The organism is Xanthomonas euvesicatoria pv. euvesicatoria, assembly GCF_020880415.1.
Taxonomy (GTDB): Bacteria; Pseudomonadota; Gammaproteobacteria; order Xanthomonadales; family Xanthomonadaceae; genus Xanthomonas; species Xanthomonas euvesicatoria.
Genome location: NZ_JAJIUJ010000029.1, coordinates 1 through 41440, shown reverse-complemented (window position 1 = coordinate 41440; position 41440 = coordinate 1). Strand labels below are relative to the sequence as shown.

44 protein-coding genes are annotated in these 41440 nt (G+C 57.8%); 27 read left to right on the top strand and 17 right to left on the bottom strand.

The window, feature by feature from the left end; genetic code table 11:
• The first annotated feature begins 649 nt into the window (after nt 1-649).
• The 10 genes from LN450_RS04685 to LN450_RS04640 all read left to right on the top strand — a co-directional run bounded on the left by LN450_RS04685 (nt 650) and on the right by LN450_RS04640 (nt 7975).
• Entirely contained in the window at nt 650-1117 is a 468-nt protein-coding gene (locus tag LN450_RS04685; RefSeq protein ID WP_228892671.1) for a JAB domain-containing protein, read from the top strand.
• 1004 nt (nt 1118-2121) lie between these two features.
• Nucleotides 2122-2409: a hypothetical protein gene (locus LN450_RS04680; RefSeq protein ID WP_209271263.1), complete on the top strand. Its 288-nt coding sequence runs from the start codon at nt 2122-2124 to the stop codon at nt 2407-2409.
• Nucleotides 2390-2584, top strand: coding sequence for a hypothetical protein (locus tag LN450_RS04675; protein ID WP_228892668.1), 195 nt, complete (start codon nt 2390-2392; stop codon nt 2582-2584). Before LN450_RS04680 ends, LN450_RS04675 begins: the two co-directional genes overlap by 20 nt.
• Nucleotides 2581-3354, top strand: coding sequence for a ParA family protein (locus LN450_RS04670; protein ID WP_228892666.1), 774 nt, complete (start codon nt 2581-2583; stop codon nt 3352-3354). Before LN450_RS04675 ends, LN450_RS04670 begins: the two co-directional genes overlap by 4 nt.
• A complete protein-coding gene (locus tag LN450_RS04665) occupies nt 3351-4454 on the top strand; it encodes a ParB/RepB/Spo0J family partition protein (protein WP_228892665.1) in 1104 nt (367 codons plus the stop codon). Before LN450_RS04670 ends, LN450_RS04665 begins: the two co-directional genes overlap by 4 nt.
• Nucleotides 4455-4838: 384 nt before the next feature.
• Nucleotides 4839-5297 (top strand): hypothetical protein, encoded by a 459-nt coding sequence (locus LN450_RS04660; RefSeq protein WP_144422781.1) that lies wholly within the window; start codon nt 4839-4841, stop codon nt 5295-5297.
• 1 nt (nt 5298) lies between these two features.
• The gene (locus LN450_RS04655) at nt 5299-6339 is read left to right on the top strand and encodes a relaxase/mobilization nuclease domain-containing protein (protein ID WP_144422782.1); all 1041 of its coding nucleotides are present in this window, start codon (nt 5299-5301) and stop codon (nt 6337-6339) included.
• Between the two features lie 79 nt (nt 6340-6418).
• Entirely contained in the window at nt 6419-6931 is a 513-nt protein-coding gene (locus LN450_RS04650) for a hypothetical protein (protein ID WP_144422783.1), read from the top strand.
• Between the two features lie 412 nt (nt 6932-7343).
• Complete coding sequence (locus LN450_RS04645; RefSeq protein WP_144422784.1) at nt 7344-7649, top strand: hypothetical protein; 306 nt, start codon at nt 7344-7346, stop codon at nt 7647-7649.
• A 107-nt stretch (nt 7650-7756) separates the two neighbouring features.
• Nucleotides 7757-7975, top strand: a complete 219-nt coding sequence (locus LN450_RS04640) for a hypothetical protein (protein ID WP_228892663.1) — start codon at nt 7757-7759, stop codon at nt 7973-7975.
• A 1131-nt stretch (nt 7976-9106) separates the two neighbouring features.
• Here the strand turns inward: LN450_RS04640 and LN450_RS04635 are convergent.
• The 16 genes from LN450_RS04635 to LN450_RS04560 all read right to left on the bottom strand — a co-directional run bounded on the left by LN450_RS04635 (nt 9107) and on the right by LN450_RS04560 (nt 24278).
• A complete protein-coding gene (locus tag LN450_RS04635; RefSeq protein WP_228892660.1) occupies nt 9107-10213 on the bottom strand; it encodes a zeta toxin family protein in 1107 nt (368 codons plus the stop codon).
• A complete protein-coding gene (locus LN450_RS04630) occupies nt 10201-10434 on the bottom strand; it encodes a hypothetical protein (protein WP_209271208.1) in 234 nt (77 codons plus the stop codon). The genes LN450_RS04635 and LN450_RS04630 overlap by 13 nt, the downstream gene beginning before the upstream one ends.
• 58 nt (nt 10435-10492) lie before the next feature.
• Entirely contained in the window at nt 10493-11779 is a 1287-nt protein-coding gene (locus LN450_RS04625; RefSeq protein WP_228892658.1) for an LPD7 domain-containing protein, read from the bottom strand.
• A gap of 69 nt (nt 11780-11848) precedes the next feature.
• Nucleotides 11849-12523, bottom strand: coding sequence for an LPD7 domain-containing protein (locus LN450_RS04620; protein WP_144422462.1), 675 nt, complete (start codon nt 12521-12523; stop codon nt 11849-11851).
• A 139-nt stretch (nt 12524-12662) separates the two neighbouring features.
• A complete protein-coding gene (locus LN450_RS04615) occupies nt 12663-14606 on the bottom strand; it encodes a type IV secretory system conjugative DNA transfer family protein (RefSeq protein WP_186008797.1) in 1944 nt (647 codons plus the stop codon).
• Entirely contained in the window at nt 14603-15658 is a 1056-nt protein-coding gene (gene virB11 / locus LN450_RS04610; RefSeq protein WP_228892656.1) for a P-type DNA transfer ATPase VirB11, read from the bottom strand. The genes LN450_RS04615 and virB11 overlap by 4 nt, the downstream gene beginning before the upstream one ends.
• Complete coding sequence (locus tag LN450_RS04605) at nt 15655-16947, bottom strand: TrbI/VirB10 family protein (protein ID WP_228892654.1); 1293 nt, start codon at nt 16945-16947, stop codon at nt 15655-15657. Before LN450_RS04605 ends, virB11 begins: the two co-directional genes overlap by 4 nt.
• Entirely contained in the window at nt 16944-17786 is an 843-nt protein-coding gene (locus LN450_RS04600) for a TrbG/VirB9 family P-type conjugative transfer protein (protein ID WP_228892652.1), read from the bottom strand. Before LN450_RS04600 ends, LN450_RS04605 begins: the two co-directional genes overlap by 4 nt.
• Entirely contained in the window at nt 17783-18535 is a 753-nt protein-coding gene (locus LN450_RS04595) for a VirB8 family type IV secretion system protein (protein ID WP_228892650.1), read from the bottom strand. The genes LN450_RS04600 and LN450_RS04595 overlap by 4 nt, the downstream gene beginning before the upstream one ends.
• Before the next feature lie 98 nt (nt 18536-18633).
• Entirely contained in the window at nt 18634-19758 is a 1125-nt protein-coding gene (locus LN450_RS04590) for a TrbL/VirB6 family protein (RefSeq protein ID WP_228892647.1), read from the bottom strand.
• A gap of 62 nt (nt 19759-19820) precedes the next feature.
• A complete protein-coding gene (locus LN450_RS04585; RefSeq protein ID WP_209271215.1) occupies nt 19821-20093 on the bottom strand; it encodes a hypothetical protein in 273 nt (90 codons plus the stop codon).
• Nucleotides 20094-20103: 10 nt separating this feature from the next.
• The gene (locus LN450_RS04580) at nt 20104-20766 is read right to left on the bottom strand and encodes a type IV secretion system protein (RefSeq protein ID WP_228892645.1); all 663 of its coding nucleotides are present in this window, start codon (nt 20764-20766) and stop codon (nt 20104-20106) included.
• 2 nt (nt 20767-20768) lie between these two features.
• Nucleotides 20769-23168 (bottom strand): VirB4 family type IV secretion/conjugal transfer ATPase, encoded by a 2400-nt coding sequence (locus LN450_RS04575; RefSeq protein WP_228892643.1) that lies wholly within the window; start codon nt 23166-23168, stop codon nt 20769-20771.
• Nucleotides 23165-23509: a VirB3 family type IV secretion system protein gene (locus LN450_RS04570; RefSeq protein WP_209271218.1), complete on the bottom strand. Its 345-nt coding sequence runs from the start codon at nt 23507-23509 to the stop codon at nt 23165-23167. The genes LN450_RS04575 and LN450_RS04570 overlap by 4 nt, the downstream gene beginning before the upstream one ends.
• Before the next feature lie 9 nt (nt 23510-23518).
• Complete coding sequence (locus tag LN450_RS04565) at nt 23519-23818, bottom strand: hypothetical protein (protein WP_209271219.1); 300 nt, start codon at nt 23816-23818, stop codon at nt 23519-23521.
• 22 nt (nt 23819-23840) lie between these two features.
• A complete protein-coding gene (locus tag LN450_RS04560; RefSeq protein WP_228892641.1) occupies nt 23841-24278 on the bottom strand; it encodes a hypothetical protein in 438 nt (145 codons plus the stop codon).
• 485 nt (nt 24279-24763) lie between these two features.
• Between LN450_RS04560 and LN450_RS04555 the strand changes: the two genes are divergently transcribed.
• The 17 genes from LN450_RS04555 (at nt 24764) to LN450_RS04475 (ending at nt 40541) form a co-directional block, all read left to right on the top strand.
• Nucleotides 24764-25324, top strand: a complete 561-nt coding sequence (locus tag LN450_RS04555; protein WP_228892639.1) for a hypothetical protein — start codon at nt 24764-24766, stop codon at nt 25322-25324.
• A 281-nt stretch (nt 25325-25605) separates the two neighbouring features.
• Nucleotides 25606-26043, top strand: coding sequence for a hypothetical protein (locus LN450_RS04550; protein ID WP_209271222.1), 438 nt, complete (start codon nt 25606-25608; stop codon nt 26041-26043).
• 53 nt (nt 26044-26096) lie between these two features.
• On the top strand, nt 26097-26411 hold the full coding sequence (locus LN450_RS04545) for a hypothetical protein (protein WP_228892638.1): 315 nt from the start codon (nt 26097-26099) through the stop codon (nt 26409-26411).
• Nucleotides 26412-26673: 262 nt separating this feature from the next.
• A complete protein-coding gene (locus tag LN450_RS04540; RefSeq protein WP_209271224.1) occupies nt 26674-26952 on the top strand; it encodes a hypothetical protein in 279 nt (92 codons plus the stop codon).
• A 31-nt stretch (nt 26953-26983) separates the two neighbouring features.
• On the top strand, nt 26984-27442 hold the full coding sequence (locus LN450_RS04535; RefSeq protein ID WP_209271225.1) for a TcpQ domain-containing protein: 459 nt from the start codon (nt 26984-26986) through the stop codon (nt 27440-27442).
• Between the two features lie 278 nt (nt 27443-27720).
• On the top strand, nt 27721-29205 hold the full coding sequence (locus LN450_RS04530; RefSeq protein ID WP_209271226.1) for a hypothetical protein: 1485 nt from the start codon (nt 27721-27723) through the stop codon (nt 29203-29205).
• Nucleotide 29206: 1 nt separating this feature from the next.
• Entirely contained in the window at nt 29207-30217 is a 1011-nt protein-coding gene (locus LN450_RS04525; RefSeq protein WP_228892635.1) for a type II secretion system protein, read from the top strand.
• A 19-nt stretch (nt 30218-30236) separates the two neighbouring features.
• Nucleotides 30237-30815 carry a prepilin-type N-terminal cleavage/methylation domain-containing protein gene (locus LN450_RS04520; protein WP_209271228.1) on the top strand — a complete coding sequence of 193 codons (579 nt, stop codon included), beginning with the start codon at nt 30237-30239 and terminating at the stop codon, nt 30813-30815.
• Between the two features lie 3 nt (nt 30816-30818).
• Complete coding sequence (locus tag LN450_RS04515) at nt 30819-31619, top strand: hypothetical protein (protein WP_209271229.1); 801 nt, start codon at nt 30819-30821, stop codon at nt 31617-31619.
• A 2-nt stretch (nt 31620-31621) separates the two neighbouring features.
• Nucleotides 31622-33499: a GspE/PulE family protein gene (locus LN450_RS04510; RefSeq protein WP_228892634.1), complete on the top strand. Its 1878-nt coding sequence runs from the start codon at nt 31622-31624 to the stop codon at nt 33497-33499.
• Complete coding sequence (locus LN450_RS04505; RefSeq protein WP_228892632.1) at nt 33468-34565, top strand: type II secretion system F family protein; 1098 nt, start codon at nt 33468-33470, stop codon at nt 34563-34565. Before LN450_RS04510 ends, LN450_RS04505 begins: the two co-directional genes overlap by 32 nt.
• Before the next feature lie 3 nt (nt 34566-34568).
• Nucleotides 34569-35978, top strand: coding sequence for a hypothetical protein (locus LN450_RS04500; RefSeq protein WP_228892630.1), 1410 nt, complete (start codon nt 34569-34571; stop codon nt 35976-35978).
• Entirely contained in the window at nt 35975-36508 is a 534-nt protein-coding gene (locus LN450_RS04495) for a cyclase family protein (protein WP_209271233.1), read from the top strand. Before LN450_RS04500 ends, LN450_RS04495 begins: the two co-directional genes overlap by 4 nt.
• Nucleotides 36505-37020 (top strand): hypothetical protein, encoded by a 516-nt coding sequence (locus LN450_RS04490; RefSeq protein ID WP_228892625.1) that lies wholly within the window; start codon nt 36505-36507, stop codon nt 37018-37020. Before LN450_RS04495 ends, LN450_RS04490 begins: the two co-directional genes overlap by 4 nt.
• On the top strand, nt 37017-37580 hold the full coding sequence (locus LN450_RS04485; RefSeq protein WP_228892623.1) for a hypothetical protein: 564 nt from the start codon (nt 37017-37019) through the stop codon (nt 37578-37580). The genes LN450_RS04490 and LN450_RS04485 overlap by 4 nt, the downstream gene beginning before the upstream one ends.
• Before the next feature lie 1219 nt (nt 37581-38799).
• Nucleotides 38800-40029, top strand: a complete 1230-nt coding sequence (locus LN450_RS04480; protein ID WP_209271236.1) for a DUF1173 domain-containing protein — start codon at nt 38800-38802, stop codon at nt 40027-40029.
• Nucleotides 40030-40181: 152 nt separating this feature from the next.
• A complete protein-coding gene (locus LN450_RS04475) occupies nt 40182-40541 on the top strand; it encodes a hypothetical protein (protein ID WP_228892622.1) in 360 nt (119 codons plus the stop codon).
• A gap of 85 nt (nt 40542-40626) precedes the next feature.
• Here LN450_RS04475 and LN450_RS04470 read toward each other — a convergent pair whose 3' ends face one another.
• Complete coding sequence (locus tag LN450_RS04470; RefSeq protein WP_209271238.1) at nt 40627-41049, bottom strand: GntR family transcriptional regulator; 423 nt, start codon at nt 41047-41049, stop codon at nt 40627-40629.
• Nucleotides 41050-41440: the final 391 nt, after the last annotated feature.

Genomic DNA, 41440 nt, shown 5'->3' with positions numbered 1-41440 from the left:
CGCCGGCAGATCCATACCGCTGCCGCCTCGCGTGGCCAGCGCCTGGCGCTGGCCGCTCTCGGGCGCCAGCAGCTGCACCGGCGCCGGCCGTGCGGCCGCTGCCTGCAGGCGCTGCACCAGGTCGACGCTGTCGCCGGCAGATCCATCCCGCTTCCGCCTCGCGTGCCCGGGCCGTGCGCAGGCCACTCTCGGGCGCCAGCAGCTGCAACGGCGCCGGCCGTGCTGCCGCCGCCTGCAGAGGAGCTGCGCTAGGTCGCCGCTGTTGCCGGCAGATCCAGGTCGCTGCCGCCTCACTGTTGAGGGCTCCACGTGGAGCATTCCGTTAAGTTGAAGTGATTAAAGCTGCCAACAGCCATTGATCAACTTCGGTGCCGGCGATGCCGGCACCTGCGCGGACGCGACGCCGCGTCCTTGCTGTCTTCGTCAGCGCGCTATCGCGTCAAGGACCGCTGTGGCGACCCGTGTCCTCGCCTTCGGCTGCGGGCCGCGCCAGTCGCCACAGCTGAGGCGCGGTGCGCCTCTCCTTGACCCCGCACGCCGACTGCGACGGCAGGTTGCTCATGCAGGTGCGCGCGGCACACCTGCCTGGTGAACAGGCAGCAAGCCAGAACAAAGCCCTGACTCACCCAATATGAGGACAATTTAGAGCATGAACACTGAGACCGCCTATCGCATCACCGCTGAAGATCAAGCCATCCTAGATGCGGCGGCTGAAATCCAGAGGAAGCGTCTGGTCCGTAAGGGTGCTTTCCAAGCCCCAAAGGATGCGATTGCCTATCTGAGTGCCTATTGCGGTCATCTTGAACACGAAATATTTGGTTTGGTTCACTTGGATATAGCCCACGAAATCATTGCCATTGAGACGGTTTTTCGTGGCGACATTGACCAAGCAAGCATCTTCCCGCGTCAGATCGTCAAGTCAGTACTTTCGCACAATGCAGTCGCCGTCGTGTTGTTCCACAACCACCCTAGCGGTCGCTGCACTCCCTCGCCTGAAGACATCGCGATTACGAAGAGGATCCGTGATGCATTGCATTTGATCGATGGCCGCGTTTTGGACCATCTGATCATCGGAGGCCTCAATGGCTATTCAATGACTGAGCACGGCGACCTATGACGCGAGGCACAGGGTGCCGCGCGGAATTTGCACCCCCTGCGTGTCTGCATTGCAAATGCAGGCACGTTCACCTCGGGTAGGCTGCGCGGAATTTGCACCCCCTAGCTTGAGTGGGGAATTTCCCGACAGACAGTTCGCCTCGTTTTGCGCATGGAATTCGCACCGCTAACTGCAGCCCCTTAGGCCGCGCGGAATTTGCACCCCCCAACGATCCGCGCGGAATGTGCACCCCACACATCAAGCCTTGCGCTGCGCGGAATCTGCACCTCTGTTCCCCCGCTAGCGCACTTCCCAGCACGGCTAGGCAAGCCGTAGCGGCGCGCGCGGAATCTGCACCCTTTGTTGATGCTAAAGCCTGAGTGCCCCGCCTTGTGCACAAGCCTGTGGTGTTCCTGTGTTATCCACGCGGAATCCGCACTAGCAGTTGCGCGGAATTTGCACGGCATATGCGCGGAATTTGCACCGTTTTTCACGCGTATTTTGCACCCCCCTAAACCGGTAGTTGCTCCGCTTGTTCTGCAAATTAGCTTTGCCGGTAGAGATCGCGGTTTTCTGTGGATATCACGCGGCGTTAGGGAACCGCCGCCTACCTCCCCCATCCATGGGGGCACCCCTCCGCTACGCTGCGGCCTTGCACGGGCATCCATGCCCGCACAGAAGCATAAGGAGTCGGCATTCTGCCGACGCTTTATCAGCTGCTACACCTGCACTGATATCGGAGGGCGGTCTAAGCGGCGCAACGATCAAGGAGCGATCGTCGCCCTCGCGCTGCGCGCGACCCTACGGGCGCTAAGACCCGGATAAAGAGCCGAGCAAGAACGCTCGGCTCAACCGGGTTTGTGTGCAAACCGCCCTGCACTAGATAGGTGAGTCACCGCATTGGAGTCAGCAGGAGTTGGTGGCAGCAGATGATGGCAATATGGCAAGCTGGCTTGACAGCAGGCCACCAACGGGCGAAAATCCACTGTCGCACTAGTGCGACGCTAACTTACAAAGGGGCAAAAATGGGATTGTGGATTGCCTGGTATGAGGGGCCGGATCGGCACATTGAGGCGGCAGTCGAACGTTCGCTTGCAGTGCTTACAGAAGCGGGGTTCACACCGGAAGAGGCTCAGAACGCCGCGATGGAGGCGGCAGATCTAAATTCAGACTTTGACGAGGCAACGCCCAACTCTGACCAGGTCGTTGCTTGGTTCCAAGCGGAAATGGCGGGGATGGAAATTCTCAACGAGCTTGATGGCGGTACATGGCCAAACGGAGTCGCACTGATCTATGTCCAACAAGGAGATTAAACCCGCTGGCGACATCGCCAAATTCACGTCGAGGATGCCCCACGAACTGTGGCGCGCACTGATGATTCACGGCGTCGACACCAAATTATCTTTCCAGGAGGTGCTGACAAGGGCCGGTTACGAGTATGCCGAGAAGCACGGGTTGCTGGTCCAAAAGACCACGGAGGGCAAATGAAAAGCATCGCCGTCGTGAATCAGAAAGGTGGCGTCGGTAAGACGACGATCGCAACCCATCTGGCTTGGTACTGCGCCGAGCAAAAAGGCGAAAGCGTCCTGGTCTGTGACTTAGATCCGCAGGGAAATGCGACCTCAACTTTGGCAGGCCGCCAGATCGAGGGCGTTACCACTTCGCAATTGTTCGGGGCCGACTTCGATCCGACCACTGTCAAAGTTACTGCCGCGCCGGGGAAAGTGCAGCTGCTGTCAGCTGACCGGCGTTTAGTCGAGATCGACAAAGAGCCCACATCGAGCCTGATGCGCTTCGTGAAGGCACTAAATCTGCTGGGCGAGTCCTTTGATCGGATCGTTGTCGATGTTGGTCCAAGTCTCGGCAACAGGATGCACGCAGCTTTGTTTGCGTGTGAGTGCCTAGTCTGCCCGATTGAGCCAGAGACGTACGCGCTTGAAGGTGTCGTTAGCATGATGCAAACGCACCGCCAGATCGCTCAAGTGAAAGGTAGGCACGGACTGCCACTGCACTTCTTGGGCATCCTAGTCATGAAGGTGAATCGAACGTACCCCCGTCACCGGGAGACCTTGACGCGTTTGCTGCACGATCACGGCGAAAGAATTCTTCCCGTCTATTCCCCGATGCGCTCTGCAGTCGGTGAAGCACAAGCCGCACGCAAGCCGGTTTGGGATTTGGGCAGCGCATCAGCTCGTGAGGCTGGAAAAGAAATGGCCCAGATTTGCGAATACTTACACAACAAAATGGCGGCCGCATGAAGAAGCAAAAACCCGACTATTTAGGCCTGGAGTCGGCGTTGGCCGGCCTTTCAGAAAGTTCAAACCTGATCGACTTGCCGATAGGGCAAACCACTGGTGAGGGTGTTTCGCTACTTCCGGTCAGCGTTGTGCATCCCGACCCTGACCAGCCACGTAAGGAATTTGATCCGCAAGCCATTACGGAACTGGCTGACAGCATCAAAGCACAGGGCCTTTTGCAGCCCATCGTCGTTCGCCCTCACCCGAGCCGTCCAGGTGAATGGATGATCGTAATGGGTGAGCGTCGTTGGCAAGCTCACAAGGAAGCGAAGCTTTCAGAGATTCGCGCCATTCAAACAGACACCGCTGCTGGGTCCAATCTGTTGGTAAAGCAGATGGTCGAGAACGTGCAGCGCTCTGATTTGACGCAGGCCGACCTAGTCGCTGGCTATGCGCGTCTCGCAGACGAACACAACATGTCTGCAACACAGATCGCTGAGCATGTGGGCCGCTCCAAGCAGGTTATCGGCGACTACTTGGCGGTACGCAAGATGGATCCTGCTTACCTCGATGCACTCAAGCGTGGCGTAGTCGCCGGGATTACAACGTTAGTTGAGCTATGGCGTGCACGCGAGCAGCTGGGGGAAGCAGCTGGTAACCTGCTTGCCGAAGCAACTCCGGAAAGCCAGATCACGCGCAGCAGAGTGCGTAGGCTGGTGGCCGGAGATCGCAGTGAATCACCATCCAGTACTCCGCCGGTTTTGCAGGGCTCCGCCGTCCTGTCCACCATGTCTGCTGATGACGGCACCCAAAAGCCCGCAAGCGACCACGGTGATGGAGCTGACAAGGACACCCTGCACGCTACATCCCACCCAGTTAAGCCTGCCGCGCCGCAATCAGGCAAAACCGAAGGTGGCACGCAGCGTCCAGCCAGATCCCCTACTCCGTCCACACCTCCGGTGCGCGTCGTGGTCGGTGACCTCAATACCGGCGATGAGCTCGGTTTGCTAGAGCTGACAGAGAGCAAGAATCCGGGCCATGCCCTGGTCCGCCTGGGTGATGGGGGTTTGGTTGCTTACCCCATCAATTCCTTGCGGTTGCTTCGCCTTGAAGTTGGGTGACCTTCGCTCGCTATTCACCCCTAAAACGGCGGCCGAAAGGTCGCCTTTTTTTTGGGCGCTGAAGGGGATTTTTCACCGCCCCGCATTGACCCAACCATCGCGGCAGACGAGCCGCCGCGCGCAATCCACCCCTGCTCAACGATTTCACCGTGCAATGCACGGCAGAAGCCAAACCGAAAGCCAAGGCACTAAAAGTACTGCGGCAGTACTTTTAGCGAGGGGAGGGGGAACTAGGGCAGGATATTGTTTCGTGTAGCAACGTGGTATCACTTCGGCTAAACTAGCCTTGTGAACACCCCGTCGCCCCCTCAACACTCCCCCCCCCTCGCACGGCAATCGCGTCAGACACGCATGCCGCCGGATCTATGGAGAAAGCTTGACGCCTTGGCCCAGTCCCAGGGCCTGTCGACGAATGCCTTGCTCTGCGCTGCAGCAGAGCGCTTAACCGGCACCGTTGCGCAGCCAGACACATCGCAGACGGGAGATAATTCGGCTGCGCTCAAGTCGGTGCATTTCCGTGTCCGTGAAGCCGATAGGCCCGAGTTAAAAGCCCACGCCGCAGCAATGGGGTATTCGGTGACGGCTTGGATTACTGCTCTTATTCGTTCTAAGACGAGAAAGGCACCGGTTTTTGCTCGGGCTGAGGTGGAGGCGTTAATGGAGAGTACGAAGGCATTGGGAGCAGTGGGCCGCAATCTAAATACCGTCGTCCATCGCTTGAATCGGGAAGGACGCTGGTACGGAAATGTCGACTTGTATGTTGAGCTACTGGCTGAGGTGAAGCGGCTACGGGTTCGCGTTGAGACCGTCATAGCGTCAGCATTGGATCGTGCCGAGGACTGATGTGAGCGATAAGAAACCTAATGACCAATTGCGAATCGGCCCGGGACAGGCGCGCCGTGGGCGCGCATCGAAACTCCCGAGCTTTGGCGGCGGGCCGAAAAAGAAGCCCATCTCGCACGATGGAGTTATGCGCGTTGCGCGCAGGGCGCCTGAGGTTGTGGTCGCAGTAACAGGGAAGACACAGGGGCTCCGTCATCTTTCCGAGCACTTGGCGTATACCCATCGCAACGGCAAGCTAGAAGGTGAAACCAGCGACGGCTCGCTGGTGATTGGTGCGGAAGAGGTTCGCGCTTTAGCCAAGGAGTGGTTTGCCCGCCGGGAGGCTGGCCCCGGCGGGCGCCAGAACAACGCAAAAGACACCGTCAATGTCGTTTTCTCAATGCCGGAGGGCACGCCGCGAGTTGCGGTAACGGACGCGACAAGAGTTGCAACGAAGCGCCTGTTTGGTGATCGCTTCGACTATGTAATGGTCACTCACACCGATACGCCTAGCCCCCACGTACATGTCACTGTGCTTGCACGCGGTTACAACGGTGAGCGACTGAATCCCGGGCCTGACGATTTGCAGTCGTGGCGCGAAGCGTTTGCCCAGGCTCTCAGAGAGCAGGCTGTGGAGGCTGAGGCAACGAGTCGGCAGATGCGTGGGGTTGTCACGAAATCGGTCAAGAATTCCATCTACCACATACAAAGACGCGGAGCAGAATCAACGATTCGCGTCGAAGAACTGCGTGAGGCAATTGCGGTGGTGACGGGTCAGGTGGCGGCTGGTGAGCGCCCATGGGAGGGCGCAACCAGGAAGCGTCAGCAGAGCACTCGTTTGAGCTGGTTAGACTATGCTGCCGCGCTAGACACTGTCGGTGACCCGGGGAGCGTTGCCGATGCTGCTGCCATTCGCGCGTTTGTGGCGCAAATGCCACAACCAGTGACCCGGAGAGAGAGGGTTGAAGCGGCCGTTCGTGTGCAATTCGCTCCCCGCAACGATGGTGCCGAGGTGCAAACGAACGGGCGTGAGCAAGGGCGGCCTGATCTGGAGCGTGAGTAGTGCTGTGGGAACGGTTGCTCTCTTCGCAACGCTGTAGCGCGCGGCGCACGCGTCGTTGTATGCCCTCCTGGGGAATGTTTTGAAGGCCAAGGTTTCGTTCGCGGCAAGCGAAAAAATGCTTGCTCGTGCTTTTTCCCAGCTCTTCTCTTTCGCTCTGGCTGTCCCCGCAGCCAGGAAAAACGTTGAGGTGGCATACACCTTTAGCTACCTGCTGACTCCAAAACAGGTTGATGAGATCAACCGCGTTTGCCTAGCTCAGGGATGGCCGCAGGTAACCGTGCGCGGGATCGAAATCACCGTTGCGGCAATTCATCACGTCTGCGATTCGAGAAGCACCAAGGACGCTTTGACCAATGAGCAGATCCTCGAAATCATAACCAAAGCCTACAGCCCTAGAAGCACCATCCGTACCAATAGAAACCACGATCAGCAGTCGCTGATTTTCAACACGCATCAAAAATTGAAGGTGGGGGAGGGTATGTACCACGGCCTGGCTGTGCTCCAGCTGCTGAACGCTGGGCCCATAACGTACTTGGCCCCGGTTACGTGTTATCACGCGACCGAGGCCAAGATTCGAGCTATTAACAAATAAGCGAATAGCTAAGTGTGTGACTACGAGGAAGGACGGCCTCACTAGCAAGTTTCCACACTCAAGTGAACAACTTATGCGCTAGCAATTTCCCTTCATATGACCATCTAGATGGCCTTCGCAGCTCCGCCGACAAATTTTCTGCTGTCTGCGTAGTCAACAGAGACATTCTAGGTGCTGGGATAAGTAGTTGCAACCGTTGGTACGTCTATGGTTCATGTGCTCACTCTCGCCTTCGCGGACCTGCTGCAGAGCCTAGCTTTTCGCCGCCAGTGCCCCCTGCAAGTGACCTGGTCGTCTCAGACGTGCCTACCGTACATGTGCTGTGGAGCGGTGAACGAGCAGTCCGATGTTTGCTTGCAATCCTCTTATTGCATCCTTATAGTCACCTTATCGCATTTAAGGAGTGCCCACCGTGCCTGTAAGTAATCAGCAGTTGGATGTTTTCATCGATACTTCTATCAACCGTCTGTCTGGCGAGAGTGCACCTATGCGCGGCAGATACATCGTGGATCTACGGTCTTTCCAGCAAAGAATCACCCAGAAACTCGTTGACGAATGTATCGCAGCCTGCCGTGCGCGCGGACTCAGCGCGGAGCGTGATGGCGATTCACTGTTCATTTCTGTGGACCTGGCGCGCTGCGTCATGAATGAGCGTCAGTCGCTGAACTACACCAATGCGCTCAACCACACCCGTATTGTTCATGGGAACACGATGTGAGGCTACGAGGCAGGATCGGCCAAGACGCTGGCTGGTCTGGCGGCGGTGGCCACCGTTACCACCATCTTGCACTGTTGCACTGAACTCACTTCATAGGAGCAGAGACCATGACCCGGGAATTCCGCAAAGACAGCACGATCGTTTCATCGGGACGTCAGGCATCGCCCATCTTCAAGACGGTTGGCGAGTTGAAGGCGCTACTGCAGGACTTACCAGACGAAGCTGCTATTGAAATCGACAAGCTTCCGATCGGTACGCAGAGTCGTGGATTGGTGCTGATCCCTGAACCGGCCGCTGAGGTGGTCACAATCTGTGAATCAACCTGAAGGCAGACCCCGCAACACCTAGGGAAGTACCTCTTCATGATGCTCGATAATGCGTCGCACATTGCGACCGGAATGATTGTAGTGATGGTGTTGGGCTTGCTCCTTGCAAGGCGCAAGGGGCTGATTAGCGGTGATCAGTGCTATGTGTACTCGCTGCTTTCTATGGCGGGTTTGAGCGGGTTCGTTGTCTATTTGCGCTTGTTCTTCAGTTGAACTTTGCATTGCACCTGCCCGGCTTGCCGCGTACCCCAAGCCCGCCCGCTCTGTGGGTGCCGGCGCATCAACACCACCGCACGCAATTCCTCAGACACCGGGGGCCTGTTGCGATCGAACCGGCAGCGCCACCTGCAAGCGTTCTTGTCGACCTGGTGCTGCACTCATGCGCCGGCATGCCATGGTGGCCAACCGCAGGCCGCGCGCGGCCGAACGGGGCGGGGTAGGGCACCTGGTGTGGATCACCGCTGGCGGCGGCGTCTGCAGGCGGCCTGGTCGCTTCTGGTGCGGGTCTGCTGCGCTGGCACAGCACGGTGGCCAGCTGCAGGCCGCGTGCGGCCGAACGGAGCGCGTGCGGCACCTGGTGTGGATCACCGCCGGCGGCGTCTGCAGGCGGCCTGGTCGCCCTCTGATGCGGGTCTGCTGCGCCGGCATGCCACGGTGGCCAGCTGCAGGCCGCGTGCGGCCGAACGGGGCGGGGTAGGGCCCCTGGTGTGGATCACCGCCGGCGGCGGCGTCTGCAGGCGGCCTGGTCGCCCTCTGGTGCGGGTCTGCTGCGCCGGCATGCCACGGTGGCCAGCTGCAGGCCGCGTGCGGCCGAACGGAGCATAGGGCACCTGGTGTGGATCACTGCCAGCGGCGGCGTCTGCAGGCGGCCTGGTCGCTTCTGGTGCGGGTCTGCTGCGCTGGCACAGCACGGTGGCCAGCTGCAGGCCGCGTGCGGCCGAACGGGGCGTATAGGGCACCTGGTGTGGATCACCGCCGGCGGCGGCGTCTGCAGGCGGCCTGGTCGCCCTCTGATGCGGGTCTGCTGCGCCGGCATGCCACGGTGGCCAGCTGCAGGCCGCGTGCTCGGTCCTGGAGCTAGATGCGAGAGCAAAAAAAAGCCCCGCTGTGCGGGGCTAGGTAGAACTGCGTTTATCTCTCCACTTCAGCAGCAGCTCGCTCGATCTCAAGGCTGCGCTGCTCTCGAATCTCGGGCGCACGGATCGGAATGGCTTCGACTAGAGCTCGATGTATCCGAGCTTCACCAGCCGCCGCAATCTCCGGTGCGCTCTGTTCCTTTGCCAGAAGGGCGGTAACGCGCTGCACGACGAATGCGTTTGTGAGCTCGGGATGGGTGACGACAGCTGCTGTGTTCCCTGCATCGAATAGGCGCCCCAGCTCTTCACCGTAATCAGCTGCAAGCTCGATACTTGTATGACGGTGTTCTGGATGCTTGTCATCAAAGCTAGCGGCGAGGTTCGGATCTTGCCGGACCTGGTAGTGCGCCTGTTGCCGGAGACGCTGAGCGGTGGAGGACAACTCCTCGCCCAGGCGCTCGTACGCCTCTGCAGTTTCCTCGAATGAAGCAGCCAGCTGAACTTTGTCAAAGCCACTCAGCCGTTCGCGTTCACGGCTGAAAATGTCAGACGCCGACAGTTCGCCAGACGAATTTTCAACAGCGTTGCCGGCTCGGTCGTAGACACCGATCTTGTCGGCAACACCATTGGCTTCAATGCGACGCAACTGCTTCAGCACACCAACTGCCTCGCTCGTATGCTCTCTGTCCGTCGCAGGCACGCGGCCCGCATCGGCCAGGCCGCGTTGCAACGTCTGTGCGGCAGCTAGCTGAGGATTGACAGCCAAGGCCGCAACCTCAACTCGATAGCCGGCCCTGCGGGCTGCAGCGATCACAGATAGCGAACCATCATCAAGGGTAGGGGCGGGGGCAAAAACGACGCTGCGCTTGTCCTCAATGGCAAGCGCAGCGACATCCGAAGCAAGATTGTTCGCCTGGCGCTCGTCCAAAGCGAGCCCATAGCCGTTGGCGACCCGCTCCATATCACTTGAGCCGACGACTACGGCTCCACCGGCTGACATCTGCTTCTCGGCAAGATCGGACTGCACGACTTCGCGAGGCGTACCGGTCTGGCCGAGCACAACCGTGAGGGTAGGGCGGTCAGACTGCTCCGTGAACTGGCTGAGCGCGTCGTATGTGAAACGCGAGATATTGTCGCGATCAAGTTGTGTCAGCGATTGCATAGCTGTAACCCCCCCTGCGTGAGCACCGCTCTGGCCTCGGCGTCAGTGAGATCCGAGTGGGTGGCTAAGGCCTCGCGCGCCGCGAGGGCCGCAGCTCCGGTGCCGGCGTCCTGGTTAGCCGCATAAGCAGCTCCGAGTTGATTCAGCAGTTGACCGCGGAGTACGGCCTTGGCCAGGCCGTGAGAAACGGGGAGCTCGATCTGCGTGTTGTTCGTGGTCATGTCCATGTCTCCAGTTGGGTTCAGGCGGAGTTTGTTTCTCTCCGCCTGAATCGCGATGTCATCGTTCCGGTTGCTCGACTTGCTGCTGCTTACTCTGCTGCGGCGCACGATCGCGCACCTCAACCTCGGGAAGCTTCTCGCCTCGCTCCAACCTGATAGCCATCTGCTCGCGGAACTGTCCCATCAGAACTTTGGCGCCGTCGTTGTTTTTGCCAAGTGCAGTGACAAGGGTCTTTTCAAAAGCTGCTTCCAGCGCGAATGCTGTCGCAAGCTGCGGGAACTGTTTTGCAGCTTTGCCGCGAGCCGCAGCCGTCACTGGTTCTAGGTAGGCCGTCCGGACAGGTGCTACACGATCGGTAGCGACTTGGCCGGCGGCATCACGTGCAGCGACTGCGGTGATCTTGTTTTCTTTGCCGTTGAGCTTGAGATTCGCTGCGACAGCTGCCTTTTCCTCTGGCGAGGGCTCATAGCCGTCGACCTGCAGGCCACGGCTAGCGGCCTTTATGTAAGCCCCTGACTTGAACTGGTCAGTGCCAAAAACCCTGATTGACGACCAGCCACGTGCTTCAGCCGTATCGAGCATTGCATCGATCGTCTCCTGCTCTACGTTGGCTGGAGCCTTGAGCTCATTGCCCTTGTCCACGAAAACAACCGCGTCGGTGCGCTTGTCCAACACCTCATCGCCCTGAAAGCGATAGCGATTGATCAAGTGCGGTGGAAAGCGCAACGCAGCGACTGGCGCTGCGACGGAAGTAGCTTGCTCTGCAGCGGGCTTCTTCTTGGCGCCTGCAGCTGGCGGCTCCTCCTTCGCCTCGCCCGTGACTGGCGTCTCCAGATCGACCAGCTCGGCAAGCTTCTCGACAGCCACGTTTCCCGCGATCCCATTCAACAGGATCTCAACCGGATCGTTTTTTCCCTGTAGCTCGCTCTTACCTTTCTTTCGGCTAGCCGGCGCATCTTCCCTTGCGATGGTGAGATCAATGTCGACCTCCACAAGCATGGATTTAGCGGTGCCGTCAGTGCCAGCCGCGCGAACCAAATCTTGGTATTGCTCATACCCCTGCTTCAGCCAGGGATTTTTTTCAAACTGTGCTTCAAGCTTCTGCTGTTGCGCTTTGCCTTTTTCGATACCGCCTTCGGCTTCCTTCAACGCCGCGACCGCGCCCTTGACGCTTCCGTTACCGGTAGCTGCTTTGATGTTGAAACGCGCTTCCTTGATAGCCGCCTGAGCGCGTGCCACGACATCGGATGCAGACTTGCTCTGCTGAATTGCTTTAGCGAGCGTGCGGGTCTGCGGCTTTGACAGATTGGCAAGCGGATTGACGTAGCTGGTCTGCTGACTCATGGTTTTTCCCCTCAATGACGAAAGCCCGCAAGCGCGGGCATACGAAGATCGCTTAACGACATAGCGCGATTACTCGCGCTCGATTTCCTGCAGCTGGTGCTGAGAGCGCACCTGGATCTGGGGCATCGGCTCGCCGGTGTGGATGCGCCGAGCAATCTTGTCGTTGAGGGCCCCCAGCAGCTGCTCACGATCGGCTTCGTTAGGCGCGGCAGCCTTGACGGCTGCTTGGCCAACTGCTTGCGCAGCGAAGGCATCTTTGAGCTCTGGGTATTGCTTGATTGCGGCTTTCTGCTGCGCTGCAGTGCCAGCAGCCATGAAGGCCTGAACTTTCGGATCAACCATGGCCGCCTGGCGAGTGTTGCGTCGCTCAACTGCTTCGTGATCCTTCGCATTAGGCTGATAACCCGTGGCGGCGACGCCTCGCGTGGTAGCTTCCACGTAAGCCATGCTTTTGAAAACCGGGTTATTGCCGCGAATGTCCATCGAAGTCCAGCCACGCTCGACGGCTGTGTCGACCATTGCGCGCACAGTGAACGCATTGGCGCGTCCAAACATGAGCATGCGATCTTTGCGATCGACAAATTCGATCTTGTCTGGGAACTTGCTTGAGCGGTACGCGTTGCCATCCCGCAGATAGTTGTCTGCGTACTTTGAGGAAATCGGCAAATCGCCAGCCGGGGAAGACTGCCCGTCATTGCGAGCAATCTCGTTGTACACCTTCGTTGAAGCATTGTCGCTAGCCATAAAAACGACCTCCGTGGGCGTTGGTTCACCGTAGCCGAGCTGGCTGGCTCGACTACAACCGCCGGGACACTTCCCGACGCCGCCAAAATACCACGGCAGGTAGTGCTTGACAATTGCCGCTTATCTGTTGTTGTGCGCATCAGTCGAACATCTTGCTGAGCAGGTCGTTGGCATAAGCCTTTCGCTCTTCCGGTGTGCTCTCAGGCGGCGGCGGCGCTAGCAACTCGCCCCCAACCTTGAAGTCGCCGATGCTCATTTCGGCGAGCTTGCCCACATCATCCGCTGTGGGCGACCGAAATACCGGCGTTGCTTCAGGCTCTGGCTTCCATGGCAGTGGTGACGTGCCGAACTCACGCTCCGGCACACTCAGGGCGGGCACGACGATGGCGAGGTCGCCGTTGCGTCGCGCCGCTTTGTAATCGTCCTGAGACGGGAGCTTTCGCCCAAGCGCGGCGAGGGTAGGACTGATCGACTTCAGCCTGTCGACCATGAGCTTGTTCTCGAAGTACCGCAGCTTCTTGATGCGGACCGGAAGCATGCCCTGAGCGAAGATGATCAGATCCTCTTCTGGGAGCAGTTTCACCTCATCCGGAAGCATGAGAGGGCGAGCAGCCTCGCTGTGAGAAATGCTCTTACGCTCCATTTTTCGGCCTGACGTGCTGATGCTGTAGCTCGTCGTCTTGGGCAGCTCTTCGCTGATCCGCTTTGCTTCGGACATCGTCGCCGGCTGGAAAACAACCTTTGTCTTGTGGTTCTCTGAGAACGTTGCTGCGCGCGACTCCCCGTAAATGCCCTCAACCTGGCTCTGGCTCTGATAAATCGTGATGAGCTTGATGCCATAGCTGCGGTAATACGCGATAGGGTCGACAACAGCCGCGACATCGCCCAAAGAGCTGAACTCATCCATCATGAAAGCAAGCTGGTTTCGGTGCAGCGGGTCGAGCTTGAACTCCACCTCGGTGTTCTCCGCAGCGATCTGCTGGAAGAGCAGGGATAGGATCTTCCTCAACCGGCCCAGGTCGGGGCCGGGCGTAACGACGTACAGCGACACGGGTTGATTGCGAAATTCACGAGCATCAAAGTCATTGCCACCGGTGGCGGCCTGCAGCAGTGGGTCCTTGGTGATGACTTCAAGCCCGAGATTGAACTCACCTCTGACGGACTCTCTGAACTTGTCTGGTAGGTTAAAAAACTCGGCGAAACCGGTCACGATGCTGGCCGAGAACTCGCCCTCAGTGCCATGCTGCGCAGTGATCTTCTCCTTGATAGCTTTTTCGTCCATGGTCGCGCCAAATGTTGCAACCTTTGCAAGCGTTGGTTCCAGGCCGTTCTCAAGATGCCATAGCGCGATCGTGGTGAAGAGCCCGCGTGCGCCCGGCTTGAACGGTTCGCCCTTGTCTTCTTCTGGCGGCCAGAGCATCGCCGCGATGCGCTGCAATCCTTTGCCGCGCAAATCGGGATCAGGATTGACGTAGAAGAACGGATTCCAGCGGTGGGTGCGACGCTTTGCGTCGGAAGGATTGAAGACAAATACCTTATGGCCGCAAGCCTCGCGAAACCGCGAAGTCATGTCAAAGTTCTCACCCTTGATGTCATTGACAACGACTGAGCCATTCCAAGTGAGTAAATTCGGAATCACGATCGAAATGCCTTTACCGCCGCCGGTTGGCGCCTGGCCCTCAATGTGATGCTCTGGATGCGCGGTGATGATCTTGCCATTGAGCTCGCCGAGCACAATGCCATCACCGTTCACCATCTTCGCCTTCTTCAATTCCGCCATGGTCGCCCAACGGCCATCGCCGTGAAGCGTGGGCCGCTTCCGATAGAACAGCAGCGCACCTACGGCAGCGAGCGTCAACAAGGTGGGTATGCCGATTCCGACCAGGAACGGGAGACGAAGCTCTTTGATGAATCCGTACTCGCTGAGGTACTGGTACACGGTGTGCGGCATGACACGGAACGGCGGCTTTCCGCGCCACACGATGGCAGCGAACGCAACGCTGCCCAGATAGCTACTCATCACAGCAAGAAGCGGAACGCAGAGCGCTCCGGCAACAAGGCGCTTCTTAGAATCGGCGCTCATAGCACGAGGCCTCGCTTCTTGAATGGGTTGTAATAGATGCCCGTACAGCGACGGCCACCAGGCGTTTTCTTCACCTGAGCAGTGATGTCGATCGCACCGAAAAGGATGCTCTTCAAGTCCTCACGGGAAATAGTGGCGCCGGCGCCGCTCTCCTTGATAAGCAAAGTCAACTGATCGAAAACCCCCAACTCATCGCTGGCGTGCATAGACGTGATGCTGCCGGGATGACCGGACATAACGTTGCGGATGTAGTACCAGGCTTCCTCACCACGCAGCTCTGCGAGCAGGACACGGTTCGGGTACAGACGCAAGCATGCTTCCAGGAGGGATTTTGCTGTTGCGTTGCTAACACCCTGGCCGCCTCGGCTGTAGAACAAATGAACCTTGTTGGCGTGGTTGTTCAGCAGCACCTCCTGCGCATCCTCAATCGTTACCAAGCGCTCTTGGGTCGGGATCACGTTCGCGATGCTCTTCATGAAGGTGGTCTTGCCTGAGCCTGTAGCTCCACTCAGCACAATGTTCTGATGGTGATGGACAGCTGTCGTCCAAAACTCAGTGAACCGGCCATCACGCAACAAGCAAAGAAGCTCTCGCTCTTCTGCCAGCAGCTCAGGGTGGCTGATCGCCTCGTCGGACAGCTCGGCGGACAGCCTCGTATCAATGAAATAACCGGACGGCTCATAGCTTTCCAGCGGGAAGTCCGCCTTGCTCGGTTTACGGAAGACAAAGCACACAGTGTCAGCCGTGCACGCTGGAGGAAGTACTACCTGCACGCGCTCGCCTGTGGCCAATGTTGCCGACAGCACTGGCTCTCTCTCATCGACGTTCTGTGCCGTCGCGGTGGCGATCGTCTCGGCCAGCGATTTCAAACGCCTGTAATTCAGGCTAGGGACGGAGATCGTATTCCAGCCGCCTGGCGTTTCGACTAGCACCTCACCAGGCCGATTGATGACAACCTCTCCGTCCGCCTCTTCGAGGATACTGGCCAGGTCTCCCATCGCGGTGCGTACGCTACGCCAACGACTCTGATCCATAGCGTTCGGGTCGCTCATCGTGCAACTCCTAACGCAGGTTTTGGCTGAAACCCGTACACATTTCCGAAGTAAAGATCACGCGCAAGGCTGATGTTGACGATGGAGCCAACTTTTGCATCGAGAGTGGGTGGTATCCCGACAGAGTTCTGAACAATGATCGAGGCCGCCTCATTTGACGACTGCGCTGTAGAGCCGAAGTTGATGTTTGTTTGTTCGCTACTTGCGCCGCGTTGTTGTGCTACAGCGTAAGACGCTAGGTCGTCCACGACCGAAACGAGCATGGCGGCACCGAAGCGTTGCCAAAAATGGTTGTTCACCTTGCCGCCGATTCCGGCACGCCCTAACCCATCTGTAGCTGGGCTATCTATCTTGATCACCACGCCGTACGGGGTGCGCACCTTGGTCCAGATAACGAAGACGCGTGTTGCACCCGCCTTGAGCTGGCCTGTCTCATAGACACCCGTAACCTCCGAACCCGCTTCCCACAGCACAAAGCGACCATTCGCCGAATACACGGGAGCCGTCAGAACGCAAGACGCGCTACCGGAGAGCTGGGAGTTGAATGCCTTGCGCAACCCGCACCGAGCCATAGTGCCCTCGGGCATGGTGAAGTTCATATCCTCGATACGTGATGCCACCGCAGGCTCGAAGTCGTCCGCCTTGAGTTGGCTACTAAGAGACTGCTTTTTCTCACCCGATGCGCCTGCAGGTTGCGCCATGCTAGTGGCAGCTTGCATGGCCGAGTTCATCGCCTGCATGTAGGCCTCAGACTCGGAGAGGGGTGCTTGGTCCCCTGCCTGGCTAGTGCTGGCAGCGACGCCAGCGTCATCTGCTGACCATGCCAGTACCGGTGCACGCTGTCTGCGCGCTGCCAGGTCTGCCGCCGCCTGCTCCTCTGGACTAAGCGCCGGCTGGCCATCGGCGCCGACGCTGCCGGCAGCTACCTGTCCAGGCAGCGGTGCAAGCGTTGATGAAGAGCTGCCAGAAGCTGCACTTGAGCTTTCTGCTTCGTCCGCTGCATCGGCTGAGTTAGCAGCCGATGCAGCAGCCTCAATAGCTTCAGGGCGGAGGGAGGGGGGCAGGGGAGTAATCTTGCTCGGAAGCGCGGCCTCGTCCTTGGGGGCGGAAGCTTCCGCTGCCGCCTGGTCCTCTGCTGCAGTCTTTTGAACTTTCTTCAGCACCACAAACCCAATCCCGGCTAAGAACACCAGAACCACAATCAGCAGGAGCAGTAGCCGTAGCCGGCCTGATACCGGCGACTTTGCGTTGAGCGGAGGAACGCCTCGACTTCCTTCGACTTCAGTCATTGCTCACCCCGGCGCATAAATCGCTGAACACCATTCACTGTTGTCCCGTCGTCATTTGGAGCTGCATACGTGCCATACGCCCGATTGACGATGCACGACTCAGCTTCGCCTAGTGTCAGCTTGAAGCGCGGTGCCGTTTCAAAGAGAACCATCGTGCGGCCATCCATCCTGAAATTAGGGACGGCACTGCTTCCGTCCGGCATGACCGCCAGCGCAACTGGGAGGGGTTGTCCGTCTAGGAAACGGAGATAGGTAAACCTGCCGTCGTCCCACACTTCAGCCGGGTTGATGTGCGAGTTCTTGCGACAACCATCGAAATTGCGGTTGACCACGCTCGGTGGTTTTTCCATCGCGCTAACCGTCGTCGCGACAGCAGCATCTACCTTGGCTTGATCCCGCTTCAACTTGGGATCATTCTCATAAGTGAATATAACAAAAAGCTCCATTTCCTCTGGTTTTACCTTGTCGCGAGTGCGACTGTCGACAACAAATTGGTAAAGCCGCTTTGTGGTGATAATTGCGACGTTAGTACGTCCGTCAGGTTCCTTCGGCTTCAGGAACAAGTGGTTCTCACGAGGCATGAAATCCCAAGCAAGGCTGTCGCCGGCTGCAACGCTTGTAATCTTCTCGTCGGGAGCGAATTGAACGTGCGTCGAGTACCCGAACACCCCTTTGATTGTGACAATATCTAGGGGGTTATATTCAATTACCCTGATGCGAGGGTCGAACCGCGATTTCACCTCACGGGCGTTCTGATCGAGAGACACAGACGTACCAGCATGCGCAAACGGCGCGGCTGTCAGGAGAAGGGCCATTGCAGCGCTCACGCCATACTTCACTGCTGGCCTCCGGTGGCGGTCCGGGTCACTGGGGCAGCAATCGTCTCCTCATCGATCCGATAGTCCTGGATGACCATTCCGAGAGGGTTGATGCCGAGTGCCGCTACAGTCATCTTTCTGCGAACATACTCATAAGAAATGGTGGCAATGTAAAACGTCGGAGCAACTGACGCGCGGCTAGACCTAATCCGCTTTGTAAAACGGACCTGTGCAGCGCCCTTGCCAATAAATGACACATTGCGGATCTCGATATCAACAACGCCGCCACGGTATTTCGTGAGAGGGCTATTCGGATTCTCTGGGTTAATCTCGGTTTGATACTTCTTGAATTCATCAAGCCCTGAAAAGAGCTCGACTACGTTGTAGTTATGTTCGATGGTTGGCTCGCTGTACTCCTCTCGGGCGCGCGCATAAGTGCTCAGAAACCCAATGTCGACGGCATCGCCATATGTCAGGGTCGACTCTTCGACTTCATACAGCTGCCTATACTCACCATTGCGCGGGTCCACGCTAATCAGGTAGGGCTGCACCTCTTTCTTGGTTACCGCCAGATACGCCGCTGCTGAAACCCCAATTGCTCCGACAAGCATTCCGACCATGCCGACCAACAAGCCTGCCTTACGCTGCTTCCTGGCTGTCTCCATGGCATCTGCATCATAGCGAAGCGCTTCCTCGACCAGCTCCTTTGCAAAGGGGTCTAAAGCAGGTTCATTGAGCTGTTCTTTGTATTGTTCTTCAATGGTGCTCATTGGGGCTGCTCAAGTTCGGCGGTGAATTTATCGGGTAGTAGCGCGAAGCACATGCGCATAGAGAGACGCACATCAATATAGCCACAACAAATCTGGCTTTACGGATTCCGGCGAATGCCATTTTTTTTGCGTGCATTGGTCAATGCTCCTTGATATTCGCCGGCATTCTCAGCCCGGCTCCGATATGCCATGCGTCCAGTTCTGGGGTCGCGGTGGAAGGTGCCGCCTGCAAATTCACCCATCGCTTTTCCAGGATTCGCTGCAATCTGCGCCGCCTTCAATGCCGCCTTCGCAGGGCTCGCAGCCATTGCCGCAGCCTTCGCTGCGAGTCCGGCTGCACCGATGGAAACGCCGCCGGCCAACGAGGAGCTGATGTCATCAGCCTTGAATAGCATTGCTGTCCCGATTGCAAACACAATCATGCTTCTGATGGCCAGCGATATTGCATCGGCGATTGTTCCACCGCCTTGAGACAATGAACTTGTGGAGAAGGAATTGATCAAGCCGAGTGTCAGACCGACAACGATCATGAGGACAATTCCGTATAGCGCGTAATTAATCGCGGTACGCATAAAGCTTTCAAACATCGGACGCGTTGCATCCCAGATTCCAGCAATCAGGAACAATGGCCCAAGCGACAGGACGATGGCGAGTGATGCGTATCCTATGAATGTAAGGCCCGCCGTCACTGCAACGAAGATCACAACGCCAACGATCACAAGAAGGCCTGCCAGCCAGTACCCCAGAGAATCGACCGGCGCCCATGAAGAAGTTGCCTTCCATAGGTTTGTGCCAGTACAAATTCCCTTGGTCGCCGCTTGATCGAGAGCGTTGCCAAGCTGTAGCTTCCCTTCGGCATCCATCTTGATGTCGCTTGCCGCAAATTTCCCTTGCACCACGACCTGGGCAATCTGCGCAGGTGCCTGCCAGAAGACGTCGGTGACAAAGCTGTTGTAGTAGGCGGCAGATCCAGCAATAGCGGTGAAGACCATTGCGCGCGCCCACCAGACTACAAACTCCATTACGGTTCCGCCGCTACCGCCACGTGCCCAATTCACAACCCACATAGTGGCGTAGAGGCTGATCCCAGCTGCGGCGATTCCAGCCGCCCAGCTGCCGACTGCGGATGCCGACGCTTCGACTTGCTCGCGCAGCTGTAGCGTGGATGAGCTCATCAAGAACTCAACCACTTGTAGGTCAAAATTGCAGGTAGGTGCAGCCATGGAATTCGCCAATAAATGCGCCGGCATAGCCGGCGCGTAAAAAACATCTGACTAAGCAGGATTCAAAAAGCGCTTGCCGCCTGGCGATGCTCTGTCAGCTGACACAGCTTAGCGATTCGCTCGGACGAGCTGGCTTGCTTAGCGCAGGCTGCCAAGACCGGCTTAAGGTCGTCTCCGGCGATGTTGTTGGCCGACCAGGCCGCAAGGTCGCCATCAGCGGGAATGAGCAGGACGCGGCCATCGGCCAGTGTGAGCTTCTCACCCGTTGTTTTCGGGGTGCAGGCGACCATGCTGGCGCAAACCGTGATTGCTGCAAGAAGACGTAGGTAGCGCATGTTTAGCCCCTTAGAAGTTAGAAATTGCCGCGCGGTGCGCGTTGTTCGTCCGCTGCTGATCAATATTCCTACCCGCCTGGGCGGCATTTGACTCAGCAAGGATGCGGATCAACTCGTTCTGAAGATTGGCGTTTTCCACCTGAATCCGTGCCGACAGATCCAGGATGGACTTTTGATCGGTAGCACTCTCAATCTTTGCGCCCAAAGCGCCAATGGTCGCAAAGCGCTGATTGGCGCGGTCAAAACTTTCAGCTGCGATCGCTTGTGAGTTGATCTCGCGATTAGAGCTCTGTTCGGCGAACTTGTTAGTCTCCGCCGACAGACCCTTGATCTTTGTTGCACCAATCGCGCCGGCCAGGTCGCGGATCGACTTCACGCGCTTGGCGTAATCGGATCCCGTTTGAGCCATAGCCAGCGTTTCTTGCCAATTCTTAGGGACGTAGTCTTTGGTCACGTCGGTCTTGAGCAACCCCATGCCTCGCGCGCCTGTTGTCGCTTTATAGGCCTGCTCGGTTGCCTGAAGCTGTTTCTGCATCGATTGAACGGTCTGCAGAGCTTTCTGCACCTGCGTGATGTTCTGAACCAGGTTGGTCGGATCGAGCGTGACCAACTGAGCTGAAGAGGATGCGGATGCCGTGAGAAGAACGGCGACGATGAGAAGTTTGTTTCGCATGATTAGTTTTTCCTTAACATTTCGTGATATACCGGAAGCCAATTCGCAGGATTTTCACCAGCGATTTTTCGTGCCAACTCCATCTTTAAATTCAGGAAGTCGGTTCCACTTAAAACATTAAGCTCACGATTCATGCCTGCAAGGTTGAGATTACAGACCGCGCTCACTCCGGGTTGCTTGAACAAAAATGCGCGGGGATTGGTTTCCGGCAGTTCGTACGCTAACAGTTCAAATTCTTGTTGCGATAGTCCGAGCCCATCCACGTAATCTTTGTACTTTCCTTGTGGATTTGGAAGCAGAAATTTCGATTGAGTTTGCTCCACTAACGCCGACGCGATTTTCGACTCCAATACATGACTTACCTGCTGTGTTCCGAGGATTGCAATAGCGTCTTTTTTTCTGATTAGAAGCAGCTGCTTCTCAACCCATGTCGTGAAATAGTCGTCGCGCAGATATGACTTCAACTCGTCAATGTTGATGATAACTGGGCGCGTGCCCAGGTACGTATCAACCCGATGGAAGAGATATTTCATGATCGGCACACGGACGGCATCGTTCTCCAAGAAGTCCGTTGAGTCGAAGCCGAAATAGCGTGACCCGCTGAAGTCGATTGCATCATCCCCGCTCGGGAATGCCCACTGGTGCTGACCACCTTCGCACCATTCGCCCAGGCGTTTGGTGCTGTCGTCGCGTGTGTCTAGCGAGCTGCGCAAATGCGTCAAGTGCCTGCTGTCGTAAGGCTCCTCCAGCATCACGTACTCGACCCGGTCATTGATTCGCTGCTGCGTGTCAGGCGGCAGAGGATCACCACCAGAAGCGAGCTGCGTCACCATCGATCTAGCAAAAGCAATGTTCTGAGCCGTTGGTGGTAGCTTGAGGAAGTTGAAACCGGTGGGGCGACCCGTCTGCAGGATGCTGTACACCCCGCCGCTGCCTCTGACAAAGATCTCCTGGCCACGGCTCTTGTCAAAGGTGAAGACAGTTGGCCGGGCTTTATCGGACTGAGCTACCAGGAACGTCTGCAGCGTTGTCTTGCCGCCACCGGTGGGCCCGAGGATCAGAGTGTTACCAGGCGCTTTGTCATCGTCCGCTTCAGCGCCGCCCTTTGTTTTTGATCTCCGCATGTCGTGTAGCGCAATGAAAAATGGGGTGCCGGCCTCCGTCAGCAACATAGTTGTCGCCGGCCCCCACTGATTGCCTTCGCGTCGGCCTGTAGGATAGTTATAGAAGGCGATCAGACCTGCGTAGTTGTCCGAGGTGATCGGAGCGCGGCGCGGGCGGTACTTTTCATTTCCCGGAAACTGCGCGTAAAGCGCAGCTTGCAGGGCAGAATCCTCCCTGGTCATCGTGTAGCCGTTATCCACACAGTTCTCTTCGGCTTCGGCTACCCGTGTTTGCAGTTGAGCGGCGGAATCGGCCGTTACACATATGTGCATGTCGTGACGTCCCAGCGAAACGTCACGACTCTGAAGACGCGCTTGCAATCTCGGAAACGCGGCGATTTCGTCGGCAGCTGCATCACCGCTCGCTACCATGCGCCTTGCCTGCAAGCTAATAGCCTCCTGAGCAGCCTGCTTTGAGATGAAGCTGAAGGAGTTCGTCATGATGAATGGGAAGCCAAGGCTCAACGTCTTGGCAAAATCACCTGGTTCCGTCTTCTTAGGGTAAGCAAACACTGAGAGGATCGCACCGTACTCTCGCCGGCCACCAAAATCTCTTACAAACGTGTCAGTGCCAAAGGTGTGGCGAGCACGGCAGATCACATCTGAAGCCAGGTGATTCGTTAGCGGCACTGCCGTCGGAGAGCCGTTAGCGATGAGTGCCAGGTACTCAAGCGTCTCCGAGAAGATGACTCCTTTGTTCCTACGTACACCAAGTCGGCGTGGCTTGTAACGCTCTAAGCTGGCGCTAAGACGGTGCGCGATCAGGTTGATTCGCTCAATGCGCTGGTCCAGAACCTCCGAGTACGCATCCTTACCTTTAGCTTTCCTGCTGAACATCTTGTCGAGCGAGCCAGGCCCGCGCAACACCAACGCACAGTAAAGATCGTTGGCGAACAGCTTTTCTTTCGCGCAGCGGAGGCGGTAGGCCTCATTGAGGTCGCTAGCAAAGCCTGGCTCAAATGTGCCGTCCGCAAAGTCACGGATTAGGTAGTGATTTAGGGTGTCCCAGATCGACACATCTGGGTCTGCAATGGATTGCAGCGTTTTGCACAACGCCTTGTGCCATTGGATAAGGTCGTAGTCGCTTGCAGTCTCGTGGGCCACACCAGCGAGACTGAATGCAGTCATCAAGCTTCCATCATCGAGCTTGACGATATTCGGTGCGACATGGCACCGGTACGGCAGATGCCTGGAGATGCTTACTTCTTGAGAGAACCAGTTGGCCACCGCAGCTTTCATCGCTTTCTCAATGGGGTAGGGGGCACCGAAGTCATGCCGCGCCACCGGCCGCGCGTGAGCAGATGTGGAGCGGATGTTTTAAGGTTGAGCACCATGTATCGAAAGACCAACGGATCTCTTTCACACGCGATCCGTGCAGCCATGAGCAGCACAATGCCAATGGCCGCAAACAGTGCCGCAACAATCCAGTGCCACTTGAGCATGAACACTGCCGTGACGCTTAGGACCAGCAGGATAAGGAGCCCGGCAAAAACCAGCTGGGGCATGCCCGCCACCGTCACGGGGCGGGTCATACCACGGAATACCGGATCACCGGAGTACAGCTCACCGGAATCAGTCATCTTCAGTCCTTAGGCGTAGGACATGACTGCGCTAGTGATGACACCGATCAGCATTGCGGCAAGGAAGAACTTCGCCGCGGTCTTCCAGTCGACCAGATCCATCGCCCACCCGATGATGGACACGACAGCGCCAACACCGAGGATGCCAAGGCCGATCGGGATTGCCCAGGAGTCGTTTGCGTCTTTGATCTTTGCCTGCACTGCATTGCCGTCCGCCATGGCCAGCTCAGGCAAAAGAACCACCCCCAACAACAACGCCATCATCCCCCAGTGCACCAACTTATCGACAGCCGTTGCGCTAATTTTCATACGATCCTCTAGTGGAAAAAAACTAGACGACCGGCCCATTCCTCACATGGATAAAAGGCAGATCGCCGTACTTCTCCAAACCATTGACGAAAGTGTCGAATGATTTGAAGTACCTCACCTGACCACCGCGCGTGATGTGCAGTACCAGGAACCCTTGGTCAGCGGCCGGCTTGATAGGAACGACCTTTTCAGTCTTCTTATGCTGCCGCGTGACGAACTTGACCCTCTCCGTTGGTAAGACAGCTACCCAATACCCAGCGGGGGTCTTAGTGACCGTGCATTGCTGTATTGACTTCTTTTGCTGCAACGCCAGCAGTTCCGATTCATAGATCACCCCCTTGGGGCGGTACTTCGATCCGAATACGTGAACTTGCTCGACGGTCACTTCGTTGGCCCTGGCCACTGACGGCTCCTCCTGTGTTGGACCGCACAGGATAGCTTTGTCCAGAGGTGGGTTCATCTAAGTTGTTGTTCTGTATGGCATATGAGCCAGATTCGGGCCCTTCAGACCCCTCAAATTGCGGTTCCTGCCCGTCAGCGGGCACGACCGCAGGCTGTTCTGGGGCAGGGGCGTAGTACACGTCTTTACGGTCAAGGCTCCCGTAGACATCCCAATCGGGCGCTATCGCGTTCTCGACCACTGGGGACAAGCGTGCCCCGTCCAGTGTCCTCATCAACTCAGCGTCGATCATCCGTGGATCGTCCCCCGCTTGTGCTCGCGCATTAGCTCTCGCAACAGCAGCTTTCACTACCGCCTCCGGCAACACATCGCGTTTCTGCTGAGCCAGGGCAGGGCAGCAGAGTGCGAGTAGGAGCATAGCGCAGGGTGTCGTTTTCACGGAAGCGGGTAAACACGAAAAGGTCGTCTTGCGGCGCACTGTCGCATACTTGCGACACTACCGCAACTGGGTTAACCTGCGCTTCACTTGATTGGGTTCTCCCCGCATGCGCGGCAACGCACTTCACATCACTTCCTTGTTGCTGATCCATGCGGCGGCATTGCTAGCGCTGCCTGCGTCGGCACAAGTTGCAGTGACGATCGACCGGTCAAGCCTTGGGCTTGTTGGTGGCAGCGTTGCTTGCCCTGCTGATGCCGTGATCTTCGTCACTGCCGGCAACCAGGTGCAGCCGGTTTGTAATCGGCCCGAACCGACTGAACTTGAACATGCATCTGTGACCAATGTCTCAAAAAAGCCACCAGCTCCCACATGGGTTGCACTCGATGGAGCTCCGGTGCGAGCAACACTTCTGACTTGGTTGCCCAAAGATTGGCGCCTAGCGTGGGATACGAAAGCTGATCCGCGCGCACCTGGCGTTCGGGCTAATGGCTCGTTCCTAGATGCGGTGAAGTCGCTGTTCGCCACTCGCGCAGAGTGGGGCGTAGGCCTAGAAGCACAGGCCTTTCCGGACGAAAAGATCTTGCAGATTCGAGATGCAAGCAACGTGCTGAAACCACAGCAACTGCCGTTAGCAGAGTCTTCGCCAATTCACAAGGTAGCCCCGTGAAATTTCTCGTTTCCCGCGCCGTTGTTTCTGGGCTTGTCGGTGGCGCTACAGCAGTACTCGCAACCCATTTTGTAGGTCTATATCTGGCTCTCAATGGCCCAGCGGAGATAGGAACGATGTGTGTTATTGGAGCTGCGACGTTTCTTTTCACATGGCTGTTTTTGACGCGTTTGATATACAAGAAATAATCTCAGTCGTTTCATTTGTAACCAGTTCGCATAATCAATCTTATGTCAGCAATACTAACTAGTCATCATAACTAACATAAACTGGATGCCTTTATGAACACGCCGAACCAAACAATGTCTGCCGCCCAGGAGCAGCTGTCTCATGCCACGCCAGGCGCCGAGAGCGCGCTTTTAGAAAATTGCCACCATCGAATCAAATTCAACGGCCAAGTGCCCGAAGCACGCGCTTCCACTGAGAAAACGCTATGCGAAAAAATTGAACAGGTCATCTCGGATTACGCCCATGATTCTTCCTTAGCAGCGACCTATGTTTGTTTGCTGCTTGAACAGGAAATTGGTCTGGCCGGTAACGGGTGGTTTGACGATGATGCCGGGATGCTTTCGTTTATCTATGACGACAAGGTTACGCACACTTTTGACGAAGACGGGAAGATGACAGCGACCAGCACCGAGTTGGGTGCCGCATTAGAAGCTGAGCTATCACGGGAAGATGAATCAAAACCGATTGGATGGGATGTGGTTGAGACCTGACTTTAAACACTTTTTCTTATCGGGGAACTAGGATGTACACCAGGGGAAGCGCTTTGAAAGTTTTTTTAACAGTGATGGCATTTGAATATACCGTCATTTGCTACATCGTCGCGGCTTTGATTGCCGTCTTATCTTTCAGTGCGGCGGTATCAATCGTGTTCATTGGTGAATTGCCGGCGCTAAATCCACTCCGACTGAGCATGCCGCCGGCATGGTATTCGGCTGAAACGCTGACTATCACTCTTCTATGCACTGCCGGCGGTGCATTGGTTGCCAACGGGCTGCACAAATTGAGCAATCGCTTTGAAGCTCGCGTAATGCAGCTATCGCATTGCTCAATAAAACCCAAGGGAATTCCCGACATGTAACCGGGATTTTTAATTATCCGAGAAGTTATACCAAATGCTGAAAGCTGGCCTCCTGGCGATACGCGAAGCAGCTGCGTTAGCCGAAGTCTCCCCCGAGCTCGAAGCCATCGCTGTCCTTACTTGGCTAGATCAAGTCGGGGTCGCTCTGAATCAAAGCGGTTGGCTGGAAAACGATCCCACCACCACACACGAGCTCTACAGCAGCCAAGCACTTTCGTTGCTTGCGGCCGCCGGGCTTACCGACTAGTCCAAGGAACGATTGATGTCAAAGGCCACACGCGCCCTGCCCCGATATCCGCAGGCGCTTTCGCAAGCGCTGGCAAACCCCGCTCGCCGTCGTGACATGGAATTCGCCCTTGGCCTCGCTGATGAGCTAACTCCCTGCCCGGCCCGCGCACATACAGCACTCCTGATCCTTCGGCAGTTTCTTGCGGAGTTTGCCGGCACAGCGCCGGAAGATCTCATCCGCTCCTTTCAGTCGCAGCCTGGTGCTGCAGCCACCAAAAAACGTAACGAGGCAACAACGACCTATGCGAACTAACTTCATAGCCCTGACGACGCTCGCAACGGCAATGAGCCTCGCCGTGATGCCCTTGTGGGCAGCCAACAACACCGCCAAGGCGACGAATCTGATGCCCGTGCAGGCGAAGACGCCTGCTGTCGTGACACCAGCACCGGATAGCACTGACGGATTCACAGTGGTACGCGGGCGCAGCTACCAACCGCCAGCACCACCCACCCCCCCGAAAGTGATTCGCCGATGGACCATCCCGCCCAACAAGCCACTGGCACAAGTTCTGGATGATTGGGCTAGGCAGGAGGGATGGCGCGTCTATTGGCCGCGCACGGATGACACCGATCTGGTTTCGGACATTGAAGTGACATTTCAGGCCGACGACTTTGAAAGCGCGGTCACCAAATTCTTTGCCGGCCTGCCGCACGACTTCGGGCTGACCGCCACCTTCAACCGCGCCAACTCTCCGAAATTGCTCAACGTGACGAGCTCAAGCCGTCAGCAGGACATCAACTAATGCGCGCAAAGGCCCATCTCCCAATCGTTGCCGCCACGGCAGTTCTCCTAAGTGGTTGCCTCTCCCAGGCTGTCCGCAATGAAGTCGACAAACAGGAGAGTGACGTTGCTGTAGCCATAAGCGCACCGCCAGTGACAGCAAAGCGGGCTGAAATCCAATCCAGCGAACGACTGTACATCCCGGTTCGCCGGGTGAAGGCGGCGGATGCACGGAGCTCTTGGCTCACAGGGCATCCGCTGGCTGTGGATCTCGATACCCCAGTGCCCCTTACCACTGTCATGCGTGTGTTTTCTGATCGCGGCGTCAACATCGTCAGCGATCTACCTCTTGACGGCTACACCTGGTCGGGGCGGATCAACACCGCCGATCTGGAAACGGCGTTGCGGATGGTCCTTGGCGGCGTGGGTCTGGATTACGAGATCGATGACGAGCGCAAGCTGGTCACTATTCGCCCAGTCCGTAGCCGCACCTGGACGCTCAACTTGGGCAATCGCAACACGACCTACAGCAGTGGTGGTTCAAACGCGGTGGCCCTGAGCGAAAGTGACACCGACGTCACCGGTTCCGCTTCTGGCGGGGCTGGGGGCGGTATGAACAGCATCAGCCGCAACGGTGGTGGCCAGAACAGCGAAGAAGGCCAACTTGGCGCGCGTATCAATTCCAAGGACAACTTCTGGGAATCGCTGAAGACGGAGCTTGATAGTCGCTTACAGGTCCGCTTCCCGTCGCAGTCCTCGCGCGGCGCCTGGGGGCCGACTGCAGCTGCAGGTGCGCCTGGTGCTGCTCCTGCTGCACCAACTGGAACATCAAACTCTTCTGGCTCAGAACGCACCTGGATCGGCACGTACTCCCTCAACCCTGAGACAGGCTCGGTGACTGTTTCGGCCCCGAACTGGATCCTGACCGACGTGGACAAGTACATGGTCCAGGTCCAAGCGATGTACAACGCTGAGATCACGTTCCAAGGCGAACTGATCATGGTCAGTCGCACGCGCAACGACAGTGAGGGCCTCGACGTGTCTGCCTTTGCCAGTTTTGCCAAGGGCAAGTACGGCGCAGTGATCCAGAACAATGCGCTTGGCGGTGTCACCCTCTCCTTTCCGGGCGGTGCGAACAATCTGGCAAACGTGAGCGCGACGGCGCAGACAGTGGGCGGTGCACTGATCGGGATCACGTCGCCTACCGATTCCCTGCAGCTATTCAATGCCTGGCTTTCCGAGGTCGGTCGCGTCAGCGTCATCCAGCGACCAATCGTCACCACGACTTCTGGTGTCCCTGGTGAGTTCAGCAAAAAAAGCCCTGTCTACTTCAACCTTGTTTCGCAAGAGACAGCTACGGGCGGTGTCAGCGGCGCTGTAAGCGCCACAAGGAACACCCTGCAATCTAAGTCTTTCGGCACTCAGCTCACCATCAATCCCCGTTATGACTTCAACACGGGCTTGATCCGGGCGCAGATTGCACTGAATCACGTTCTTCCCAACGGAAGCCAGGTCATCAACCAGACGATTAGCTCCGGCGATTCGTTTCAAACAGTCAGTACCACCATCCCGCTTGACTCGAAGCTTGCCTACAGCGGCGAAGCACTTCTGCGCGACGGCGACCTGGTCGTTATTGGCGGCCAAACGGAGGAGTCGCGCTCGCTCAATGAGAATGGACTGCCTGGCAAGCGAGGTGCGATCAGCGGTCTTCTAGGCACCAAGAACGTTTCCAAGGAGTACGGCACTTACTACTTCGCCCTTCGCGTCAAGATCAAGGCGCGCTGACATGCGAACCATTCGTAGGGTTGCAGGCTTCACCCTGATCGAACTACTGATCGCAGTTGTTGTTCTTGGCGTGATGCTGATGCTGCTGGCGCCCGTGATGAGCAGCTTCATCACCGCAAATGCAAACAGCTACGCTGAGCAAGCGGCGACGGATAATCAACGCATCGCTGATGCCTTACTTGCCGTCGCGCGCAATGAGGGTGTTGGCAGGCTATCGGCACCTTACTCAGGCGGTGGATACAGCGAAACCGTCTACAACTTGAACGCAACCACTGCAACAGCTTTGGCTTTGCGTCAAGCGCTGGCTGAGACAGGCATCGCTCCGAACGCAGTCAATGACGATGGCACAACTGCCCGCAATGTTCGCGTCTTTCAACGCATCACGGGGCTCACTCAAAGCACGCCTATGTACTTTCGCTCGGGCCCGCTAGTCACCCTGACCTACGACTACGGCGTCGTCTATCTGACAGCTTGCCCCCTCGCCTTAGGTCATTGTGGCTCAGGCTTACCGGGCAACTCAGCCTTCTTGGAGCCTGGCAATTTCCACTTCTGGACGGCAACTCCGCCCGATATTGCTCCTCGCTTCGTTTCAACCCTGCCGGTGCAGACTTCGATGCTTACCACGTCAACACGCCGACTGGATCGCGTGCGAGATGCCCTGCTCTCCTATTACCGAGGCCGGCAGCTGACCGCATCTGCGACCGACACGACGAATTGGTTTCCAGGCTCTGGGCTGGGTGGACGCGCACCGAGTTCCAACATGGGATGCCGCGATGGTTGGTATCCGCTCGATCAATCAAACGTGCTGACGCTGGTCGGCCTGTCGCCCAACGAATTCGGCCTTACAAGCTGGGGTGGCCGTGTTGAGTACTGCCGTGACTATGACCCCACCACTTCCAAAGCTGAGAACGCCCCACCCCATGCAGCTGCACTACGCATACGCGCCAGCGTCTCCACTGGCGCAGCTCCAGATCCAACCGTGCTTGCCAACAACGTGATTCTTACCCTCTAAGGACCAAGGAAACATCGCAATGAAGAACTTCAACCTGCAGCGCCGTACGCAAGGCTTCACCCTGGTCGAGCTCCTGATCGTCGTGATCATCCTCGGCATCATCATGACAATTGTGGTCATGAACATCGTCGGAAACACCGTGGCAGCTCGCGCCAAAATGCTACAGCGCACAGCGCAAGCCACCGCCCAGAACGTCAACCTAATGAGTCTGACCTGTGGGACCAGCACTGCAATCCTGAACAGCCCAATTCCCGCCAGCGGAAGGACAATGGCCGATGTCGTTTTCGGTGGAAGCGAGAACGTGGCCACCGCTTATCAGACCTGCTACACCCAGTCGTCGGTGCGCTCGATGCGCGACGGTGCGGCCAGGGTAGGTAATACGTGGCAGGTGGAGAGCTACCCTGTCACCTTGTCCGGCGGCGGTAACGACAAGATCATTGTCACGTTTCAAAACGTGCCCGACGAAGTGGTGCTGAGTCTCGCACAACGCTTCGATGGCAGTATCACTGCGCTTGCAAGCAGCGACACCACGTCTGATGTCGTGCGGTACACCGCTGCGAGCAGTGGAACCCGTACAGCCACCGTGCGTGTGAACTGATCAATGTATCCGTTCTTCATCGTTGCCTTGTTCCTTGCGCTCTGCGGTGCACTTGTAAACGTTGTGATGAAGAAGGACGCCAGAACCGACAGCATGCGACAGCAGCGCATGCGCACCGACCAGGCGCGCGTTGCCGAAGGTCTGGATCGCTACATCACCGAGCGCGGGCAAGCCCCGCCCTCGCTCGATGCTCTTGCGGCGACCCCTGGCTTCGAGCACGTACGCGGATCCAGAAATCAATGGCAAGGCTACGTCGCCAGCGGGACACTCAACGACGGGACATGGCGCTATCAGAGGGCTGCAGCTTGGTCAGTGCGGCGTAAAGACGGTGGCACCAACTACCCAAACGAAAATGAGTGCGGCACCGGTAGTGCGGCTTCCGCGAGTAGCTGGTGTGGCTCGAAAGATGGCACCTGGTATCGAAACGAGTCGCGCGGAACATATGCGAACGAAATCACCCAGCAGCGCATCAAGCAACAACGGACGCTTCAGCTTCTAGCTGACCAGTGGACCGCAAGACAGGAGTTCCCCGCAAAAGGCAATGACGGCGTAACGCTGGCCTCAGGCCAGCAGCGAACCCTGGCTTCACTGGTGGGATACACGGGATCGGCAACTACATGCACGGGAGTCTATGTGTGGGCTGGGATGCCGCTGGACTGCACCGCCCTCTATGACGTTTGGGGCGGTCCTGTCGGCTATCAGTACCAGTCAAGCCGATACATCGTTCTAGTTAGTGAAGCCCCAATCCAAACAGCCACCGGCAACAACGTCCTCGTTGCCTCGCCTCTTCAAGTTCAGGAATAACAATGGAACCCGCCCAAACTATGGCTGCTGGCTGGGGTTGGACCCGGCCCAGCGATGACATCATTCGCCTGGCCAACATCGCTCACACCACTTCCGGCAAGCCGGAGCTAGGGCTGTCTGAACTGAAGTTGCTAGAGCCCCAGCAGATTGAAGTGCTACGCCGTAAGCATCCTAACAGCAAGGATCTGCTTGATCTTGCCGCTCAGGAGTATCCGGCCAAGGTCCAACCGTTCCTAGAGATGATCAATGCTCTCAGCAACGGCTTCCCGTTCTACGACCAACTCGAAATCCTTGAGCCCCACCCGACCATCAATGAGGCAGCTGTTGCCAAGCGGTGCGAGGAGCTTGACTGTGCGCTGCTGCTGATTGAGTCGCAGCAGCCGGTCATCGTGTTTTCAACGTTTAAGGCAATGATGTCGTACAGCACTGCCGGTCGCGCTGCTAAGGCGAATGACCCTTTGCTGGTGAAGACTGGCGATGCGTCACCCAAATTCGCCGTGGGCTCTCGCGATGACATCTCGGCAATCATTGCTCAGGCGCGTGGCCACCAGGACGAAGCTGCCAGTGAAAGCGTCAACGTTTGGCACGCAACGTCGCCTGAGACAAAGGAGCATCCCGGGCAGCGAGAGCTAGCACGCCTGTTCGATCACGCAATCGCTGAGGGCGCTACCGACGTTGCCCTCCTCCCACAGCTTGACGGCAGTTACCACGTTCTCATTCGGAAGTACGGCAAGCTGATCGCGCCCCGCACAGGTGCGAGGTGGTTGCCACAGCTTGCGAATTCCATCATCGAAGTGCTGCAGAACAAGTCTGGTGCGAATCCATCGAATACGGCTTACAAGACACCCAGAGACGGGCACATCAATTACAAGTCGGGGGTTGGCGATGCCTTCATGCGAGCCTCGTTTGTGCCGTTGAACCACCTGGGCGAGCTCAAGACGCGTCCAAGCGTGAGCGTCCGGCTGTTTTCGCATAGTGAGTCAACCATCAACCTCGAAGCTCTCGGCCTCCAACCCGAAGTGCTTGCCGCGATCGATGACGCAGTGCGTATGCCGCAAGGGCAGATCCTTGTGGCCGGTCCAATGAATTCGGGAAAGTCCAGCACCATCGCTGGCGCACTGGGCCTTCATGCGCGCATCTATGGCCGCAGCCGCAAGCGAGTGAGCGTCGAGGAGCCTATTGAGCGCTTCATTGCCGATGTGACGCAGATCAACGTCCCCCCGATCGCACTCAAGCAGGGGGGTGTGCGCGTTGCTGACGAGCAGCGTTTCAATGAGATCCTGCGCGGTCTGAAGCGACACGATGTCAACACGTTCTGGATCGGTGAGGTTCGTGACCAGGAGACCGCCGAATTCTGCGCGACGGTGTCAGCATCTGGACATCTGCTCCTCACAACAATCCATGCCAAAGACTCAATCTTGGCCTTTGACATCTTGGCCAAGATGGTACGCGCAGATATGCGTTTTCAGTTGGCGGAGTCCATGGCACTGATCATCAGCCAGCGTCTGGTCCCGTCACTATGCACGGTCTGTCACAGGAAAAGCGCGCCGACTGATACTGAAGTTGCACAGTGGGCCCGCTACATGTCCATCCTGGGCGAGAAGCTCGCGCTGCCGCCCGTGCTTAGTTACGCACGGCCGCATGAGGACACACAGTGCCCTCATTGCGAAGACGGCTATGCCGGCCTGGTGCCTGTCAGCGAGGTGTTGCCATTCACACGATCCGTGCGAGACGCCGCCCTAATTTTGCTTGAAGCGGAAGGAGACAAGAAAGCTGCCCGCCTCGCAATTGCGAAGGAGCGCACCCTGACCTTGGTCGGGTCAGCGCATCGCTACTTAGCAACAGGTGATGTTGACCTGGCATCAGTCATCTACCTGTGAGCCCGAAATGTCTACGCAGATGAATCTACGCGACCTGCAGGAATCAACTTCCGCGCTGCGATCGCAACTTGCGGCCGGCGTCCCTCTTGCCGACGCTGCATCACGTTTAGTCCGCTTGCAACCGAAGCATGCTCAGTTCTGGGCGGATGCGGCGGCCCAAATGCGTTTGGGCCGTCCGCTTTCCACCGTGGTGGCGGGCGTATGGCCGGAGGCCGCAGTGTCTGCTGTCGAGGCGGGAGAAGCCACTGGCGTGCTGACCGCAGTGCTGGAGCAGTTGACGCAATCTGTGAAGCTTCAGCGCGCCCTGTTGAAGTCAGCCGGCCGGATGAAATACCCGTTGGCGATCAGCGTCGGCTCGATCCTTGTGTTCGTAGCCTTCATGCTGACGATCGTACCCATCATTGCTCAGAGCATCATCCGCGCAAGCGGGCGCGTGGGCGAGCCTGACGGGCTCGCAGGGCTGGGCCTGCAAGCCAGAACACTCCTGGTAGATCATTGGTTCGTTTCTGCTGCAGGACTGATCGTCCTCAGCATCGCTTTTGTAGGCTGGGTGCGTTCCCCGACGACCCGCGCTGAAGCGATCCGGCTTCTGCTAGATGCCCCGCTCTTTGGCTCAGCGCTGCGCCACATGTCCTTTGGGCTCTGGGCCCGTTACATGGCTATGGCTGTTGCAGCAGGGTTGTCGACACGAGACAGCCTGGGAACCACTGTCGCAGTGCTTCCCGAGCCGTTGCGCGCCGGAGTACTCGCTCTGCAGCATGATCTTGCGGTCAAGCACGTGCCGCTCGATATCGCGTCCGATCCGGATAAGCAGTCAGAGAATGATCCACGACGTGCGTGGCCATTCTATGTAGGCAATGCGTTCGCGGTGGGCGAACGCACGGGCAATCTGGACGAAGAGCTCAATCGCGTTGCGCCTGAGCTGATTGCTTTGGGACAGGAGGAGATGGAGCGAGCACTGGAAATTAGCAACATCGCCGCGATGGCGTTCGCCGCCATCCTGATCGGGTCAGCAATGCTTGTGGTTTACCTGCCGATGCTGAAGAGCATGGCGAACATCCGGTGATTAATGGATAAGAACACTCTAATCGGCAAGCTAACGAAGCTTATTCCTGGGCGCGAAAAGTCGGGCCTTCACTCAATGCAGCCAATCAAAAAGGTTGCTCCCAAGCTCGATGCTGAACCTGCCGCCGATCCCGCAGAGAGCGCGGAGCTCGGAGCGCCGCCTATCCTTACCGCGCGTACCAATAAGGCCGGCAAGGCACCGAAGGCGCCCAAGGCCCCGCGTGCGCCCAAGGCCCCGCGTGAGCGGACCAGCAAGCCAGCCAAGCATGACTTCCAGGTTCTCACCAGCCCGGCAAGTCTTGTCAACACGACTCATCGCAAACTGCTGCTGACTGGACACAGCGTTTTCGCGACGATGGACTCGCGCAAAGAAACGCCTGCGAATTTCATCGCTCAGCCACAACGCGCCACCGTGCCGGCGCTTCGCCAGCTTCTTGGCAGGCCTGCAGGGTCACTTCGCGTCTTTGTGGATGAGCGGTTGCCGCAACGCCCGCGCACACGATACGCAATCGCCCTCGATGGCTACCTCAAATGGGGCTTCAAGAATGGCGTCGGCAGCACCGTGCTGCTCGGTGGTGGCCAAGATCTTGATGCAACCTATCTTGAGGTGTACGTCTTCCAAGACAGGGTCTTGGTCGAGATGGACGAGCGTGAGCTACCGACCGAAGGTGATCCGCATTTCCGCGTGACCTTGGACACCCTGCTTGACGAGCTGCGCGGCCGTTACCCACACCTGCGATTGTTCGCGGCTGCACCGCTGCCTGACTGGGGGCGGGTCGATATCGGCTACTTGGCCGATAAGCCCATTCGTAGCCTGAGCTTTGTACCGCTATCGGCAACTGCAACAACCCGCAAGACAGCGCGGCCGCTCATTGTGTTGTCTGCACTGGGTGCACTCGCGTACGTCGGTTTGGTCGGCACCGGTTGGCAAATGTATGCCTCTGCAGCCAAGCGATACTCCGAGGAGGCCGCAGATCCAGAGCTCACCCGAGCTGGCGGCATAAATAACACCCAGCTGGAAGTGATGCAGCAGCGCCGCATGTTCATGGAATCGCCCAGGCCCCAGGTAGAGCTGGCGCGGCGAAGCCGGCGCATCGTTGCCGGTCTTGCCTCTATCCCCGGAGTGCGTATCTCCGAGCTAGTGTTCAAAGGGCGCGACGCAGCGGAGGCTGCAGCAGCTGCCACTGGGCTGCCTGTCGACCCTGCGATTCAGCCAGACAATGGCCCCTCACCGGATGTCTCGATGAAGTTGGTCGTTCCCATGCAGGGAACCACCGCCATGGAGCAGGCGAAATCACTGATGAAGATCGCTAGCGACAGAACCGGGCTCACGCTCCGGGTCATACCTGGTGGCCTCAGCGACGACGAGGCCGCATCCACACGGACGATGAGCATCGAAGGATTTGCACAATGAACAGGACACTGCTCCTAGGCCTGGGTGTTGCAGCCGTGCTGGGCACCATGGGAGCCAAGGGCTTCACCACACTCCGCGACAAGGCGCGGCTGCAAGAGAGCGCCACAGAGGTCGTACAGCGCTGGAAACAGTCGTACAAGGCACTCGCAGCGTTCAACGGCGCATGGACCAAGCGCTATCCGGCGGCTGCTGAATATGCAGACCTGCTTGACGTGTACAACAGCCTGCGGCTGTCGAGCTACGGCCTGGCCTCGAACCCGGACAAGCTCGGCGTCACCCGCCACGAGCCAGTGCAGTACAACAACTCTGCACTGGGCTTGGTTCGTGTCTGCATTGCCTCTGACGCGATCAATGCTGATTCGGGGCTCACGGTCACTGCATCCACACATGAGCAGCTGTTGGATGGCGTGCGCGCCCTCTCCGAACGGGCGGAGGTGGCAATTGGCGGCATCAAGGTGAAGGGCGGTGACGGTGCGCCTACTGCAGAGCTGCAGAACTTTTGCCTGCTACTCAGGGAGACCGCCGCATGAAGATCCTTCAATCTTCGTTGGTGCAGTTCCTGATAGGCGCAGGCGGATTGACGCTGCTCTGGAGCGTTACCGAACGTGTCAACGCCAACTTTTCTGCGCTTCCGATCCAGCAACTCAATACCGTCACAGGCACCGGCGCAGTCGCCGCCACCACTACCCTCTACCCGGTGTGGGTTGGCACGCCAGCATCCGCACTCGTTGCAAGTCAAGAAGACGTTGACCTAAACGGTGCCTTCGGATCTCAAACTGCCTCAACCGAGGGCGACGAAGTTGCGCCCAACTACGCGGAGTCCTTGCGACCGAATCTGAAGGTTGATGGCACCGCCAACGGCGGCGCCTTCATCAATGGTCGCTATTACCCAATTGGCCGCGAAATGGATGCACTCGGCATTCAGCGCGAAGATGGCGGCCGCGTGATGCCGAGGCTTGTCTCAGTCGCTGAGCAACGCATCGTCATCGCAGTTGGAACTGAAACCCTGGTGCTCGAACCCGGTGCGCCAGGATGGCAATGAGCCTGGCGGATCTTCGTTTCGATCATCCCCGTATCTTCTGGTGCGGGGCCGTGGCGTTGTCGGCGACCTTAGTGCTGGGGACGTTCCTTGCGCTGCCTGACAACGGCTTTTTCCAAGCGACAGGAATCAGTGGCGCGCAACGACGTGTCTTGGCTCTCAAGAACGCAGGCTACTGGTATTCGCGCTCTCTGACCCATGCATCGGCGCAGGGACTCCAGTTTGATACCCGGTTCGGCAATGTCTTGCGCTACCAGGACGGAGGCCTGTTCGCTTCGCTGCCAAGTGGCGATCGCTTCACCGAAGTGAAACTGCAATTCGCAGATGTGGTTGTCATCTCGCCCGCCATCGCACACCGCGTGGTCCATGACCTGCGATTTAAAGACGCGCGCTTGGAGATCTACGACCAGGACAAGTCTGTCGTCTGGGTTGCAGGGAAGCCGCTCAATATCACACTCATCGAGGTGGGAGCTGCCCAGCCAGACCCCAATCCGCCGACGAACATCGTTGACCTCGCATTTGCGTCGTACTACTGGAATCAAGCCAAGGGAGAACAGCAATGAGATTTAGTCTTCTAACGATCGCACTGGCCACTGCCACTGCCAGTGCAGGCGCCCAGGCCCAGTCCGTGGTCAATCAGTCAACCCAGGACGGTGCGATCACCATCAGCAATGATGCGGATCTCACTGGTGGACGCGTTCGCACGCAGGCTCCGATCATCATCGTGAGTGGGAGCAAGAGCACTACCACCTCCTGGGGAGCCCAGGGCACCGGAAACCTCACAATCCGCTCGCCCTTATCTGGCCTCACTGCCGCCACTAGCCAGTTAAACCCTTCCGGTGCCGCAGCGAGCGTCAACGCTTCTGCAGCTACACAGCCACCTACGATAATTCGCACCGGCTCAACATCTCGCTGGGTGCCCCAGACGCAAGCCTGCCCTGCCTTCTATACCGGCACGATCACCTGGGAAGCTGAGGAAGTGCAAACGGTTGTCAGTGCATGGCGTCCTACTGGTACCACGCGCAACTACACCAATGCGTGCGTAGCCACCGTTGAGACTCAGTGGGTAAACCAATCGCAAGGCTGCCAGGCGTACTACTCCGGGACCAACACGTGGCAGGCTGAGCAGCGCCGCTCCGGCGGTGGACCGTGGAGTTATACGGGCGCCACCCGGAACGCATCGAACACGTGTACCGCAATCGTGGAAACGCAGTGGGTAGGCGTCTCCGGTGGCTGTCCGTCCGGATACAGCGGCTACCACAACTGGGAGGCAGAGCAGCGCCGCTCCGGCGGTGGGGCTTGGTCGGCGACTGGCGCGACGCGTAATGATCAGAACACCTGCACTGCGCCGCCCCCACCCGCGCCGCCGCAGCCGCCTGCGGTGTGCGCCGTCACAAGCAGCGCCTTCCGTACAACTGCAGGGGCCGGCAGTACTGTTGCGCCTGCACGGACCTGCACAAGCAACGACGCAGGCAGGTTGGCTGTTGTGCAGTCAAACATCAGATCGGTAAATCAACAGTGTCAGGATCAATCGAGCTACGTGTGCAACGGCAACACGTGGACGCTTCTCACTTATCGTACTGAGCGCCGCTGTGATGCAGGCACAAACGTTGGGCCGGCGCAGTACCAGACCTGGGACGTGGCAATCGAAACCTCAGGGCTCATTTCCGAGACAACAGGTGCATCCGGCCAAGCAGCTTTTGCAGCTGTGCCTGGTGCTAACGCAATTGCTACCTACGGGTGCAACAGGTTCTAACGCTGCACATCGATTGGAGAACTAAGATGATCATGATTGAAGGTACCGCCATCGATGTCCGCAGCCGTGATGCCAACGGCATGCTGGCGCGAGCTCACACCGCAGGTAAGCGGCCAGCCTGTGGCTGCCGCACACCTCCTATTCCGATGTACATCGCCAAGCACGACGATCTGTACGTGGTCAAGCGCATGCCGGGCAGTGGCGCAAAGCATTCGCCCTCATGCGACTCCTATGAGCCGCCAGCCGAGCTCACCGGACTAGGCGAGGTGCTTGGAACTGCAATCACCGAAGACCCGGAAACCAGTACGACGACCCTGCGGTTAGCGTTCAGCATGAGCAAGGGCGCCGCGCGCAACGCACCGGTGCCGTCTGATGGTGAAACGACCACCGTCAAGTCGGATGGCACCAAGCTCACGCTGCGCAGCGCGCTGCACTACCTGTGGGATCAAGCCGGCTTCAATCGCTGGACCCCAGCGATGGATGGAAAGAGAAACTACAGTGTGGTGCGCAAGCATCTGCTGCTGGCCACCGAGGACAAAGTTGCGAAGAACGCGCAACTTCGCGACATGCTTTACATCCCTGAGCCCTTTTCGCTAGAGGCGAAGGACGAGATCAATCAACGGACCAAACAGCTTTTCCGATCGATTGCAGGCGTGAAAAATGGCAAGCGCAAATTGATGATTGCCGTTGCTGAAGTCAAAGAGATAAAGGACGCAACATACGGCCGAAGGATCACCTTCAAACATCTGCCGCAGACAGACTTCTTTCTGGACGCCAAGTTCGCGAAGAAGTTGGAGGAGGCCTTCGCAAATGAGATCGAGATCGCAAATGCGGACGAGAAGTCGCACTTGATGTTCGTTGGCACCTTCAGCGTCTCCGAAGCGGGGGTGGCAAACGTCGAGGAAGCTGCCATGATGCTGGTGTCAGAGAACTGGATCCCGTACGAAAACTTGCAAGAGCTTGACCTGCTCCGCTCACTGGTTGCAGACAAGCGTCGTTTCATCAAGGGGTTGCGGTTCAACCTCTCAAACAAGAAGCCTCTCGCATCGGTCGTCTTGAATGACACTACCCCGGATCCTGTTGCGCTCTATCTTGTGCCTGGTGAAGCGGAAGAGGCCTATACAGCTGCGCTCGCGTCTGTAGTCGAGTCGAGCAAGTTGTCGGCCTGGTTCTGGCGGAGCGAGGACACAATGCCGGCACTGCCGGCGATTGAAGGCTATCAAACTCAGGTGTTCGCGCCTGCAGAGCCGAGTTGATGCGATCCGGATTAGTTCAGCCTGTTGTTTGCTGATCTGCTCCACCATCGATCGCTACCAGACTCTCAGCTCTCTCTGTTCACGGATCGGCCCTCGCCAAGTTCAACCCCCCCGGGCCTGGCGCGGGCCGATCCCCTTTCTGGGGCCCTGCGATGCAACGTTATCCGTGCAATGCCCGCGACTTCTTCGCATCGGGCAACTCGCCGCTGCTGCACCCGGCGGCTTCACCAGGCGTTGTCGTCATCAGCCCGCCGGCACTAGAACTGCTGTGCCGGCACAACATCAATCCGGCGCACGTTGTGCGCGCGCATGTCACCGGTTGTTGGCCGGCGGTCGACTTTGAGGAGCGGGAGCAGCGCCTAGAGGGCCTTCGCGCAGGTTCGCGCATCGTAGGCGTGTTCGCGCTTGATCCTCATGCGCGCTTTAACGTGCATGTCGTTTCCGAACCGGCACGGTCTCTGACGCTGGTCGTCTTGCCAGAGGAGGCTGAAGTCCTCGCAGGCAATCGCTGAAGTGTCCGCGTTGTTATGGCGATCAGCCACGCACGCACAAAAAAGGGCCGGCGTCGCTTACACGACGCCGGCCCTTTTTCATTGCCTACACTGCTGCTTTCTTCTTTCGCTTACTAGCGATGAGCTTTGCGAGTACCCGCACACTTGCCGACTCAATCTCCTCGACACTGAAACCGAGCTTGCGGGCTTGCGCGACCATCGCTGTCACAAGTCCATCCATCTTCTGCTCACGCTCGGCCTGTGCAGGAATGTGTACCGTTTCGCTCACGATGTAGCGCGGCAGTGGTCCGCGATCATCCGTATCTTGCACGACGTTTTCTTTAAGCAAAGTCTTGTAGGCTCTGGCAACGATGTCCTTCGGTACCTTCCAAAGCTCAGCGGCATCGCGGACTGAAGGTAGGCGGTCTCCGGCTTTGAGCTGGCCGGCGAACACTGCCGCTTTAATTCCGTTTACCACTTGCGTGGCCTTCGGCGTATGACTTGCTTCGCTGATCTGTAGGCGCAACATCGATGCGGTCTTTGACCGGAGTATTAGGCGAGAGAGCCGTATTTGAACATGAATGCTTAGCTCGCCGATAGCTGAAATTGCGCCAGCTTTTTGACTCTTACACTATTGCCTCACAGTTCTAATTACCGGCTGCTGAAGCGGCAGCCATCGTTGGCAACGTTTCTCGATGAGCTCGCCTGATGCCCCATTGCGGCAGTGGGTGGCGTTGTGTGTCGTAGGAGCGCCAGCAGCGTGACTTTGGAGCGGCCTTCGGCCCGGTCCCCGCAGCTGCGCTGCGCCTTCGGCTGGTGCTACGCATTGAGCCCCTGCGGGTCTCTCCCCTTCGGGCCTGGGCACCTTTGCTCTTCGCGCCGGCTACGCCGACGCTGCGCGCTCCGCTTGCTTTGCGCTG

Bases quoted from the DNA above. Each gene is read 5' to 3' on its own strand.
- LN450_RS04685 (WP_228892671.1), top strand. From the start codon at position 650: ATGAACACTGAGACCGCCTATCGCATCACCGCTGAAGATCAAGCCATC.
- LN450_RS04680 (WP_209271263.1), top strand. From the start codon at position 2,122: ATGGGATTGTGGATTGCCTGGTATGAGGGGCCGGATCGGCACATTGAG.
- LN450_RS04675 (WP_228892668.1), top strand. From the start codon at position 2,390: ATGTCCAACAAGGAGATTAAACCCGCTGGCGACATCGCCAAATTCACG.
- LN450_RS04670 (WP_228892666.1), top strand. From the start codon at position 2,581: ATGAAAAGCATCGCCGTCGTGAATCAGAAAGGTGGCGTCGGTAAGACG.
- LN450_RS04665 (WP_228892665.1), top strand. From the start codon at position 3,351: ATGAAGAAGCAAAAACCCGACTATTTAGGCCTGGAGTCGGCGTTGGCC.
- LN450_RS04640 (WP_228892663.1), top strand. From the start codon at position 7,757: ATGACCCGGGAATTCCGCAAAGACAGCACGATCGTTTCATCGGGACGT.
- LN450_RS04635 (WP_228892660.1), bottom strand. From the start codon at position 10,213: ATGCAATCGCTGACACAACTTGATCGCGACAATATCTCGCGTTTCACA.
- LN450_RS04630 (WP_209271208.1), bottom strand. From the start codon at position 10,434: ATGACCACGAACAACACGCAGATCGAGCTCCCCGTTTCTCACGGCCTG.
- LN450_RS04625 (WP_228892658.1), bottom strand. From the start codon at position 11,779: ATGAGTCAGCAGACCAGCTACGTCAATCCGCTTGCCAATCTGTCAAAG.
- LN450_RS04620 (WP_144422462.1), bottom strand. From the start codon at position 12,523: ATGGCTAGCGACAATGCTTCAACGAAGGTGTACAACGAGATTGCTCGC.
- LN450_RS04615 (WP_186008797.1), bottom strand. From the start codon at position 14,606: ATGAGCGCCGATTCTAAGAAGCGCCTTGTTGCCGGAGCGCTCTGCGTT.
- virB11 (WP_228892656.1), bottom strand. From the start codon at position 15,658: ATGAGCGACCCGAACGCTATGGATCAGAGTCGTTGGCGTAGCGTACGC.
- LN450_RS04605 (WP_228892654.1), bottom strand. From the start codon at position 16,947: ATGACTGAAGTCGAAGGAAGTCGAGGCGTTCCTCCGCTCAACGCAAAG.
- LN450_RS04595 (WP_228892650.1), bottom strand. From the start codon at position 18,535: ATGAGCACCATTGAAGAACAATACAAAGAACAGCTCAATGAACCTGCT.
- LN450_RS04590 (WP_228892647.1), bottom strand. From the start codon at position 19,758: ATGGCTGCACCTACCTGCAATTTTGACCTACAAGTGGTTGAGTTCTTG.
- LN450_RS04585 (WP_209271215.1), bottom strand. From the start codon at position 20,093: ATGCGCTACCTACGTCTTCTTGCAGCAATCACGGTTTGCGCCAGCATG.
- LN450_RS04580 (WP_228892645.1), bottom strand. From the start codon at position 20,766: ATGCGAAACAAACTTCTCATCGTCGCCGTTCTTCTCACGGCATCCGCA.
- LN450_RS04575 (WP_228892643.1), bottom strand. From the start codon at position 23,168: ATGAAAGCTGCGGTGGCCAACTGGTTCTCTCAAGAAGTAAGCATCTCC.
- LN450_RS04570 (WP_209271218.1), bottom strand. From the start codon at position 23,509: ATGACTGATTCCGGTGAGCTGTACTCCGGTGATCCGGTATTCCGTGGT.
- LN450_RS04565 (WP_209271219.1), bottom strand. From the start codon at position 23,818: ATGAAAATTAGCGCAACGGCTGTCGATAAGTTGGTGCACTGGGGGATG.
- LN450_RS04560 (WP_228892641.1), bottom strand. From the start codon at position 24,278: ATGAACCCACCTCTGGACAAAGCTATCCTGTGCGGTCCAACACAGGAG.
- LN450_RS04555 (WP_228892639.1), top strand. From the start codon at position 24,764: ATGCGCGGCAACGCACTTCACATCACTTCCTTGTTGCTGATCCATGCG.
- LN450_RS04550 (WP_209271222.1), top strand. From the start codon at position 25,606: ATGAACACGCCGAACCAAACAATGTCTGCCGCCCAGGAGCAGCTGTCT.
- LN450_RS04540 (WP_209271224.1), top strand. From the start codon at position 26,674: ATGTCAAAGGCCACACGCGCCCTGCCCCGATATCCGCAGGCGCTTTCG.
- LN450_RS04535 (WP_209271225.1), top strand. From the start codon at position 26,984: ATGAGCCTCGCCGTGATGCCCTTGTGGGCAGCCAACAACACCGCCAAG.
- LN450_RS04530 (WP_209271226.1), top strand. From the start codon at position 27,721: ATGCGTGTGTTTTCTGATCGCGGCGTCAACATCGTCAGCGATCTACCT.
- LN450_RS04525 (WP_228892635.1), top strand. From the start codon at position 29,207: ATGCGAACCATTCGTAGGGTTGCAGGCTTCACCCTGATCGAACTACTG.
- LN450_RS04520 (WP_209271228.1), top strand. From the start codon at position 30,237: ATGAAGAACTTCAACCTGCAGCGCCGTACGCAAGGCTTCACCCTGGTC.
- LN450_RS04515 (WP_209271229.1), top strand. From the start codon at position 30,819: ATGTATCCGTTCTTCATCGTTGCCTTGTTCCTTGCGCTCTGCGGTGCA.
- LN450_RS04510 (WP_228892634.1), top strand. From the start codon at position 31,622: ATGGAACCCGCCCAAACTATGGCTGCTGGCTGGGGTTGGACCCGGCCC.
- LN450_RS04505 (WP_228892632.1), top strand. From the start codon at position 33,468: ATGTTGACCTGGCATCAGTCATCTACCTGTGAGCCCGAAATGTCTACG.
- LN450_RS04500 (WP_228892630.1), top strand. From the start codon at position 34,569: ATGGATAAGAACACTCTAATCGGCAAGCTAACGAAGCTTATTCCTGGG.
- LN450_RS04495 (WP_209271233.1), top strand. From the start codon at position 35,975: ATGAACAGGACACTGCTCCTAGGCCTGGGTGTTGCAGCCGTGCTGGGC.
- LN450_RS04490 (WP_228892625.1), top strand. From the start codon at position 36,505: ATGAAGATCCTTCAATCTTCGTTGGTGCAGTTCCTGATAGGCGCAGGC.
- LN450_RS04485 (WP_228892623.1), top strand. From the start codon at position 37,017: ATGAGCCTGGCGGATCTTCGTTTCGATCATCCCCGTATCTTCTGGTGC.
- LN450_RS04480 (WP_209271236.1), top strand. From the start codon at position 38,800: ATGATCATGATTGAAGGTACCGCCATCGATGTCCGCAGCCGTGATGCC.
- LN450_RS04475 (WP_228892622.1), top strand. From the start codon at position 40,182: ATGCAACGTTATCCGTGCAATGCCCGCGACTTCTTCGCATCGGGCAAC.
- LN450_RS04470 (WP_209271238.1), bottom strand. From the start codon at position 41,049: ATGTTGCGCCTACAGATCAGCGAAGCAAGTCATACGCCGAAGGCCACG.